At 62.9% G+C, this 57,113-nt stretch carries 52 protein-coding genes (2 of these 52 only partly in view); 29 read left to right on the top strand and 23 right to left on the bottom strand.

The genetic code is table 11. The features are described from left to right. From FHR23_RS04015 to FHR23_RS04005, 3 genes are all read left to right on the top strand, one after another. Positions 1-586: the 3' portion of a homocysteine S-methyltransferase family protein gene (locus FHR23_RS04015; protein WP_184001609.1), read on the top strand. It extends 461 nt beyond the left edge of the window; only the last 586 of its 1,047 coding nucleotides appear in the window; its start codon lies off the left edge, out of view; the stop codon is at positions 584-586. A gap of 104 nt (positions 587-690) precedes the next feature. Then, positions 691-3,378 (top strand): methionine synthase, encoded by a 2,688-nt coding sequence (gene metH / locus FHR23_RS04010; protein WP_184001608.1) that lies wholly within the window; start codon positions 691-693, stop codon positions 3,376-3,378. Positions 3,379-3,466: 88 nt separating this feature from the next. Beyond that, positions 3,467-3,877, top strand: coding sequence for a hypothetical protein (locus tag FHR23_RS04005; protein WP_184001607.1), 411 nt, complete (start codon positions 3,467-3,469; stop codon positions 3,875-3,877). Positions 3,878-3,885: 8 nt separating this feature from the next. Here FHR23_RS04005 and FHR23_RS04000 read toward each other — a convergent pair whose 3' ends face one another. Further along, positions 3,886-4,272, bottom strand: coding sequence for an energy transducer TonB (locus FHR23_RS04000; protein WP_184001606.1), 387 nt, complete (start codon positions 4,270-4,272; stop codon positions 3,886-3,888). Between the two features lie 248 nt (positions 4,273-4,520). Here FHR23_RS04000 and FHR23_RS03995 point away from each other — a divergent pair, with 248 nt between their 5' ends. The 3 genes from FHR23_RS03995 to FHR23_RS03985 all read left to right on the top strand — a co-directional run bounded on the left by FHR23_RS03995 (position 4,521) and on the right by FHR23_RS03985 (position 6,362). After that, positions 4,521-4,916, top strand: coding sequence for a cupin domain-containing protein (locus FHR23_RS03995; RefSeq protein ID WP_184001605.1), 396 nt, complete (start codon positions 4,521-4,523; stop codon positions 4,914-4,916). A 28-nt stretch (positions 4,917-4,944) separates the two neighbouring features. After that, positions 4,945-5,853, top strand: coding sequence for a sulfite exporter TauE/SafE family protein (locus FHR23_RS03990; RefSeq protein WP_184001604.1), 909 nt, complete (start codon positions 4,945-4,947; stop codon positions 5,851-5,853). Between the two features lie 83 nt (positions 5,854-5,936). Continuing rightward, the gene (locus tag FHR23_RS03985; RefSeq protein WP_184001603.1) at positions 5,937-6,362 is read left to right on the top strand and encodes an OsmC family protein; all 426 of its coding nucleotides are present in this window, start codon (positions 5,937-5,939) and stop codon (positions 6,360-6,362) included. A 9-nt stretch (positions 6,363-6,371) separates the two neighbouring features. Here the strand turns inward: FHR23_RS03985 and FHR23_RS03980 are convergent, their stop codons facing one another. Together FHR23_RS03980 and FHR23_RS03975 are read right to left on the bottom strand one after the other, a co-directional pair. Then, complete coding sequence (locus tag FHR23_RS03980) at positions 6,372-7,130, bottom strand: energy transducer TonB (RefSeq protein ID WP_184001602.1); 759 nt, start codon at positions 7,128-7,130, stop codon at positions 6,372-6,374. Positions 7,131-7,190: 60 nt separating this feature from the next. After that, positions 7,191-7,979, bottom strand: a complete 789-nt coding sequence (locus tag FHR23_RS03975; protein WP_184001601.1) for an SDR family oxidoreductase — start codon at positions 7,977-7,979, stop codon at positions 7,191-7,193. 58 nt (positions 7,980-8,037) lie between these two features. Between FHR23_RS03975 and FHR23_RS03970 the strand changes: the two genes are divergently transcribed. Further along, positions 8,038-8,823 carry an ATP-binding cassette domain-containing protein gene (locus FHR23_RS03970; RefSeq protein ID WP_184001600.1) on the top strand — a complete coding sequence of 262 codons (786 nt, stop codon included), beginning with the start codon at positions 8,038-8,040 and terminating at the stop codon, positions 8,821-8,823. Next, complete coding sequence (locus FHR23_RS03965; RefSeq protein WP_184001599.1) at positions 8,820-10,358, top strand: ABC transporter permease/substrate-binding protein; 1,539 nt, start codon at positions 8,820-8,822, stop codon at positions 10,356-10,358. The genes FHR23_RS03970 and FHR23_RS03965 overlap by 4 nt, the downstream gene beginning before the upstream one ends. Before the next feature lie 91 nt (positions 10,359-10,449). Here FHR23_RS03965 and FHR23_RS03960 read toward each other — a convergent pair whose 3' ends face one another. Together FHR23_RS03960 and FHR23_RS03955 are read right to left on the bottom strand one after the other, a co-directional pair. After that, a complete protein-coding gene (locus FHR23_RS03960; protein WP_184001598.1) occupies positions 10,450-11,283 on the bottom strand; it encodes a hypothetical protein in 834 nt (277 codons plus the stop codon). 100 nt (positions 11,284-11,383) lie between these two features. Continuing rightward, positions 11,384-12,676, bottom strand: a complete 1,293-nt coding sequence (locus tag FHR23_RS03955; RefSeq protein WP_184001597.1) for a S8 family serine peptidase — start codon at positions 12,674-12,676, stop codon at positions 11,384-11,386. A 121-nt stretch (positions 12,677-12,797) separates the two neighbouring features. Between FHR23_RS03955 and FHR23_RS03950 the strand changes: the two genes are divergently transcribed. Next, entirely contained in the window at positions 12,798-13,268 is a 471-nt protein-coding gene (locus FHR23_RS03950) for an RNA polymerase sigma factor (protein WP_221227398.1), read from the top strand. After that, entirely contained in the window at positions 13,265-13,975 is a 711-nt protein-coding gene (locus tag FHR23_RS03945) for an anti-sigma factor family protein (protein ID WP_184001595.1), read from the top strand. The genes FHR23_RS03950 and FHR23_RS03945 overlap by 4 nt, the downstream gene beginning before the upstream one ends. A 13-nt stretch (positions 13,976-13,988) precedes the next feature. On the opposite strand, the gene FHR23_RS03940 is transcribed toward FHR23_RS03945, so the two are convergent. Further along, on the bottom strand, positions 13,989-14,930 hold the full coding sequence (locus FHR23_RS03940; protein ID WP_246359674.1) for a TraB/GumN family protein: 942 nt from the start codon (positions 14,928-14,930) through the stop codon (positions 13,989-13,991). 209 nt (positions 14,931-15,139) lie between these two features. Between FHR23_RS03940 and FHR23_RS03935 the strand changes: the two genes are divergently transcribed. Both FHR23_RS03935 and FHR23_RS03930 read left to right on the top strand, forming a co-directional pair. Then, positions 15,140-15,928, top strand: a complete 789-nt coding sequence (locus FHR23_RS03935; protein WP_184001594.1) for an SDR family oxidoreductase — start codon at positions 15,140-15,142, stop codon at positions 15,926-15,928. A 25-nt stretch (positions 15,929-15,953) separates the two neighbouring features. Then, a complete protein-coding gene (locus FHR23_RS03930) occupies positions 15,954-16,427 on the top strand; it encodes a DUF3617 domain-containing protein (protein WP_184001593.1) in 474 nt (157 codons plus the stop codon). 100 nt (positions 16,428-16,527) lie between these two features. Here the strand turns inward: FHR23_RS03930 and FHR23_RS03925 are convergent, their stop codons facing one another. Further along, positions 16,528-18,786 (bottom strand): NADP-dependent malic enzyme, encoded by a 2,259-nt coding sequence (locus FHR23_RS03925; RefSeq protein ID WP_184001592.1) that lies wholly within the window; start codon positions 18,784-18,786, stop codon positions 16,528-16,530. 149 nt (positions 18,787-18,935) lie between these two features. Here FHR23_RS03925 and mutS point away from each other — a divergent pair, with 149 nt between their 5' ends. Further along, positions 18,936-21,512 (top strand): DNA mismatch repair protein MutS, encoded by a 2,577-nt coding sequence (gene mutS, locus FHR23_RS03920; RefSeq protein ID WP_184002165.1) that lies wholly within the window; start codon positions 18,936-18,938, stop codon positions 21,510-21,512. 154 nt (positions 21,513-21,666) lie between these two features. Here the strand turns inward: mutS and FHR23_RS03915 are convergent, their stop codons facing one another. Continuing rightward, positions 21,667-24,141 (bottom strand): zinc-dependent metalloprotease, encoded by a 2,475-nt coding sequence (locus FHR23_RS03915; protein ID WP_184001591.1) that lies wholly within the window; start codon positions 24,139-24,141, stop codon positions 21,667-21,669. Positions 24,142-24,215: 74 nt separating this feature from the next. Beyond that, entirely contained in the window at positions 24,216-24,806 is a 591-nt protein-coding gene (locus FHR23_RS03910) for an NADPH-dependent FMN reductase (RefSeq protein WP_184001590.1), read from the bottom strand. Between the two features lie 199 nt (positions 24,807-25,005). On the opposite strand from FHR23_RS03910, the gene FHR23_RS03905 reads away from it, so the two are divergent. Continuing rightward, positions 25,006-25,878 carry a class I SAM-dependent methyltransferase gene (locus FHR23_RS03905; RefSeq protein WP_184001589.1) on the top strand — a complete coding sequence of 291 codons (873 nt, stop codon included), beginning with the start codon at positions 25,006-25,008 and terminating at the stop codon, positions 25,876-25,878. A 448-nt stretch (positions 25,879-26,326) separates the two neighbouring features. Here FHR23_RS03905 and FHR23_RS03900 read toward each other — a convergent pair whose 3' ends face one another. From FHR23_RS03900 to uvrB, 4 genes are all read right to left on the bottom strand, one after another. Beyond that, positions 26,327-26,893, bottom strand: a complete 567-nt coding sequence (locus tag FHR23_RS03900) for a hypothetical protein (RefSeq protein ID WP_343042980.1) — start codon at positions 26,891-26,893, stop codon at positions 26,327-26,329. A gap of 59 nt (positions 26,894-26,952) precedes the next feature. Further along, entirely contained in the window at positions 26,953-28,068 is a 1,116-nt protein-coding gene (locus FHR23_RS03895) for a sensor histidine kinase (protein ID WP_184001588.1), read from the bottom strand. Positions 28,069-28,211: 143 nt separating this feature from the next. After that, positions 28,212-29,279: a glycoside hydrolase family 5 protein gene (locus FHR23_RS03890; RefSeq protein ID WP_246359673.1), complete on the bottom strand. Its 1,068-nt coding sequence runs from the start codon at positions 29,277-29,279 to the stop codon at positions 28,212-28,214. A gap of 72 nt (positions 29,280-29,351) precedes the next feature. Then, positions 29,352-31,541 (bottom strand): excinuclease ABC subunit UvrB, encoded by a 2,190-nt coding sequence (gene uvrB / locus FHR23_RS03885; protein ID WP_184001587.1) that lies wholly within the window; start codon positions 31,539-31,541, stop codon positions 29,352-29,354. 68 nt (positions 31,542-31,609) lie between these two features. On the opposite strand from uvrB, the gene FHR23_RS03880 reads away from it, so the two are divergent. Beyond that, positions 31,610-32,236 (top strand): DUF3617 domain-containing protein, encoded by a 627-nt coding sequence (locus tag FHR23_RS03880; RefSeq protein ID WP_184001586.1) that lies wholly within the window; start codon positions 31,610-31,612, stop codon positions 32,234-32,236. A 9-nt stretch (positions 32,237-32,245) separates the two neighbouring features. On the opposite strand, the gene FHR23_RS03875 is transcribed toward FHR23_RS03880, so the two are convergent. Then, the gene (locus tag FHR23_RS03875; protein WP_184001585.1) at positions 32,246-32,641 is read right to left on the bottom strand and encodes an acyl-CoA thioesterase; all 396 of its coding nucleotides are present in this window, start codon (positions 32,639-32,641) and stop codon (positions 32,246-32,248) included. A gap of 107 nt (positions 32,642-32,748) precedes the next feature. Between FHR23_RS03875 and FHR23_RS03870 the strand changes: the two genes are divergently transcribed. Then, positions 32,749-33,225, top strand: a complete 477-nt coding sequence (locus tag FHR23_RS03870) for a glycine zipper 2TM domain-containing protein (RefSeq protein WP_184001584.1) — start codon at positions 32,749-32,751, stop codon at positions 33,223-33,225. A 102-nt stretch (positions 33,226-33,327) separates the two neighbouring features. Next, on the top strand, positions 33,328-33,573 hold the full coding sequence (locus tag FHR23_RS03865; RefSeq protein WP_184001583.1) for a hypothetical protein: 246 nt from the start codon (positions 33,328-33,330) through the stop codon (positions 33,571-33,573). An 18-nt stretch (positions 33,574-33,591) separates the two neighbouring features. Here the strand turns inward: FHR23_RS03865 and FHR23_RS03860 are convergent, their stop codons facing one another. From FHR23_RS03860 to FHR23_RS03850, 3 genes are all read right to left on the bottom strand, one after another. Then, positions 33,592-34,521, bottom strand: coding sequence for an MliC family protein (locus tag FHR23_RS03860; protein WP_184001582.1), 930 nt, complete (start codon positions 34,519-34,521; stop codon positions 33,592-33,594). Positions 34,522-34,566: 45 nt separating this feature from the next. Further along, on the bottom strand, positions 34,567-34,908 hold the full coding sequence (locus FHR23_RS03855) for a DNA primase (RefSeq protein ID WP_184001581.1): 342 nt from the start codon (positions 34,906-34,908) through the stop codon (positions 34,567-34,569). Positions 34,909-34,993: 85 nt separating this feature from the next. Next, on the bottom strand, positions 34,994-36,220 hold the full coding sequence (locus FHR23_RS03850) for a multidrug effflux MFS transporter (RefSeq protein WP_184001580.1): 1,227 nt from the start codon (positions 36,218-36,220) through the stop codon (positions 34,994-34,996). A gap of 102 nt (positions 36,221-36,322) precedes the next feature. Here FHR23_RS03850 and FHR23_RS03845 point away from each other — a divergent pair, with 102 nt between their 5' ends. The 8 genes from FHR23_RS03845 to FHR23_RS03810 all read left to right on the top strand — a co-directional run bounded on the left by FHR23_RS03845 (position 36,323) and on the right by FHR23_RS03810 (position 44,042). Continuing rightward, complete coding sequence (locus tag FHR23_RS03845) at positions 36,323-36,829, top strand: hypothetical protein (RefSeq protein WP_184001579.1); 507 nt, start codon at positions 36,323-36,325, stop codon at positions 36,827-36,829. 67 nt (positions 36,830-36,896) lie between these two features. Next, on the top strand, positions 36,897-37,850 hold the full coding sequence (locus FHR23_RS03840; RefSeq protein WP_184001578.1) for an isopenicillin N synthase family dioxygenase: 954 nt from the start codon (positions 36,897-36,899) through the stop codon (positions 37,848-37,850). A gap of 281 nt (positions 37,851-38,131) precedes the next feature. Then, on the top strand, positions 38,132-39,424 hold the full coding sequence (locus tag FHR23_RS03835; protein WP_184001577.1) for a homoserine dehydrogenase: 1,293 nt from the start codon (positions 38,132-38,134) through the stop codon (positions 39,422-39,424). Between the two features lie 76 nt (positions 39,425-39,500). After that, positions 39,501-40,469 carry a class II fructose-bisphosphatase gene (glpX, locus tag FHR23_RS03830; RefSeq protein WP_184001576.1) on the top strand — a complete coding sequence of 323 codons (969 nt, stop codon included), beginning with the start codon at positions 39,501-39,503 and terminating at the stop codon, positions 40,467-40,469. A gap of 30 nt (positions 40,470-40,499) precedes the next feature. Then, positions 40,500-40,886, top strand: a complete 387-nt coding sequence (locus FHR23_RS03825) for a VOC family protein (protein ID WP_184001575.1) — start codon at positions 40,500-40,502, stop codon at positions 40,884-40,886. A 42-nt stretch (positions 40,887-40,928) separates the two neighbouring features. Then, positions 40,929-41,663, top strand: a complete 735-nt coding sequence (locus FHR23_RS03820) for a CPBP family intramembrane glutamic endopeptidase (RefSeq protein ID WP_184001574.1) — start codon at positions 40,929-40,931, stop codon at positions 41,661-41,663. 51 nt (positions 41,664-41,714) lie between these two features. Next, positions 41,715-43,577, top strand: coding sequence for a CocE/NonD family hydrolase (locus FHR23_RS03815; RefSeq protein WP_184001573.1), 1,863 nt, complete (start codon positions 41,715-41,717; stop codon positions 43,575-43,577). A gap of 78 nt (positions 43,578-43,655) precedes the next feature. Further along, positions 43,656-44,042, top strand: coding sequence for a hypothetical protein (locus FHR23_RS03810; protein ID WP_184001572.1), 387 nt, complete (start codon positions 43,656-43,658; stop codon positions 44,040-44,042). Here FHR23_RS03810 and FHR23_RS03805 read toward each other — a convergent pair. From FHR23_RS03805 to FHR23_RS03785, 5 genes are all read right to left on the bottom strand, one after another. Beyond that, entirely contained in the window at positions 44,014-44,775 is a 762-nt protein-coding gene (locus FHR23_RS03805) for an ABC transporter permease (RefSeq protein ID WP_184001571.1), read from the bottom strand. The genes FHR23_RS03810 and FHR23_RS03805 overlap by 29 nt on opposite strands. Next, positions 44,772-45,716, bottom strand: a complete 945-nt coding sequence (locus FHR23_RS03800; protein ID WP_184002162.1) for an ATP-binding cassette domain-containing protein — start codon at positions 45,714-45,716, stop codon at positions 44,772-44,774. Before FHR23_RS03800 ends, FHR23_RS03805 begins: the two co-directional genes overlap by 4 nt. An 85-nt stretch (positions 45,717-45,801) precedes the next feature. Beyond that, positions 45,802-46,554 carry a DsbA family protein gene (locus FHR23_RS03795; protein WP_184001570.1) on the bottom strand — a complete coding sequence of 251 codons (753 nt, stop codon included), beginning with the start codon at positions 46,552-46,554 and terminating at the stop codon, positions 45,802-45,804. 13 nt (positions 46,555-46,567) lie between these two features. Further along, positions 46,568-47,905: a M48 family metalloprotease gene (locus FHR23_RS03790; protein ID WP_184001569.1), complete on the bottom strand. Its 1,338-nt coding sequence runs from the start codon at positions 47,903-47,905 to the stop codon at positions 46,568-46,570. Between the two features lie 159 nt (positions 47,906-48,064). Beyond that, entirely contained in the window at positions 48,065-50,710 is a 2,646-nt protein-coding gene (locus FHR23_RS03785; RefSeq protein ID WP_425506340.1) for an Rne/Rng family ribonuclease, read from the bottom strand. A gap of 471 nt (positions 50,711-51,181) precedes the next feature. On the opposite strand from FHR23_RS03785, the gene FHR23_RS03780 reads away from it, so the two are divergent. From FHR23_RS03780 to FHR23_RS03765, 4 genes are all read left to right on the top strand, one after another. Beyond that, complete coding sequence (locus tag FHR23_RS03780; RefSeq protein WP_184001568.1) at positions 51,182-52,480, top strand: N-acetylmuramoyl-L-alanine amidase; 1,299 nt, start codon at positions 51,182-51,184, stop codon at positions 52,478-52,480. 47 nt (positions 52,481-52,527) lie between these two features. Further along, a complete protein-coding gene (locus FHR23_RS03775; RefSeq protein ID WP_184001567.1) occupies positions 52,528-55,050 on the top strand; it encodes a penicillin-binding protein 1A in 2,523 nt (840 codons plus the stop codon). A 96-nt stretch (positions 55,051-55,146) separates the two neighbouring features. Then, positions 55,147-56,274, top strand: coding sequence for a peptide chain release factor 2 (prfB, locus tag FHR23_RS03770; RefSeq protein ID WP_184001566.1), 1,128 nt, complete (start codon positions 55,147-55,149; stop codon positions 56,272-56,274). Then, a complete protein-coding gene (locus FHR23_RS03765) occupies positions 56,274-57,041 on the top strand; it encodes a class I SAM-dependent methyltransferase (protein ID WP_184001565.1) in 768 nt (255 codons plus the stop codon). The genes prfB and FHR23_RS03765 overlap by 1 nt, the downstream gene beginning before the upstream one ends. Here the strand turns inward: FHR23_RS03765 and FHR23_RS03760 are convergent. Then, on the bottom strand, positions 57,036-57,113 hold the 3' end of the coding sequence (locus tag FHR23_RS03760) for a JAB domain-containing protein (protein WP_184001564.1). Its footprint extends 312 nt past the window's final position; only the last 78 of its 390 coding nucleotides appear in the window; its start codon lies beyond the right edge, outside the window — the gene reads right to left on this strand; its stop codon occupies positions 57,036-57,038. The two genes, FHR23_RS03765 and FHR23_RS03760, sit on opposite strands and share 6 nt — an antisense overlap.

Genomic DNA, 57,113 nt, shown 5'->3' with positions numbered 1-57,113 from the left:
TCTGAAGGATGTGTATCGCGAACAGGTTGATGCGCTGGTCGAGGGCGGAGCGGATTTCATCCTGATCGAAACCGTATTCGACACGCTGAATGCCAAGGCGGGCATCATGGCCGCGATCGAGGCGGGCGAGGTGCTGGGCCGCGACCTGCCGATCATGCTGTCGATGACGCTGACCGACCTGTCGGGGCGCAACCTGTCGGGCCATACGGTCGAGGCGTTCTGGCACGCGGTACGCCACGCGAAGCCGCTGACCATCGGGCTGAACTGCTCGTTCGGCGCGGAGCAGCTGCGCCCGCATGTCGCGACGTTGAGCAAGATCGCCGACACGCTGATCATGGTCTATCCCAATGCCGGATTGCCCAACGAACTGGGCGAATATGACGAAGCGCCCGCGACGACGGCCGGGCTGGTCAGGGGCTGGGCCGATCATGGTCAGGTCAATGTCCTGGGCGGCTGCTGCGGATCGACGCCCGCGCATATCGCCGCGATTGCGAAAGCAGTCGAAGGCGTGGCGCCGCGCGAACTGCCGAGCGTGGAGGTGCGTACGCGCCTTGCCGGGCTGGAGCCGATGATCATGGCGGCCTGATCTTGAAACGTCACCCCAGCGAAAGCCGGGGTCGCGAGCATCTTCATCCGTGCCCTTGCGGCACGCGATCCCGGCTTTCGCCGGGATGACGACATAGGATAATAATGACCAGCAATTCCTCTTCCTTCGTCAATATCGGTGAACGCACCAACGTCACCGGCTCTGCACGCTTCAAGAAGCTGATCATGAACGGCGACTATGAAGCCGCGGTCGAGGTCGCGCGCAGCCAGGTCGAAAACGGCGCGCAGGTGATCGACGTCAATATGGACGAAGGGCTGCTCGACGCGGTCCATGCGATGACGACCTTCCTGAAGCTGATCGCCGCCGAACCCGATATCGCGCGCGTGCCGGTGATGATCGACAGCTCGAAATGGGACGTGATCGAGGCCGGGCTGAAATGCGTGTCGGGCAAGCCCATCGTCAATTCGATCAGCATGAAGGAGGGTGAGGCGCCGTTCCTCGCACACGCCCGCAAGTGCATGAATTACGGCGCGGCGGTTGTCGTCATGGCGTTCGACGAGACCGGGCAGGCGGATACCGAGGACCGCAAGGTCGCCATCTGCGAGCGGGCTTACAAGCTGCTGACCGGCATCGGCTTCCCGCCCGAGGACATCATCTTCGATCCCAATGTGTTCGCGGTCGCGACGGGGATCGAGGAGCATAATAATTACGGCGTCGACTTCATCGAGGCGGTGAAGCGCATTCGCAAATCCTGCCCGCACGTCCATTTTTCGGGCGGGCTGTCGAACCTGTCGTTCAGCTTTCGCGGCAATGAGCCGGTGCGCCGCGCGATGCATTCGGTGTTCCTCTATCACGCGATCCCCGCCGGTCTCGACATGGCGATCGTCAATGCGGGGCAACTCGATATCTATGACGATATCGACCCCGAACTGCGCACCGCCTGCGAGGACGTTATCCTCAACCGCGATTCCGAAGCCGGCGAGCGGCTGGTGGCGCTCGCCGAACGCTATCGCGGCACCGATCCGGTGGCCGAGAAGCAGGCCGCCGAATGGCGCGGCTGGGAAGTCCGCAAACGCCTCGAACATGCGCTGGTCAAGGGCATCGACGCGCATATCGTCGACGATACCGAGGAAGCACGGCAGGCGATCTTCGAAGCGGGCGGACGTCCGATCGAGGTGATCGAGGGGCCGTTGATGGACGGGATGAACGTCGTCGGCGACCTGTTCGGATCGGGCAAGATGTTCCTGCCGCAGGTCGTCAAATCGGCGCGCGTCATGAAGAAAGCAGTCGCGCACCTGCTCCCCTATATCGAGGCGGAGAAGGAACCCGGCGCGAAGGGCAAGGGCAAGGTCGTGATGGCGACCGTCAAGGGCGATGTCCACGATATCGGCAAGAACATCGTCGGCGTCGTCCTGCAATGTAACGGCTTCGACGTGGTCGATCTGGGCGTGATGGTGCCGTGGACCGACATATTGAAGGCCGCGAACGAGAATGATGCCGACATGATCGGCCTGTCGGGGCTGATCACGCCGAGCCTCGACGAAATGGTGACGGTCGCCGAGGAAATGCAGACGGCGGAAATGACGATGCCGCTGCTGATCGGCGGTGCCACCACCTCGAAGGTTCACACTGCGCTCAAGATCGCGCCCGCGTATAAAGGTCCGGTGGTTCATGTTCTCGATGCCAGCCGTGCGGTCGGCGTGGCGACGACGCTGGTCAGCACCACCGGTCGCGATGCCTATGTCCAGAAGGTTGCCAATGACTATGAGGCGGTGCGGATCGCGCGCGCCAATAAGGGGCAGAGCGCGCTCGTCCCGATCGTGGAAGCCCGCGCCAACGGCTTCACCATCGACCCGGCGCTGAAGGCGCCTGCGCCCAGGCAACCCGGTCTGCATGTGTTCAGCGACTGGGATCTGGCCGATCTGCGCGACTATATCGACTGGACGCCGTTCTTCCGCTCATGGGAGCTTGCGGGCACCTATCCGGCGATCCTGACCGATACCGTGGTGGGCGAAAGCGCCTCCAGCCTGTTTGCCGATGCACAGGCAATGCTCGACCGGATCATTGCGGAAAAATGGCTGACCGCGAAGGGAGTCGCTGCCATCTGGCCGTGCCACCGCGACGGCGACGATGTCGTCATTCACCATCACCATGTGCAGGACCGGGTGAGCAAGGACGGTGGCAGCTATGACGGCCATGCCGATATTCCCGATCTCGACCGCACCAATGAAGGCAGCGTCCGCATGCCCTTCCTGCGTCAGCAGATTAAGAAGCGCGAGGGGCGGCATAATATGTGCCTTGCCGATTTTATCACCGAGGATGCGGACTGGATCGGTGGTTTCGCGGTAACGGCAGGGCACGGCATCGACGAACATTCGAAGCGGTTCAGGGCGAACCATGACGATTATTCGGACATCCTGCTGAAAGCGCTGGCCGACCGTCTGGCCGAAGCCTTTGCCGAACGCATGCACCTCCACGTCCGCAAGGAGCTTTGGGGCTATGCCGAGGGGGAACAGCTCACCAACGAGGCGCTGATCAAGGAGGAATATCGCGGCGTCCGGCCCGCACCCGGCTATCCGGCGTGCCCCGATCACAGCGAAAAGCCGATGCTGTTCGACATGCTGAACGCCACCGAACATACCGGTATCACGCTCACCGAAAGCTTTGCGATGTTGCCGACGGCAGCGGTCAGCGGCTTTTATTTCGGCCATCCGCAGGCAAGCTATTTCGGCGTCGCGCGGATCGGCCCGGATCAGGTTGAGGACTATGCGAAACGGCGTGGTGTTTCTATAGAACAGGCTGAGCGCTGGTTGCGACCCAATCTGGACTAAATCGACTATGCGAATTCGACATGCGTTTTTGTTGTTGTTCTGTGCAACGGCCCTGTCCGCGTGCCAGCAGGCACATGAACTGGGCAGCATGACGCAGGTTTCCGGCCGGCCCGATCTGAAATGCCTTGTCCATGTGCTGCACGACCGGTCGCAACAGCCCATCGAGCGCAGCAAATGGCGCCTGCACAAGCGCGCGGCCAATGAGTTCGGCGTAGCGCCCGACACGCTGGCGGAGCAGTTCAGATACTGGCTTCCCGATGACGGGCCGCAGTTCGAACTGACGGTGGTCCCACGCACCGACGGTACCACCGCGGTGATGACCGATATCGGCTGGGCGGGGCCGGACCATTCGCCCGACCGGGTGGCAAGCTATGTCGCCGAACAACAGGCGGTCGAACAGCAGCTTGCAACGCAATGCGGCGTGCATTTCGATCATGCCACGCAAAAGCGCGCCGGTGACGATGTGAAAGCCTATTTCGCGAAGCGCAACGCGTCGTAGGATGCGCCTTAATTTGGCGTGATACAAATATCTGTCGGTCCCAGCGGCGGGCATTTGCCGAGCGACCAGTCGAATACCTGATTCATATGCTGCGCAACACGGTGATGGTGCGCATCGCGGGCGGGATGATAGCGAAAGCGCTTCGTCATCAGCGTGCAGCTCTGCGTATCCAGTGCTGCCGAGCCGCTTGACTGGACGACCGTGCAATTAGCGGGCTTGCCCCCTTTTCGGTTACGCTGTAGCTGACCGTCACGCTGCCCTGTTCGCCCTTTTTGATCGCCGCCCTGGGATAGTCGCTTGAGTGCAGCGATGCGGAGGCCAGTTGCGCGGGCGTTGCGGGTGGTGTTTCCGGCACCGACGCTGAACCGCCCCGGCTTTCCCGGAGGTATTTTCATTTGAGTCATGCGACCATATCGAGGGTCTCAACGGCCGCATAGTAGTTGGCTTCGGCTTCGGCGGGTACGGACGGGGCGAAACAAGGCACCAGATGCCCTCTATCGAAAACCCTTAGCAGCAGCCGACTGAGTTTCTGCGCTGGCATTGGCCTTTGGCTTTATGGGTTCACGACCTAATGCCGCAAGGGCAAGGTCATCGGATCAAACCGGATATTGCCCAAAACACGGGCGGGTGTATCCTGTGCTACATGCCGAATTTGAGCGAGCATTTCATCCATCTTGGGCCGGGCGCTTCGGCCACTGCCGAACCGCCTTTTACCGGTATGGAATGGTATCGGGCCTATGGCGCACGCCATGCCGCCGACGGAGCGGAGGGGCGGCTGGTGTCGCAATATCGCTTCTCCGAAAGCTGGGACAGTTGGGAAGTGCACCCCAATGGCGCGGAGGTGGTGATCTGTATCGAAGGCACGATGACGCTGATTCAGGAATTTGCGGACGGGCGGATGGAACAGGGGACGCTCCATCCCGACGACTATGCGATCAATCCGCCGGGCGTGTGGCACACCGCCGATGTTGCAGATAGCGCGACCGCCATTTTCATCACGCCGGGGCTGGGCACCGAACATCGACCGCGCGCGGACTGACCGAAGCGGGCCGATAGAGCCGATGCGTATGATGGGCGATTGGCATCGACGCACGGTCGGCATGGCGATGATGGCGCTGGCCATCGCCTATGCCGCCATCTGGATCGCGGCACCCGTCGACCCGCGGCTGTTGCGTTCGCTGTGGTTCCTGCCCTGCATCGGGTTGCTGGGTGCGACCATCGCCAATACGTCGGGCACCGGCGGCGGGGTGGTGTTCATTCCGGTGTTCAACATCCTGCGCGAGATGCAGGTCATGACGCTCGACCGCACACAAGTGGTGGCGGCGTCGTTCCTGATCCAGTGTTTCGGCATGTCGATCGGCGCGCTGCGCTGGGCAAGCGGGCTGCACGCACAACCCGCAGAGGCGCGGGAGGCCACGCTCGCCGATTTCTGGCGGGTGGTGGCGATTGTGCTGATGTGCGCGTTGCCGGTCGAACTGACGACACAATGGATGACACGGTTCAATCCCCATGACGTGCTGCTGGCGTTCAAGGGATTTTCGATCCTGCTGGGGCTGGCGGTGATCGTCACGACCTGGACCGTCAATCGCCATCGACCGGCCAATGCGCACGTCCATCCGGTCGATTTCATCGTGCTGGCGCTGATCGGCCTGACCGGAGGATTCGTGACTGCACTATTTTCGGTGGGGGTGGGCGAACTGGTCGCGCTCTATCTGTTCATCCGGCACTATCCCGTGGTGCTGTGCGCGGGTACGGCGGTGGTGATTTCCAGCCTGTCTTGCATTGCGGGTGCATTGTTTCACATCCTGCACGGCAATGTGGTGTGGGAGGTGGTGGTGCTTGCCGTGCCGGGGGCGCTGGTGGGCGGCTGGTTCGCCCGCCCGGTGGCACTTTGGCTGGGGGCGAAACGGCTCAAAACGCTCGACGGCTGCTGGATCGTCGCATCCAGCCTCTATCTGATCGCATTGAATATATAGCGGCGGAACCGGCGCCCGATGTCGCCGTTGAGCCCGATGTCGCCGTTGAGGAGGCGATATTTCCTGCGACGAAAGGATATTTCATGCCGAAGAAAACCGCCAGCGCCCGCTATGAAGGACTGGGCAAGGATGGCCGTGGCCACATCTCCAGCCAGTCGGGTGTGTTGTCCGACACGCCCTATGGCTTCAACACCCGGTTCGGGGACGAAAAGGGCACCAATCCCGAAGAACTGGTGGCGGCTGCGCACGCCTCGTGCTTCACCATGGCACTCAGTTTCGCGCTGGCGAAGGAAGGCTTTGCCGACGGCACGCTGGAAACAAAGGCCGAGGTAACGCTGGACAAGGATGGCGACGGCTTCACCGTGACCAGGTCGGAATTGTCCTTGACCGCCAGCGTGCCGGGAGTCGAGGCGGATCAGTTCGCCGAAATCGCCAGGGGAGCGAAGGAAAACTGCCCGATCTCCAAGCTCCTCAATTGTGAGATTACGCTGACGCATACGCTGCAATAGCAGGGCGCCCTAGCGGGGGCGTGGCGGTGGCGCGTCTTCGATCACCCATGTGTGATTTTCGACCACCGTCACGGCCCGTGGGCGTCCCTGCGCGTTGCGGGAGGGGCGAAAGCGGAAGCGCTTTTCGATCAGGCGGCAGGTCATGTCGTCCAGCGCCGGGTTGCCGCTGGAATGCGTGATCCCGCAATCGGTAACACGCCCGTTCGGTTCGACGGTGAAGGCAACGCTGACCGTGCCGCCGCGGCTACCTGAATCGAGCACCGACTGGGGAATGTCGGAATAGCCGAGCCGTCCCGCGATCTGGCGCGGAGGCGTGCCTCCACCGCCATCGCCGTCACCGCCGAGTCCGCTGCCCGTGCCGTTGCCTTCTCCGCCCGCACCGCTGCCCGGTCCCGGAATATCGGCATTCCCGGCATGGCTGTCGGCGCCCGGTCCCGGTGTGGGCGCGGTAACCACCGGCGGAGGTGGCGGCTTGATCGGAACGATCGGCTTGGGCGCTTCAACTTCGGTCGGCTTGGCGCGCAGATTGGGCGGTGCGGCAGCACCCTCCGGCCTCGGATTGGCCTTCGGCGCCGGTTTGGGCGGTTCCGGCGGCGGTGGCTTTGGCGGAGGTGGTACGTTGAATACCGCCAGTGTCGCCTGTTCGGCCATGGACGGAAGCTGCACGCCCAGCCCGCGCACCAGCGCGAAGCCGATCACGCCCATGGTCAGCGCCGATGCGGCCGCACCTTTTGCCCTGTCCCGTCCACTGGTGGAAAAAGACGCCATGATCGATATTTAGGGTATCGGGCGGGCAGCTTCCACCAACGTGCCACGCCCGCACCCTTTTTATAATTGCCGCCGCGCCATCTTGCGCAGCTTGCCGGGCATCCAGCGCGAGGCGAATTTCAGGCGTCTGGCGGTCTTGCCGACGACATGGTGCAGGCCGTTGTCATGCACCGCGCGCCAGGCGGTGTCGGCAACCTCCTCCACCGGCGTAAACTCCAGCCCCGCCGCCTTGACCCGGTCGCGCACCTGCTCGTTCGATCCGGTGACGCTCTTGTCGAGCAGCGGGGTGTCGATGAAACTCGGCATCAGCGAACGGACCTTAATGGCATCGGCCGCCCATTCGCCGTCCAGCGCCTCGGTCAGTCCGCGCACCGCGAACTTGGTCGCCGAATAGATCGCACCGCCCGAGGTGCCGTACAGCGCCGCCGCCGATGCGGTGTTGAGCAGGCAGGAACCGGGCGTATCTTTCAAAAAGGCGTGCCCGATGCGCGCGCCCAGCACCACACCGGTGAAATTGATCGCGATGATCCGTTCCAGATCGTCCAGCCCGGTCTGCGCGAACGGCCCGCCCAGTGCGATGCCCGCATTGTTGAACAACACGTCCAGCCGCCCGGTGCGTTGGGTAAAGAGCGTCAGTTCCTCATGCCAGCCATCGGGATCGCGCACATCCATGACATGGGTGGAGGCGCAGCCTTCGGGCAGGAGTGCGGCACTTTCCTTCAGCCCCTTCGCGTCAACGTCCGCCAGCCCGACCAGCCAGTCTTCACGCGCAAAGCGCTGCGCCACCGCACGCCCGATGCCTGACGCACCGCCGGTGATGAAAATCGCCTTTGCCTGTTCGTTCGCCATGGCTTCCCCGTCCGACTTGTTTTGACCTTTGCGCCTTCATTCCGCACAATGGCTTGCGATGCCAGCGCAATCGCACTCCGCCGGTCCTTCGGTCACGTTCGACACCGTGACGAAGCGCTATGCCAACGGCACGCTGGCGGTCGACGGCGTGTCTCTGGAGGTGGCGGCGGGCAGTTTCGTCGCGCTGGTCGGCACTTCGGGTTCGGGAAAATCGACGCTGCTGAAAATGGTCAACCGGCTGGTCGAGCCGACGGGCGGCAGTATTGCCATCGGCGGGGAGCCGGTCGATCAGGTGCCCGCCCATCTGCTGCGCCGCCGGATCGGCTATGTCTTTCAGAATATCGGGTTGTTTCCACATCTGACGGTGGGGGAGAATATCGCCATCGGGCTGCGGTTGCGCGGGGAAAAGCACAATGACGCGCGGGTCGCCGAACTGCTCGACCTGATCGAACTGCCGGACGATGTCGCCGGACGCCGCCCCGATGCCCTGTCGGGCGGTCAGCGTCAGCGCGTCGGCGTGGCGCGTGCGCTGGCAATCAAGCCGGGACTGATGCTGATGGACGAACCGTTCGGTGCGCTCGATCCCGTGACCCGCGATACGCTGGGCCATGCGGTCCGGCGACTGCACGGCACGCTGGGCCTGACCACGATCATGGTCACGCACGACATGGCCGAGGCGCTGTTGTTTGCCGACCGGGTGCTGGTGATGCAGCATGGCCGGATTGTCGCCGACGCTACCCCACACGAAATGCTGTCGGGTGCAGGCGGAGAGGCGGCGGACGCGCTGGTCGCGGTGCCGCGTGAACAGGCGCATGCGCTGGCGAAGATTGAGGCGGGCGAATGAACGAAGCGCTTGCCCGCGTCCCCGGTCTGCTGGCGCAGCATGTGCTGTTGTCGGCGGCGGCGCTGCTGCTGGGCCTTGCCATCGCTCTGCCGCTGACCATCTGGTCGGCGCGCAATCAGGCGGTGGCGCGGGTGACGCTGGGCTTTGCCAGTCTGGTCCAGACCATCCCCGCGCTGGCGCTGCTCGCGTTATTCTATCCGGTGCTGCTGTTCTTTTCGGGACTGGTCGGCGGCGGTATTCCGGCGCTGGGCTTTCTGCCCTCGCTGCTGGCGCTGGCGCTCTATGCCCTGCTGCCGATCCTGAGGAACGGCGTCACGGGTCTTGCCAATCTCGATCCCGCGGTGCTTCAGGCTGCCGACGGGGTCGGCATGACCGCGCGGCAGAAGCTGTGGATGGTGGAGGCGCCACTGGTCGCACCGGTGCTGATGGCTGGCATCCGCACGGCGGCGGTATGGACGATCGGCGCGGCGACGCTCTCGACCACGGTGGGACAGCCCAGCCTGGGCGACCTGATCTTCGCAGGGTTGCAAACGCAGAACTGGACGCTGGTCGTCGTCGGCTGTCTTGCCTCGGCCGCGCTGGCGATGGTCGTAGATGCGCTGCTGGGGCTGGCCGAACGGTCGATCGCGGCGCGGCGCAAGGGCCGGTTCTGGACGAGTATCGGCGTGCTGGTCGCGGGCGTGCTGCTGGCGCTGGTTTCGATGCTGCCGGGCAGTGGCGGCAAGCATGTGGTGATCGGCGCAAAGGGGTTTTCGGAGCAGTATATCCTCGCCCGCATGATCGGGCACCGGCTGGAGGCGGCGGGCTATCGCGTCAGCTATCGCGAGGGGCTGGGGTCCGCGGTCGTGTTCAACGCGCTGACGAGCAACGATATCGACGTCTATGTCGATTATTCCGGCACGATCTGGACCAATGAGATGGGGCGCAAGGCAGGGCCTGGCCGTGCGCAGATCGTCAACGGCGTCGCGCAATGGGCGATGCGCACCCACCATGTCCGGCTGCTCGGCGCGCTGGGGTTCGAAAACACCTATGCCTTTGCCATGCGCGGGGACGATGCGAAGCGGCGCGGTATCACGTCGCTGACCGATCTGGCGCGTCAGGCGCCGCAGCTCAATTTCGGCACCGACCTTGAATTTCTCGACCGGCCCGAATGGAAACAGGTGCAGCAGGCCTATGGCATGCACTTCAGGAGCGCACATCCCTATACCCCCAGCTTCATGTATCGTGCGCTTGCCAGCAAGCGGGTGGACGTCATATCCGCATTTTCCTCCGATGGGAGGATTGCGAAACAGCATCTGAAGGTGCTGACCGATCCGAAGCACGCGATTCCCGGCTATGATGCGATCCTGATGGTTTCGCCCGATCATGCCGATGATGCCAAAATGATCGCTGCGCTGAAACCGCTGGTCGGACGCATTCCGATCGGGCTGATGCGGCAGGCCAATTATATGGTGGATCGCAGCACCGACAAGAAGAGCCCGGATGCCGCTGCGCGCTGGCTGGAACACCAAATCCGGTTGCCGCAGGGAAAATAGCGAAAAATGAGAACGCGCCCGGCCTTTGGGGGGGAGGAAAGGCCGGGCGCGATACAGGCAGAACGGATGTCTGGGAAATTGGTTCCGCCTGTTATTGGGCAGCGTCCTTGATAGCGCCCTTACCCATTGCCGAGACCAGGACGTTGCCGGAACCAGTGAAGTTAGAGGCAGGCAGGGTGGCCAGTTTCTTGCCGACCGCGACTTCGACCTGCTGCACCGTGCCATTGGCGGTCGAACGCACATTCTGAACCGTGCCGATCACCTTGCCACCGGCGTTGGTGACGTTCATGCCCGGTGAAACGGCGAAGCTGCCGCTGCTGTTGGCGGCGGCCGATCCGGCCAGCGCCAGGCTGTTCAGCGTGCCCGTCGCGTTCCCTGCAACAGACCCGGCGGCATTCCCGGCGAGCGAGCCGGTGCCGTTCACCGCAGACGCCGCAGTCGAGCGTGCGCCGCTGACCGTATTACGGGCGGTCGTGGCGGCCTGACTGACTGCGCCGCGTGCAGTCGAACCGACGCTGCCGGCGGTATTGCGGACGGTATTGGTACCGACCAGTTGCGCATCGGCGCTGCCCGATGCCGAACCGGAAGTCGATCCGCTGGTGCTGGTATCCGCTGAATTGCCCAGCGTCTTCGTCGCGTCGTTCACCGTCCCGTTCAGGCTGCCATTGGCGGATGCGTCGGCACTGGCCTTGCCGTTCTGTGTATCGACGCTGGGCTGGACGTTCAGGCCGCCATTGCTGCTGGCGGTGGAATTGAGGGTCGAATTGACCGGGCCTGCCGCGCCGTTCAGCGTGCCGCTGACCGCGCCGCCCAACTGGCCGCCGACGACACCGCCAAGACCTGCACCGCCGCCCAGCAACTGGGCCGAAGCCGGGACTGCACCAAAGGTAAGAATTGCAGCACTTGCAAAAAGAATCGTTTTCATGATGGCACCTTTCGAATGTCTGCGCACGGCGGATCGTGCCGCGCTCAGTTCGAAAACGGATGCCGTCGGGGATTTAATCCGGAAAAAATTCTTTAAATAGTCAATTGGTTGTGCATTTTTCGCACAACAGCCCCCGGCCATAGACCGGATCCGGGCCATGGCTCCCCAAATCCTTTGCTTCATGGTCGAGCGCGTTCAGCGCGGCCGGAATATGTGCGGCATCGGGTGCGGCATAGACGGCGGCCAGCCGTGCCGCGACCAAAGGTACGGCGAAAGAGGTGCCGCGTACCCTGACCGCCTTACCCTCGGCATTGGCGGCCCGCATGTCGGCACCCGGCGCGGCGTAATCGAGATGTCCGGCCCGCCCCGCTTCGATCAGCGCGCGGTCATGCCCGTCGACTGCCGTGACTGCGATGACGCCCGGATAGGAGGCCGGATAGGATGGCGGTGCTGCCGGACCATCATTGCCGACGGCGGCGACCAGCACGGTCCCACGCTTGCGCGCCGCCGCGACGACGCGGGCGAGCAGCGGGTTGGCCGGGCCGACGAGACTGACCGAAACGACCGGCACATGATCGGACACCATCCACCCGATGGCGCGGGCAATCGCGGTGGCGCTGCCTCCCGCGGGGTCGCTGCCATAGACATCCGCGACATGCAGATGGACGTTCTGCACAGCACCGCGAATGCCCGATCCTCCTGCGATCAGAGAGGCGACCTCGGTGCCGTGATCGCTGGGACGCGGCGCGCCGGTGGCAAAGCCGCGCTGGTCCAGCCGGGCGGCGATGGCGGCGGCATTCACCCCGCCGTCGATGATCCCGACCGGGGTGAGAGTGTCGCCGGCCGGTGATGCGGGCACTTCCGCGCGCATGGAAGGAGCCATCGCTGCCGCTTCGCCGCTTTCGAAATGCAGCGGATCGGTCGATACGTCGCGGCTCCCCGCCAGCCTGCGCATGCGTTTGAGCGCATGGCGCAGACTGTCTCCCGATGGCGTGGCGAAGCGGGCGAAGCTGATTCCCAGATCGTCGATGCTATCGCGTGCGAGCAGGCGGAAACCGGCGTCGCGCGCCGCAGCGATCAGGGCGTCGTCGGGGTCGGTCACCACCACTTCGCCCGCGCGCACCGGATTACCGTGGCGGTCGAGTTCGATCCGGTCGGGATAGCGCCGGACCAGATTACGCAGCCGCTGCGCCCGCGCATTCACCAGCCGGTGGGCAACACGCGTGATCTGTCGCGTTACCGGCAGATCGCCCGCCAGCCCGTCTACTTGCCCCTCCACCTGCCCCAGCACGCGACCGGGCAGGCCGGGAACCGGCAACTGGACGAGCTGCGCCGCCGCCATGGCGGGCATGGCAACCAGCGTCAGCGCTATCAGGATGCGGGTAAGGCGCATGGCGGTGTCCTAGACCTTTGGAAAAATTCTGTCATGCATATCGGATGAAACGAGTGACCCCATCCGTTTCATCCATGTGAAGGCATTGGGAGAGCGTAGCCCCGTGGCGTTTGAGGACGAGATGCTGGCATTGCTGCCGCGATTGCGGCGGTTCGCCCATGCGCTTGCCCGCAATGCGGCGGATGCCGACGACCTGTGTCAGGCAGCCATCGAACGCGCGCTGAAATCGCGCACGCAATGGCAGCCGGGAACGCGACTGGATAGCTGGATGTATCGGATCATGCGAAACCTATGGATAGACACCGCGCGGGCACGCTCCCGCGCCGCGCAGACCTTCGTTGCCGAAGAAGCGGGCGCGAGCGTGGGCGACCGAGGCGACAAGGCAGTGGAGGCTGCCATTGAACTGGGCAATGTCGGGCGCGCGATGAACCAGCTTCCCGATGAGCAGCGCGAGGCCGTGGCGCTCGTGCTGGTTGAGGGCTTTGCCTATAAGGAGGCCGCCGAGATCCTCGATATCCCGATGGGGACGCTGACATCGCGGCTGGTGCGCGGACGCGAGGCGCTGATGACGAAACTGGGAGAAGCGGCATGAGCATCCCGCCCGAAACGCTGATGGCCTATGCCGATGGCGAACTGGACCCGATTGCCGCGAAGCGCGTCGAAAAGGCGATGGCCGCCGACCCCGATCTGGCACGGCAGGTGGCGGAACATCGCGCATTGGCCGAGCAGCTGCGCGGAACCTTTGCATCGGTTGCAGAGGCACCCGTGCCGGAAAGCCTGCGTGCGCCGTTGGAGGCTTCGGCGAAGGTCGCTTCGCTTGACGAAGCGCGCGCACCTCGCTCCGGACGCAGTACGCATTGGTTTCGTAATGCCGGAGCGCTCGCCGCGATGCTGGTGGTCGGCGTGATGGTCGGGCAACTGGTGCCGCATGATGGCGGGCCGGTGGCCGAGAAACGGGGCGCTCTAGTCGCCTCCGGCACGCTGGCCCATGCGCTCAACACACAGCTTGCGGCGACTCAGCCGGAGGATGCGCCGGTGCGGATGCTGGTCAGCTTTCGCGATCGGCAGGGCGCCTATTGCCGTACCTTTGCCGGCAGCATGGCCAACGGCATCGCCTGTCATCAGGGCGATGGCTGGCGTATCCGGCAGTTACGCGCCGGTCACGCCGAAGCAGCGACCGCCTATCGTCAGGCGGGGTCGGAAGCGGCTGCCGTGCTGGCCGATGCGCAGACAATGATGGCGGGTGCGCCGTTGTCCGCCGATCAGGAAGCGCGCGCGCGCGCCGATCACTGGCGCTGAGAGGCGACTGGCATCAATAGCGGATGCGGCGGGCCTTCAGCCCTTCTTTCTTCAATTGCATCTGCACGCTGTTCGCACCGGCCAGATGGCCCGCGCCGACAGCGATGAATACCGTGCCGGGTTTCGCCATGCGCTGCTTGATCCAGTGCGCCCAGCGAATATTGCGATCCGTGAGCAGGATGCGGGTCAGTTCGGGCTGATCCTCCATTCCTTCGTTCAGCTCCTTGGCCAGATCCTTCGGGTCGCCCTTCGCCCAGTAATCGACCATGCGGTTCATCATGCCCGGCAGCTCGGGCATCTGCTCGATGGTCGACATCAGCATGTCGATCTGCGCCTTTTGCGACAGATGGTCGAAATAGCCGAATTGCTGTTCGGCGGTCTCCAGTCCGACAATCTGCTTGCCGTCCTTTTCGGCGGCGGCGGTCAGCACGGTTTCCGGTCCCTGATCGGGGCGATATCCCAACTTCACCATCGGCAGCATGGTCAGGCTGATGCTGGCAAACCACGGGTCGTATCGGTCGAACGCCGTCGGCGGCAGGCCCAGACCGGTCATCGCATTGGCGTATTCGGTGCGATCCTTGCCCGCCGGAATCTTGTCGGTCAGCGGCGGTCCGTCGGGATCGACCGCCAGCTTCGTCACCAGCGCCTGCATCGCCGCCTGATCGGGCATCTTCATTTCCAGCACCAGCGTGTTGCTGGCGTCGAATGCCTTGCGCACGGCTTCGTCGAACCAGCTCAGACCGGGTTTCAGTACATGGATGGTACCGAACAGATAGATGGTGGTGTCCTTGTCCTTCACCACCCAAAGCGCGGGGTCGGCGTCCCGGATCACCGGAGCAGGCGTTGCCTGTGGCGCTGGCGCAGGGGATGCGCTGTCCTGCGGTGCGGCATGGCCTGCACCCGAAAACCCGATCAGCGCCACTGCCATGGCTGCGCCACATAGGCGTTTGAACATCAAAACCCTCCTTGCCCGGCAACCTGCTACCCCGACCGGGCCAAACGGGCAATCTGATTCAGGGTAAACGCCGGGTAGGGCTTAATTTGGAATATGAGGTATGGGGAAATCTGCGCTCATCGCCCTAAATTTCTGATTATTTCGACTTGCTCTGTGCATCGTCATAGAGTTTCGGTATGGCAAAACCAAAGGATATGAAGGAGAGGGTTTTGGATACCAGCACGCTGTTTCGACTGGATGGCCGGGTGGCGCTTGTCACCGGCGGGTCGCGCGGGATCGGGCGGATGATCGCCGAAGGATATGTCGCGCAAGGGGCGAAAGTCTATATCTCCTCACGGTCGGAGGGTGCGTGCGCGCAGACCGCCGCCGAACTGGGCGACGCCTGTATCGCGCTGCCCCACGATATTTCGACGGTGGAGGGGTGCCGTGCCCTTGCCGCCGATCTGGCGGAGCGGGAGGATCGGCTCGACATCCTCGTCAACAATGCCGGTGCCGCATGGGGCGAACCGTTCGACAGATTCCCCGAAAAAGGCTGGGACAAGGTCATGGACCTGAACGTCAAATCGCCCTTTTTCCTGACTCAGGCGCTGCATGGCCTTTTGAAGGCAGGGGCGGGTGCCGGACATCCGGCAAAGGTCATCAACATCACCTCGATCGACGGGCAGAAGCTCAATGCCTGGGAGACCTACAGCTATCAGGCGTCAAAGGCGGCGCTGATCCACCTCACCCGGCGGATGGCGGCGCGGCTGGTGTCCGATTCCATCTATGTCACTTCGCTGGCGCCGGGAGCCTTTGCCAGCCAGATGAATCGCGCGGCACGCGACCATGGCGACGCGGTAGCCAAGGCTATTCCCGCCGGGCGGATCGGCGAGCCGGAGGACATGGCGGCGGCGGCCATCTACCTCGCCAGCCGTGCGGGCGATTATGTGGTAGGCGAAACGCTTACCGTCGATGGAGGGTTGGTGAACGCCACGATTGCGCATAATATCGACGCCTGACGGGGGATGGCGAAGGGGAACGGGGATGCAGGCAACAGCGGTAATCGGACTGGCGGCGGCGCTGCTCGGCACGGCGGCAATGGGAACGCAGATCACGCCGGGTAAATGGCAATCCATATCCCAGGTGACCGACGTGCAGATGACGATGCCCGAAGGCATGCCGCCCGATATGACCGATCGGATGAAGACGATGATGAACAGCCGTCGTAAGCCGATGGACTATTGCGTCACGCCGGACGACATCGAAAACGCGCCGAAGAAACTGCTCCAGTCGTCCAAGGGGCAATGCAGCTATGACAAATATACGATGGCCAACGGCAAGCTGGACGCCCTCGCGACCTGTCGGATGCAGGGCGGGTACACGATGCAGATGCATCTTGCCGGCAGCTATACGGCTACCAGCATGGACGGGTCGGCGGTGCTGGACGGCAAGGGGCCGATGGGGCCGATGAAGATCACTTCGACCATCCACAGCAAACGTATCGGTGCCTGCGGCTGAACACCCGCACTACGATCCCGTCATTGCGAGATACACAGCAATTCGGACTGTCGCGTTGCTACGTATCTCGCAGTGAGGGATTGGCGCGCGCCTGTAAATCCTACCGCGCGATTTCTCCTGCCGCGAGCACGGCCAGCGTCACCAGTTCGCGCGCGCTCGACGTCATCGGTGCGATTTGTACCGGCTTTTCCATCCCGCTCAGAATCGGCCCAATCATCGAATCGCCGCCCAGTTCGCGCAGCAGCTTTGCCGAGATATTGGCCGATTGCAGCCCCGGCATAATCAGCACATTGGCCGGGCCGGACAGGCGCGCAAAGGGATAGTTGGCAAGCTGTTGCGGGTTCAGCGCGACATCGGCAGCCATTTCGCCTTCGAATTCGAACCCGACCTGGCGATCTTCCAGCACATGTACGGCGGCGCGGATATTGTCGAGCCAGCGTCCCGGCGGATTGCCGAAGGTCGAATAGCTGAGGAACGCGACGCGCGGTTCATGGCCCATGCGGCGCGCGACCTTGGCCGCATGTTCGGCAATGTCGGCCAGTTCCTCGGCATCCGGACGTTCGTTGACGGTGGTGTCGGCGATGAACACCGTATGGCTCTGTCCGACCAGAATATGCGTGCCGAACGGCGTCTGCCCCTCAATCGGATCGATTACCCGGCGGATTTCGCGCATCGTCTGCGCATAGGTGCGCGTGACGCCGGTAATCATCGCATCGCCTTCGCCCAGTTGCAGTAGCAACGCGCCGAAGATGTTGCGGTCCTGATTGACCATGCGCTCGCAATCGCGGCGCAGATAGCCGCGCCGCTGCAGCCGCCCGTACAGGAAATCGACCATTTTCGGGACCAGCGGCGAATGGCGGCTGTTGTGCAGTTCGAAACTGTCGGGATCGTCGATGCCGATTTCCTTCAGCCGGTCGCGCACATCGTCGCGGCCAACCAGTACCGGCGTGCCGTAGCCGCCATCCCGGAACGCGATGGCCGCGCGCAGCACTACTTCCTCTTCGGCCTCGGCGAAGATCACCCGCTTCGGTTTGGCGCGCGCGCCGTCATAGGCAAGGCTGAGCACGGCGTTGGTCGGATTGAGCCGCCCGCGCAGCGTTTCCTTATACGCCTCCATGTCGAGGATCGGCTTGGTCGCAACACCCGAATCCATCGCCGCCTTGGCAACCGCCGGGGGCACGATTTCGATCAGCCGGGGGTCGAACGGGGCGGGGATGATGTAATCGGGGCCGAAACTATGCTGCACGCCATAGGCGGTTGCGACCTCTTCGGGCACCTGTTCGCGCGCCAGCGCCGCCAGTGCTTCGGCCGCGGCGATCTTCATCGCATCGTTGATCGTCGTCGCGCGCACATCGAGCGCACCGCGAAAGATGAAGGGGAAGCCAAGGACATTGTTGACCTGATTGGGATAGTCGGACCGCCCGGTAGCAATGATGACGTCGTCGCGCGTTTCCTTCGCATCGGGCGGGCTGATTTCCGGGTCCGGGTTTGCCATGGCGAAGACGATCGGCCTGTCGGCCATGGTTTTCAGCCATTCGGGTTTCAGTGCGCCCGCGACCGACAGGCCCATGAACACGTCCGCGCCCTTCAGCGCATCCTCCAGCGTCTGCCGGTCGGTCTTAACCGCATGCGCGGATTTCCACTGGTTCAGATCGTCCCGGTCGTCGCGGATGACGCCCTTGGTATCGCACATCAGCAGCTTGTCGTGCGGCAGGCCCATGGCCTTGATCAGTTCCGCGCATGCAATCGCCGCCGCGCCCGCGCCGTTCATCACCACGGTCGTATCCTTGATATCGCGTCCCGTCAGGTGCAGCGCGTTGATCAGGCCCGCCGCGGCGATGATGGCGGTGCCGTGCTGATCGTCATGGAAAACGGGAATGTTCATCCGTTCGCGCAGCGTCTGCTCGATGATGAAACATTCGGGCGCCTTGATATCTTCCAGATTGATGCCGCCGAAGCTCGGTTCCATCAGCTCGACCGCGGCGATGATCTTGTCGACATCCTCGGTCTTGAGTTCGAGGTCGATCGAATCGACATCGGCAAAGCGTTTGAACAGCACCGCCTTGCCTTCCATCACCGGCTTGGATGCCAGCGCGCCGAGATTGCCGAGGCCGAGGATGGCGGTGCCGTTGGAAATGACCGCGACCAGATTGCCCTTGGCGGTATAGTCATAGGCGGTGGCCGGATCGTCGGCGATGGCCTTTACCGGCACCGCGACGCCGGGCGAATAGGCAAGCGCCAGATCGCGCTGGGACGCCAGCGGCTTGGTGGCGACGACCTCGATCTTGCCGGGGCGTCCTTCCGAATGGAACAGCAGCGCCTCGCGATCGGAAAACTGCACCTTTCGTTCATTGGCCATGCTGCACTCCTCATTTCGTCTTTTTCGGTTCCTTAGCGGGGTCGGCCACGCTTTGTCGAAGCCTTGTTGCGGATTTATGCCATCGGCCCTGCCCATTGCCGTTTGCGCGGACAATGCGTAGGCGTTCGCGCATGGCGAAACCCACTCCGATGATGGCCCAGTATCTTGCGTTGAAGGCGGAGGCGCAGGACTGCCTGCTCTTCTATCGCATGGGTGATTTTTTTGAGCTGTTCTTCGACGATGCGAAGGTTGCCGCCGCCTGTCTCGACATCGCGCTGACGGCGCGCGGCGAACATGACGGGGAAAAGGTCGCGATGTGCGGCGTACCCGCGCATGCGGCGGAAAGCTATCTGGCGCGCCTGATCAAGGCGGGGCATCGCGTCGCCATTGCCGACCAGATCGAAATGCCCGAAGAAGCGAAGAAACGCGCCGGGTCCAAGGCGCTGGTCGGGCGCGCGATCGTCCGGGTGGTGACGGCGGGCACGCTGACCGAGGAGGCACTGCTCGATTCGCGCGCCGCCAACTGGTGCGTCGCAATCGGTGAGGCGGCAGGCGGTATCGCGCTGGCTGCGGCGGATATCTCGACCGGTTTGTTCGAGGTGATCGAGACCGACCGGCAGTCGCTGTCGGCGGAAATCGCGCGGCTTGCGCCTGCCGAAATCGTCGCAGCGGAGGATAGCGACGCCGCCGTGCTGGCGACCACGCTGCGTCCGCGCGGCGAGTTCGACAGTGCGAGCGGCGAGGCGCGGCTGAAGAAGCTGCACGGCGTCGCGACGCTGGACGGCTTCGGCCAGTTTTCGCGGGCCGGTCTGGCGGCGGCGGGCGGGCTGGTCGCCTATCTCGATCACACCGCGCGTGGATCGCTGCCGTTCCTGCGCCCGCCGGTCTGTTCGCGCACCGATGCGTGCATGGCGATCGACGCCGCCACGCGGGAGAGTCTGGAACTGACCCAGAGCGTGCAGGGCGCCCGTGCGGGCAGCCTGCTGGGGGCGGTGGACCGCACGGTTTCGGGCGCCGGTGCGCGGCTTCTGGCACAGGATATCGCCGCACCGCTGATGAATCGCGAATCGGTCGAGGCGCGGCTCGATTGCGTTCAGCGTTTGCATGACGATCCCGGTCTGCGCGACGCCACGCGTGCGACCTTGCGTGCGCTGCCCGATATCGGCCGCGCGCTGGGGCGGCTGGCGGCGGGACGCGGCAGTCCGCGTGATCTGGGGCAGCTTCGTGATGGGCTGGACGGCGCATGGCAGCTTGGCGAGCGGCTGGAGGGGATTGCCGACTGCCCGCCGCTGCTGGCCGATCTCGCGCCGCGTCTGCGCGGGCATGGTGCGCTGATCGACCTGTTGCGCCGTGCGCTGGTGCCCGATCCGCCGGTCGACACCGACAAGGGCGGTTATATCGCCGAAGGGTTCGACGCAGCACTTGACGACCTGCGCCGGACCGGGGCGGGGGGCAGGCGCGCCATCGCCGCGCTGGAGGCGAAATATCGCGACGAAACCGGCATCAATGCGCTGAAGGTGCGGCACAATGCCGTGCTCGGCTATCATATCGAGGTGCCGTCGCGGCACGGCGACAAGCTGATGCAGCCGGACAGCGGCTTCACCCACCGCCAGACGCTGGCGGGCGTGGTGCGCTTCAACAGCCCGGAATTGCACGAAACCGCGCTCAAGGTGACACAGGCGGGGGTGCACGCGCTGGCGGCGGAGGCAGCGCATCTGGAAGGTTTGACCGCGACCGCGCTGGACAGCCGGGAGGCGATTGCCGCCACCGCCGACGCACTGGCGCGGATCGACGTGGCGGCGGCACTGGCCGAACGCGCGGCGGAGGGGGGCTGGACCCGACCTGCATTGGTGGATCATGCCTGTTTTGAGGTTTCGGGCGGGCGGCATCCGGTGGTGGAAGCCGCGCTGGCGAAATCGGGCGAGCGCTTCGTCGCCAATGACTGCATATTGTCGGAAAATTCGCGTTTGTGGCTGGTTACTGGCCCGAATATGGGCGGTAAATCCACCTTCCTGCGCCAGAATGCGCTGATCGCGGTGCTGGCGCAGGCTGGAAGCTATGTGCCCGCCGCACAGGCGACGCTGGGGCTGGTGGATCGGCTGTTCAGCCGGGTCGGTGCGTCCGACAACCTTGCGCGGGGACGCTCCACTTTCATGGTCGAGATGGTCGAAACCGCCGCCATTCTGGCGCAGGCGACGCCGCGCAGCTTCGTCATTCTGGATGAGGTCGGGCGCGGCACCTCCACCTATGACGGGCTGGCCATCGCCTGGGCGGTGGTCGAGGCGATTCATGAGGATAATCGCTGCCGCTGCCTGTTCGCGACGCATTATCATGAGCTGACGCGGCTGGCCGAGCGCTGCGACGCGCTCAGCCTCCACCATGTCCGCGCGCGCGAATGGAAGGGCGATCTGGTGTTGCTGCACGAAGTCGCGGACGGACCGGCGGATCGCAGCTATGGCCTTGCCGTGGCGCGGCTGGCCGGGATGGCACCCGCCACCGTCAATCGCGCGAAGGCGGTGCTTGCCAGGCTGGAAGCGGGCCGTGAAAAGACCGGCGGACTGGCTGCCGGTCTCGACGATCTGCCGCTGTTCGCCGCCATGACCGAACCGGAAGCGGAAGAGGGCGACGCCCTGCGCGATGCGCTGGAGGCGCTCGACGTGGACTCGCTCTCGCCGCGCGAAGCCCTCGACAAGCTCTACGCGCTCAAGGCGCTGGCGAACAAATAGCGGCAATTACCCGGCCAGAGGCACGTTACTGCGAGGAGCGTAGCGACGCGGCAGTCCAGCCCAGACGAGATTGAATGATTGCTTCCCCCGACCGGGGTCGGGGTCGCAATGACGGTTATAGGCTGTTTGCGCCTTCGTTTCTGGAAGGAAAAAGCTACGGCAAGTCCATCCAGCCGCCTTCGCCGCCGCCGATCGGGTCGGCGGGCGGGATCGGCACGCTGCGCGGCATGTCGTCGGCCAGCTTCGCACGCTGATCGGCGTCGCGCAGCTTGCGCGACAGGCTCATCGCCCAGACGCGTTCGTCCGCATCGCCTTTCCGCCCGGCCAGTTGTGTGCTCAGATCGGTCAGCTTCTGGTCGATCAGCGCGGCAACCTCCGGCGTTGTTGCCTTGTCCTGCGCGGTCGCGGCGAGGCTGACGATGGTGCGATAGGCGATCCGCCGGGTCAGCGCGTCCATCCTGTCGGGCAGTACCGTCGCAATCAGCCGGTCGAGGATCGTATCGACGCCGGGAATGCCCGCATCCAGCGCGTGCTGGCTGGCGACCCGCGCCAGCCGGGCAGGAGCCAGCAGCGACGCAAGCGTGATCTCGCTCGCGGCATCGGCGGCGACCAGCGGATCGAACAGCGGCCCCTTATGCGACTGGAACACCTCGATATCGAACTGGCGGTTATCGCTGCCGTTACGCGGGATCGACAGCATCGGCACCAGTCGCGCCGGAACGCGCAGTGCATCGGGCGACAGCGTGGCAAGCAGCGCGTCGAGTGCTGCCTTTTGCGCATCGCCCGGCACCGGCACCGCCTGTTCCTTGCCGCCGCCATTAACGGCGTAGTGGAAGGTCGCGCCGCCGATCGCCTTGGCCGCGGCCACAACTTCATAGCGATGGAGCAGCCAGATCGGCACGAAACGACGGCGCAGATCGGCCACCGGTTCACCGGGTGTCAGCGCCTTCAGGCCGAAATTGGCGATGGCTGCCTGCCGCACCTTCATCATCCGGTTGAGTTCGGCGGTGGGGTTGGCTCCATCGTCCCACAATCCGCCCCAGCGTTCCGCCGTGTCGGGCGCGCGGGCATTGTCGTCCTCGACATAGCGCAGGCCCGACGCGACATAATCGCGCGCCATTTTCTTCGCCGCCGCATCGCTTTGCGCGCCGTAGAGCCAGTTGACCGTAGCCATGTCCCATTTGCCGACGCCGACGCCATAGGCATCGGACAGATCGGGCTTGCCGTCGACCAGCGTGATGCGCGGCGGCGGGTAATCCATTACCGAAGCGCGATCCTGTGTGCTGGCCGCGAAATTATGCGCAAAGCCCAGCGTATGTCCGACTTCATGCGCGCCGAGCTGGCGAAGCCGTGCCAGCGCCACCTGTACCGGATCGTCAGGGCCGCCGCTATTGAGCTTGTCCGCACCCACCAGCCCTTCGAAAATCTGAATATCCTGCCGCGCGCGCAGGGAGCCGAGCACGACCATCCCCTTGATGATCTCTCCGGTGCGCGGGTCGACGATTTCCTGACCATAGGACCAGCCGCGTGTGGCGCGGTCGTCCCAGTTGACGATGTTATAGCGCACGTCCATCGGATCGACGCCGGGCGGCAGGGTCTTGACCTCAAAAGCGTCGATATAGCCGGCGGCCGTGAACGCTTTTTTCCACCAGCTTACGCCGTCGATCAGCGCCTGACGGATGGGTTCGGGCGCACGGCTGTCGATATAATAGACAAGCGGCTTTTTCACGCGCGACGGTGCCGGACCGGGATGAATTTTCTCCAGCCGGAAGCGGTTGGCGTAATCGCGCACGACATCACTACCCAGCGGGGCGGCGAAATCCACCACTTGCGTCGCAAAGCCGCCCATGCGCGGATCGAATGTACGCGGGACGAAGCCCGGCGGCGGCAGCTTTACGAAGCTGGAATGGACGGTGAAGCTGACCTGATGCGGATCGGGTGCGATATTCGACACCTCGGCACCCGGATGGTCGGACGTGTAGGTCTGGATCGCGTCAATCTCGATATTGTCGGGAAAGACCTTGACTGAACCGGGCAGTGCCGCGCTCAGTTTTTCATCGCGCTTGAAGCCTTTGCCCGCACCCTGTCCGCCGCCGACGCCGAACGTGTCCGCGCTCTGGTTGAGCGAGGTGGCGATGCCCAGCGTGTCGGCGGTCAGAAAACTGGAAATGTCGACGACGAAACTGCCGTCGGGCAGGGTGGCGGCGATGTCCCCCATCCAGACGGTGGAAACCGCGAAATCCTGGCTGCCGCTCGGGTCCGACTGCGCCGCTCCGGTTGCCCGGAAACGCGGATTTTCGAACTGCAACGCGACCTTTTTCCCGATCCGGCGAAAGGCAACGATCTGCGTCCCGCCGACACGTCCGCGATCAAGGAATGTCGGAGCCGATCCCAGCCCGGTGCGCAGCGAATTGGTGTAGATATAGCGCGCCGAAACGCCGTCCTTGCCAGGCGGCGGGAGGGTGAGGAGGATGCGACCGCCTTGCGTATCGACATGCACCGGCAACAATCCGGCATGGGCCGTGCTGTCCTTGAACACGGTCTGGGGGTTTTGTTGTTTCGCGGGTGTCGCCGCAAGTGCCGGTGTCGCGAGCAAAACCAGTACCGAAAACGCCGAGATATGCCGCATATGTCCCCCTTGTCCTGCCTACGATGGGCAAAAATGCTGCGGCGCGCAAGGCATCACCGAAAGGGGCGAAGGGATCAATAGGGAGGAGCGCGTTTCGCGCGTTGGGTTTTTGCCGCTTCGGTCCACCAGTCCAGATCGTCGGCGAAACGGGCGAAGCTGTTTTCCAGCGCTTCGCCGCCTGCGCCGGTAGGATTGGCATCTGCATCCAGCGTGCTGCCGATCTGTCCGACCGTCAGGGATGAGGAAATCACCACCATGCCCATTTCGCTGAGCGTATTGTGCCAGATGAAGCTTGATCGCGCACCGGCCAGACGTCCGGCGGAATAGCTGGCGATCGCGGCCGGACGCCAGAACCATTCTTCCAGAAAATGATCGGTCAGGTTTTTCAGTCCCGGTTGCGGCCCCCAATTATATTCGCCGGTGACGAAAACGAAGGCATCCGCCGAGCGGATCTTCCCGGCAAGTTCTTCCATTGCCGCAGGCGCCTCACCCGGCCCATATTCCTTATACATCCGGTCGAGTATCGGCAGGTCGACCGCCTTTGCGTCGATCAGTTCGGCGCGCGCGCCGCGCGCGCGTAATTGCGCGACGATATAGTCCGCCAGCCGGATACCCATCCGGTCGCGTCGATAGGAACCGTAAAAGACAAGAATATGGTCGCTCATGCGATCTCCCACGCCATAGTATCTTCTGATCTTAACCCACATTGCTTGGGTTGGTGCCATGAACCTGTTAGAATTGTGCTACAAACGACAATCCGGCCCTGCGCCTTCGGGTGCCTTTATTTGCGTCGTTCGGACGCCCTGCCGGTTCAATACGGTTGCATCGTTTCAGATATTCAGACCGTCAAAAACAAGGGAATCCATGCCCAACGCAACTATTGCCGAACCCGATGAATCGCCCAAGGCAAATATGGATGCCATCTATGTGCAGCCTGATCCACGTGCCTATTTCCGCGAACTCGCGTCGCTGAACTATGTCATTCCCGATCATGCCAAGCCGGTATTTCGGCGCGTGATTGCCGCCCGCCGTGCGCAACAGGCGGAGCAGGCGCTGACGCTGGTCGATCTGGGCTGCTCCTATGGGGTGAATGCGGCGCTGCTCAAATATGATCTCGACATGGCGACGCTGTACGATCGCTGGAGCGACCCGACGCTCGACGGCATGTCCGCCGATGCAGTGATCGCCAACGACCAGCGGTTCTTCGGTGCACTGGGCAACGATGCCGGACTGGAGATTATCGGCATCGATCAGTCGCAACCCGCAATCGCCTATGCCGGGGCCGCGCATCTGCTGGATGACGGCATCGTCGATAATCTGGAAGAACATGCGCTGGATGGGGAGCAGGCGGAGCGTCTCTCTGACGCCGATCTGGTGCTTTCAACCGGGTGCATCGGCTATATCGGGGAGGCAACGTTCGACCATCTCCTGCCTGCGGTGGAACAGGGCAGGCGTCCGTGGTTCGCCAATTTCGTGCTGCGCATGTTTCCGTTCGATGCGATTTCCGACCTGCTCGCCGAGCGTGGCTATGTCACCGAAAAGCTGGAGGGACAGACTTTCGTCCAGCGCGATTTCCTGTCGGAGGAAGAACAGGCGCGCGTGGCGGACGAACTTGCGGCACTGGAGCGTGATCCGTCGGGGATGGAGGCGAACGGGCAATATCACGCGGAGTTTTTCCTCTCGCGTCCCGAAGAAGATGCCCGCGCAGCGCCGATGGAAACGCTGCTGGCGGCGTAGCACGCGCCTGATGAGGATATGAAAAGGGCTGCCGGACCCCGCAGAGCCCGACAGCCCAAAGCATGGTCAGCGGCCGGAAGTTCCAGCCCGGGAGACCATGCGAGCCGCGGATGCCGTCTTTCATCGGGAGCGTTGATTGGGAAGGAATTTTCCCCGGTCCCCCGACAGCGGCATCTTGTTAGCGGCGCGTCTCCCGAACGAACTGAACCGACCCCATTGCTGAACCATGAGACATCGGATCACCTCCTTTCGCTAGTTGAAGAACGTCGTACCGTATCCGGTACATGCGAATCATTGAATCATCCTGACTCGCAGAACAAGTCTTGAATTACGACGCGATTTCCGTAATTATCTTTTGCCTGCTCGAAATGGATTGAAACGCATACGGTAGCGCTCCCGCGCAGACGCTGTTTCGTGCGATATCGGCAGTGTGGACCGGTAAGCGGCTTTAGCGGCAATCCTGTGTCACGCGCAGCACTTCGGCCCATGCGGGTACGACCAGTGTCGGCATTCCCGGTATTTCGACCAGAAACCGCCCGCGGCTATAGCCCATATCGTCGAGCAACCGGTCTTCGGGCTGGATCGCAACCGCCATATAGGGAGGTCTTCCGCCCGTCGGCGCCATGCGCAGCGTGCGGGTCAGCGCGGTGGTGCGAATGGTCGCCATGCTGCCCGACGGCGCCGTGCCCGCGCGCGACAGATAGATGGTGCGGCGTCCCAGATCGCAGCGCAACGTCAGCAGGGCGTTTTCACCGGGTACACCAAACAGCGCAATCGACCCGCGCTTGTCCTGACGATAGGTCCAGGTGCCGGGCGTCAGCGGCCAGTCCCGCCAGTCGCCGGTTATCGGGGTTGGCGTCGGTGTCGGCACCGGCGAGGGTACGGCCACGGGCCTGACCACCGGTTGCGGGGTCGCAGGCTGGGGCTGAACCGGCGCTGCTCCTTGCGGAATACAGCCGGCGACTCCAACCAGTGCAATCAGCGGCAGGGCGGGGAAAAACAAACGACGCATCATGCGGCCTTATGGAGTGCGGTTGCGTCCGGCTCAAGCCCGTTCGCGCCGGAAGCGGTGCATCACGCGGCGATTGCGATAGCCGGTGACGGCAGGCGCAAACGGATCGTCAGCCCCTCCGGTTGCCAGTCCCGGTCGAGCGAGGCGCGCAACTGGCGTACCACGGTCCGTTCGATAAGCGTCGTTCCGAATCCCTCGCTGCGATCCAGTTTCGGGTCGAGGGCCGGGCCGCCGCGTTCGCGCCAGAGAATTTCGATATGGCCGTCCTTGTCGGTGATGTCGACCGAAACCGTTCCGTCCGCCGACGACAGCGCCCCGTATTTCGCGGCGTTGGTCGCGAATTCGTGAAAGATCAGCGCAAAGGGCGTTACCATCGACCCGGGCAGCATCAGCGCCGGGGCGTCGATGTGCAGCCGGCCCCCGTCCGCATATCGATAGGGGGCGACCAGCGTTTCGATCAGTTCGGTCGCATCGATACCCTCGACATCATCCTGCGTCAGGCCGTCGTGATGGATCAGAGCATGGGCATGGCCGAGCGCGGTGACTCTGCGCGACAGATCCTCACGAGGGACATTGCCGTGCGAATCGGCGGAGAAATGGATCAAACCGCCCACCAGCGTGAAAAGATTCTTGATTCGATGGCTGAGTTCGCGGGTAACGAGCAGACGCTGTTCGGATTCCCGGCGGGCATCGATGATCGCCATCACCGCGCTGGCCATCACGTACAGCGCTTCTTCCTGCAATGCGCTGAGGCCGGGACGCGGTTTGTCGTCGATGACGCATAGTGCGCCAAGCGGCACGCCCTCGCGGGTTACCAGCGGCGCCCCGGCGTAAAAGCGGATATGCGGTGCGCCGGTAACCAGCGGATTGTCCTGAAAACGCCGATCCTGCGTCGCGTCGGGCACCACCATGATTGCGGTGCCGCGCATGGCATGGGCGCAGAACGATACGGAACGCGGGGTTTCCTCGGCATCGATGCCGACCTTTGCCAGAAATCGCTGCCGATCGCTTTCGACCAGAGAAACCAGCGAAACGGGGGCTTCGCACAGGCGCGACAGATACGCGACGATCGAATCGAACCGGCCTTCGCCGCACCATTCGACCAATCCGTGTTCGTCGATTGCCGAGGACCGCGCGGCTTCGCTACACGCCACCGGTCCATTGGAATTGCTCGTCATAAATCCCCGCCCGAATCCTTGATACGATACGCAGTTGCGTATGCGGGTGTCGGGCGCCGATCTCCGTAACCGCCCGGTCATTGTGGGGGCGATACGGCATTCAGACAAGGGTTATAGGGCGTAATGCGCCGGAAAGGGGCTATTCAGAGCGTTTTGGTGGTGCGAATGGCGCGCACCATGCCCGGAATCCAATGATCCTTCTTATAGAGCGGAAACGTATTGGTGTAGGCCCAGGCGCAGCTCTGCACGCCGATAGAGGCATAGGCGGCGCTGACCGTGGCGTAATAGTTGATCCGTTGCGCCACCGGCATTTGCGGAATGTCGATTGCCCCGAATTCTCCGACGAACGGCACGCGGCCGGTCCGCTTCATATAGGCTTTCACCTTATCCAGACTGGCGTTCAGCTCGGTAATGTCCTTCTTGCTGCCGAAGGTCGCGCCGATCGGTGGCGGCGTCGGTTTGACCCATTTCGCCCCCTGATGGGTGAAGGGGAACGGATCGTAATAATGGAACGTGGGAACGACATAAGGGTCGTCGGGTAGTTGCAGCGTCGCCAGCGAATCGATGCCCGACCAGTGCCCTCCGCCGATAATGACGGGACGTTTGGGGTTGGTGGCGCGGATCGCCGCCAGAGAGGGGCTGACGGTCGCCAGCAGGTTGGCATTGTCGAACTTGTCATGCGGTTCGTTGATGATCTCGAACCACACCGTATCGGGGGCTGACGCGAACGAAGCCGCGACCTGTTTCCACAGGCCCGCCAGCCGCGCGCTGTTCCCGGCGGGATCGGTCATCAGTGCGTCATAGTTGTGCAGGTCCAGAATGACATTCAGCCCCGCCGCGGTGGCGGTTGAAACGACATGGTGAACACGCGCCATGAAGGCGGGGTCGATGGTATAGGGAGCCGCTTCCTGCGCATGCCCGGCAAAGCGTACCGGCAGGCGGATGGTCGAAAATCCGGCCTGCTTGATGTTGGTGAAATCGGAATCGGCAATCTTGCGGCCCCAGTCACCCTCATTCGGTGCCTCCAGATGATTGCCCATATTGACGCATTTTCCGAGCGGCAGGGAAATGCCGGTCGTCGGTACCGCCGCCGGAGCAGGGGTGTAGAGGCCGGCGGTATCGGGCACCGGGGTCGCCGCGGCGATGGTCATTCCCCCGACTGCAATCGCGGCCGCCGCCGTCAGAAACTTCGTGATCCGCCGATCCGCCATTTTCATCCTCCCCTGGATTATTGTGATCGTTACCATGATCCGGTCGGCGGCAAAGGGCAAGAGGTTGAAAACCTAGCGTCGCCCGCCTCCGAATTTCCGTTGCGTCTTGCCGTAGCGCGTCTTGCGGGTGCCGGGTTTGCCTTCGTTGGAGCGGCCCATGACGGGCGCCTTTTTCTCGGCATCGCTCAGGCCCAGTTCCTCGTTTTCCAGCGCGCGGATTTCGTCGCGCAACCGGCCCGCTTCCTCGAACTCCAGATTGGCGGCGGCTTCGCGCATTTTCTTTTCAAGGTCTTCGATATGGTGGCGCAGATTGTGGCCGACCATGTGCGGCTTGTCGTCGTCGATCTCGACCGTCACCTGATCCTTGCTGGCGACATGGGCGATGATGTCGCCGATATTCTTTTTCACCGTGGCAGGGGTAATGCCGTGTTCGGCGTTGTACGCCTCCTGCTTTTCACGCCGCCGCCCCGTTTCGTTGAGCGCGCGCTCCATGCTGCCGGTCATGCGGTCGGCATAGAGGATGACGCGCCCCTCGACATTGCGCGCGGCGCGCCCGATCGTCTGAATGAGCGAGGTTTCGCTGCGCAGAAAGCCTTCCTTGTCCGCATCGAGGATCGCGACCAGCCCGCATTCGGGAATGTCCAGCCCTTCGCGCAGCAGGTTGATGCCCACCAGCACGTCATAGACGCCCATGCGCAGGTCGCGGATCAGCTCGATACGTTCCAGCGTCTCGACATCCGAATGCATGTAGCGGACCTTGATACCCGCTTCGTGCATATATTCGGTCAGGTCCTCGGCCATCCGCTTGGTCAGCGTCGTGACCAGCGTGCGATAACCCATTTCAGCGGTCTTTTTGCACTCCTGAATCAGGTCCTGCACCTGTTCCTCTACAGGGCGGATCTCGACCGGCGGATCGATCAGCCCGGTCGGGCGGATCACCTGTTCGGTGAACACACCACCGGTCTGCTCCATCTCCCAGCCGCCCGGCGTGGCGGAAACGCACACCGTCTGTGGGCGCATCGCGTCCCATTCGTTGAAGCGCAGCGGGCGGTTGTCGATACAACTCGGCAGGCGAAAGCCATATTCGGCGAGTGTGATCTTGCGGCGGTGGTCGCCGCGCGCCATGCCGCCGACCTGCGGCACCGTCTGGTGGCTTTCATCGACGAATAACAGCGCGTTTTCGGGCAGATATTCGAACAGCGTCGGCGGCGGCTCGCCGGGCAGGCGCCCGGTCAGGAAGCGGCTGTAATTCTCAATGCCGGCGCAGCTTCCCGTCGCGGCGATCATTTCCAGATCGAAATTGGTGCGCTGCTCCAGCCGCTGCGCCTCCAGCAATTTCCCTTCCGCCTGCAACTCCTTCAGCCGCTCGGCCAGTTCGTGCCGGATCGCCCCCATCGCCTGTTTCAGCGTCGGCCCCGGTGTCACATAGTGCGAATTGGCGAACACGCGCACGCGGTCGAGGCTCGCGACCTTACTGCCGGTCAGCGGATCGAACTCGACGATCTCCTCGATCTCGTCACCGAAAAAGCTGACGCGCCAGGCGGTGTCTTCATAGTGCGAGGGGAAGAGTTCCAGACTGTCGCCGCGCACGCGAAACGTGCCGCGCGTGAATGCCCCGTCGTTGCGCTTATACTGAAGCGCGACCAGCTTGCGGATGATTTCGCGCTGATCGACCGTCTCGCCCTTTTTGATGTCGAAGATCATCGCCGAATAGGTTTCGACCGAGCCGATACCGTACAGGCACGACACTGACGCGACGATCAGCACATCGTCGCGTTCGAGCAGCGCGCGGGTGGCCGAATGGCGCATCCGGTCGATCGCCTCATTTACGCTCGACTCTTTCTCGATATAGGTGTCGGAACGCGGGACATAGGCTTCGGGCTGGTAATAATCGTAATAGCTGACGAAATATTCGACCGCGTTTTCGGGAAAGAAACTCTTGAACTCGCCATAAAGCTGCGCGGCGAGAATCTTGTTAGGGGCCAGGATCAGCGCGGGGCGCTGCAACGCCTCGACCACCTTTGCCATGGTGAAGGTCTTGCCCGAACCGGTGACGCCCAGCAGCACCTGATCCTTTTCGCCTGCTTTCGCCGCCGCGACCAGTTCGGCAATCGCCGTCGGCTGGTCGCCCGACGGTTCATAGTCGCTGACAAGTTTGAACGCCTTTCCGCCCTCGGTCTTTTCCGGGCGGTCGGGGCGATGCGGTACGAAGGCCTGTCCGGTTTCGGGTTCGTCCAGGCTGGTGCGAATCTGGATTGCCATAGGGACACGATATGGGACGCCATGCGTTCCCTCGCAACGCGCCCGATAGCAAACAGAGGAGAATGGGGATGCGAAATAATATATCAGTTGAGATTGCCGCACCGGCCCGCTCCCCCTCCCGGAAATTCCAAAGGAATTTTCCGCGCTACAACAAAATTATTCTGGCGGGTGTGCTGCTGCTCGCGGGATGCGGCGGAAAGGGCACCGCCGATAACGGCGCGGTCAGTATGAAGAATGCGAGTGTCGCCGATGTCACCGCAAAGGCCAGGGACCTGCCGAAGCAGCAGCCCGGTGAGTGGAAAACGACCACCCGCATCCTGAAACTGGAAAGTTCGGACATTCCCAAGGGGTCGGCGGTGGCGAAACTGATGCAGGAGCAGATGCAGAAGGAACAGACCGATACGACCTGCGTCACTGCCGACCGGATGCAGCGTCCGCTGTTCGAACGTGCGGTCGATCCCACCGGCAAGTGCCGATATGACCATTTCTCGATGCAGGGCGGGCGGATCGACGCGCAGCTTGAATGTCCCGCCCCGGACGGGCCGGGAACGGTGGTGGTGCAGCATAAGGGCACGTTCGGCGCAACCAGCTTCGACGTGCAAACCACGATGACCCGCAAGGATGCGACGGGCAAGGATACCGGCACCACGACGATGGAGGTGAAGTCGCAACGGATCGGGGATTGCAGCGCCTGAGGGAGGAACCTAGCCTGCGAGAAAAGGGGCGGCCACCTCTGCCGGGACGCGGATCAGGCGCTGGCTTTCGCGGTCGATGATCGCCCAGGTGGTTTTCGCCTCTACCTTCACCGACCCATCCTTGCCGGTAAAGCGCATGTGCCGGTCGAAACGTGCCCCGCGTGGCGGGTCGGGTACCCAGGTTTCGGCCATTACCGTCTCGCCTGCCTTTACATTGCCGCGATAGTCGATCTCATGCCGGGTCACGACCCAGATATAGCGGTCGCGATGTGCGGCCGATGCGACCGCATTCCAGTGTTCGACCGCGACATCCTGAATCCACTGAACCCATACCGCATTGTTGACATGGCCCAGTTCGTCGATGTCATCGGGCCTTGCGGTAATCTGTTTGGTGAAGGTCGACATGCTCGTTCCGTAGCCCAACACCGCGCTGAACGGAACGTTGTTTCCGGTTCATGCAACCCCCCTATACTGCCGCTCGTTGATCGGGTGTAATGAGAAAGGAGAGCAGCATGCGTACCGTATTTTTAAGCGCTGCGGCAGTTGCGCTGGCCATGCCTGTATTGCCTGCGGCAGCCCAGCACCGCGACCATGGCCGTCACGGCTATCATCATGACAATGGCCACCATTATGGTCAGTACAAGCATCATGAGCGCCGCGAACGCCGCCGCGATCGCGCCCGCTGGCACAGATATAATTATAACTATCACCCCGGTTATCGGCATTATTATGCCGACCGCTATTATTCCTCGAACTATCGGCCGGTGCCGGTCTATCGCGGAATGCGGGTCTATCGCGGCTATAATGGTCGTTATTACTGCCGTCGTTCGGACGGTACGACCGGCCTGATTGCGGGTGCAGCGATTGGTGGCCTGCTCGGCAACCGTCTGGGCCGTGGCGATTCAGTCGTCCTGTCCACCGTACTTGGCGGCGCCGCCGGTGCACTCATCGGTCGGGAGATTGATCGCGGGCAGGTGGTCTGCCGCTAACATCCCGGTCTTGCGCAGATTGAGGGAGCGTTTCGGCGCTCCCATTTTTTCTTAACCATATCCCCTCATGCCTTGTTTACCCGCGCGTGAGAGAAACGCTGCATGATCCCTGCACGTCCAAGTCGAATATTTCGCAACCGCTGGTGGGCGGTGCTGTGGGCGGCAGGTGTAATCTGGACTGCGATTTCGATAGCCGGCGTCGCACCCTCCAATCACGGCAAGGCACAGGCCAAGACTCAGGCCAGCCAGTCCGCCACCTCTCCCGACAGTGACAGCAGCAGTCAGTCCGATCAGCAGTCATCGGCGGATCAGGCGGAAATCGCAAAGGCGCTCAAACTGGTCGGCTGAGCCGCGCCTGAACCACCCCTATTTTCCGATTTGCGTACAGGGAAGCGGCGGCGTGTTCGGCGTACTGAACGCGATCTGCTTACCCTTGCCGCGCAATTCATAGCCCTGCGCGCCATAGCGGATGCCCGATCCCGATTCCTGCTGGTCGAGTTTGGCGATACGCTGTTTACCGCGAAACACCATCGCGGTCTGATTGCTGTTGTCGAACACCACGCGCAGCTTGCTGCCGTCGACGCAGGAAAAGCGCGCGGCGACCGTTTGCGGCTGTTCCGGCGGCGTGCTGCTCCCCTGATCCTGCGATCCGGTTTGCGGGCGGGGATTCAGCTCGCTGGCGCTGATATGCCAGCTACGATCCGCCATGGTGGTGCCCGGAATATCGGCGGTGTGGTGCAACGTCATCTGCCCGACCAGACGATAGGGGCCACCGGCGCTCAGCTTCCCGTGCACGGTGACGGGAATGGTGATGTGCCGCTGGCCCGCACCGGCATCGATCCGGCTGGGCGGACCCAGTTCCGCATTGACGCTGTCGAATTTCCGCTGCGCTTTGGCAAATGCCTCTTCGCTCATTCCCGACGATTTTCCGCCATGATCCCAAAGCAGATACGCGTCGCGATATTCGTGATTGGCGAGCAGGGTGAAATAGCGGCGGATGACATTGACCGCATCCTGCGCGCTCACCTCTGCCGTGGGTGTCGGCGAAGCGCCGGGCGCCGGTGCGGGCGTGGCGGTCGGGGAAGGCGTGGGGACGGGCGTGGCAGTCACGATGCCGTTGGGTTCAGGGCCGTCGGGTTCAGGCGTGGCGGTCGGAGCCGCTGTCGGTGTAGCGGTATCGACGGTGTTGGTCGTCGCCATATTGGCGGCGGGCGTCGTCTTCGACCCGCCGCAGCCCGACAGCAGCAGCGCAAGGGTGAGGGTGGGCAGGGCATAGCGCGCGGCTGACAACTTCATGGCGACCTTCGTAGAGATAGTGTTGGAAGACGGGTGAGCCCGATGTCAGGGTTCGATTGCGCGTTCGTCGGCATCGTCCAGGTCATCGCGGTCGATGCTGCCGTCGTCGAATTCGTCCTGTACGTCGTCCTCGGCCATATCCTCGCGACTCTCGCGCCGGTCGTCATCTTCGACGGTGACGCTGCTGTCGGTCATCTCGATATCGTCTTCGTCCTCCTCATCCTCCATGCTGTCGTGCAGATCAGGGTCGAGGTCGGTTACGACCGAGCCGTCATGCGGGCCGGTGCGCGTGGTTTCGAGGATTTCGGCGCGCTGGCTCTCGTCATAGCCGTTTTCGTCATAGCCATCGTCATTGGGGCCTTGTCCCGATACCTGATGCCCGCCCATGATTGCACCTCACTCCTTGGATTGATCGAATATATTCGAAACGGCGAAGGCGCGCGGGCGTTCCCCCGGAAATGCAAAGAAGCGGTCAGGCGGGGCGGAACATACGCCCCCGCTCCGCGATCAGAATAACGATAAAGGCAAGCAACCCGCAGATCAGGAAGCCCGAATAGAGCGGCACGACGGTGCCGTCGAATGCCTGACCAATGATGGCGCCGATCAGCGCGCCGCCCAGCGTTGAAACAAACCCCTGAAGGCTTGACGCCGTACCCGCAATTTCTCCCATATGCTCCATCGCCATCGAGGAGAAGTTGGACGCCGCCAGCCCGAAACAGGCCATCATGCCCGCCTGCAAGACGATGAAGAGGATCAGCGTTTCATGCCCGCTGATCGCTACGGCCAGATGCGCGGAGATGAACAGCACCATGCCGGCCAGCGCCGAATGCGAGATCAGCCGAGTGCCGAACTGCATGACGATGCGTGAATTGAAATAGGAACCGACCGCCATGGTGCTTGCCACGATCGCAAACACCAGCGCGAGCAGATCGGGTGCGTCGAACACCTCCTCCATGATCTGCTGCACCGAGCCGATAAAGCCGAACAGGCCGCCCGATAACAGCGAGGCGGCGAGCGTATAGCCCACCGCATAGCGATCGCGCAGCACGATGCCGTATCCGCGCAGCAGCCGCCTTGCATCGAGCGGCTGGCGGTATTCGGGATGCAGCGTCTCCGGCATCCGCATCATGTACCAAAGGCCGATGATGGCCGCCGCCGCAGCGATGCCGAGAAAGATGACGCGCCAGCTTCCCACCACCAGCATCGCTTCGCCAAAGCTGGGCGCGATGACGGGGGCCGCCATGAACACGATGAAGGCGAGGCTCATCACCCGCGCCATGGCGCGTCCAGCGAAACAGTCGCGCACCAGCGCGATCGTCACCACCCGCGCGCCGGCCACCGCCATACCCGACGCACACCGCGCCGCTAGCATCCATGCGAAGCTGTTGGAAAGTGCAACGCCGAGGTTGGTCAGCGCATAGGCGAACAGCGCGATCAGCAATATCGGCCGCCGTCCGAACCGGTCCGACAACGGGCCATGGGCAAGCTGCGCCACCGCAAACCCGATCAGGAAGGCGGTGATGATGAACTGCCGCTCATTCGCCTCGGTAATGCCCAGCGAATGGCCCATTGCAGGCAGTGCGGGCAACATCGAATCGATGCCGAGTGCGGTCAGCGCCATCATCGCGGCGACAAGGCTGACAAATTCCCGAAAGGGAACCGGTGCGCGATCACTGGACGGACGGGGCGAAAGGGTCATGGCCCGGTCTCCATGGCGCATCGACGCCTGCTCGTCACCCTATTGCTTGCGCGGCATATAAAAGCGGCGTAGTGTGTTGCTATATTAATACAGGAGATTGCAATGCGTTCGTTCTGGATGGTCGTTCCCGCGCTCGCACTGCTTGCCGGGTGCAATAGTAATGAACCGGGCAACGGCACCAGCATCACCATCCAGTCGCAGGACGATAGCGGCAATGCGACGATCGCATCGGTGGATGGCAAAACCGGCAAGGTTTCGGTCAAACTGCCGGGTTTCAGCGGTTCGCTCGACCTGCCCAAGCTGCATCTGGACGGCAGCGACGTCGATATTGAGGGCGTGCATCTCTATCCCGGTTCGAAAGTCACGGGCGTGGATGTGATGGCGAAAGACAATCCCGATAAAGGCGGCGCCAAAATCGCATTCGACAGTCCGGCATCCGTGGATATCGTGCGGCAATGGTTCCGCGGCAAGTTTCAGAATTCCGGGTTCAGCGTGAATGCTGCGGGGCAGGGACTGTCGGGCACGACGAAGGAAGGCAAGGCCTATACGCTGGACCTGTCCGGCGACGGCGGCGATTCGACCAAAGGCGTGCTGAGCGTCTCCGGCTGACCCCTGTTCTAAACAGGGCAAAGCGCGTATCGGGGCTGCACAGAATCGTAGTACCGGACAATTACTTATGCTCGACACAACTCTCGACAAGGTTCCGCTTGTATCGCTGAAACAGGCGGAGACGGATGCGCAGGGATTCGCTGAAGCCTTTGGCGGGTCGTTTCAGCGCTTCGGATTTGCGATGGTTGCCGATCACGGCATCGACGCGGCGCTGATCGACCGCGCATGGCAAATGACGCGCGCATTTTTCGACCTGCCCGAAGCGGAAAAGCGCGGTTATTTCGTCGAAGGCGGCGGCGGTGCGCGCGGCTATACCCCGTATAAGACGGAGATCGCCAAGGGCGCAGAGCATGTCGACCTGAAGGAATTCTGGCATGTCGGGCGCGAGCTGGCCCGGGGGCACCGCTTTGCCGCCGACATGCCCGACAATATCTGGCCCGACCGGCCCGCAGGGTTCCGCGACACCTTTCTGGAACTGTTCGCAGCGTTCGACGCGGCGGGCGACCGGTTGCTGTCGGCGATTGCACGCTATTTGAAGCTGGAGCCGAACTGGTTCGACCCGGCGGTGAAGGACGGCAATTCGGTGCTGCGCCTGCTCCACTATCCGCCGATTGCCGAGGATGCGCCCAATGTGCGGGCCGGCGCGCATGAGGATATCAACCTGATCACCCTGTTGCTTGGCGCCGAGGAGGCGGGGCTGGAACTGCTCGACAAGGACGGCCGCTGGCTGCCGGTCAAGCCGCCGGAAGGCGCGATGGTGGTGAATGTCGGCGATATGCTGCAACGGCTGACCAACCACGTCCTCCCGTCGACGACGCACCGGGTGGTCAACCCACCGGCGGCGCGGCGCGGGCATTCGCGCTATTCGATGCCTTTTTTCCTGCATCCGGCGCCCGATTTCCTGATCAAGTCTTTGCCGTCCTGCGTCAGCGCCGAAAATCCCGACCGCTATCCCGAGCCGATCACCGCGCACGACTATCTGCATCAGCGGCTGGTCGAAATCGGCCTGATCAAGGCGTAGCGGGTCCGGCAGGCCAATCCTCCCCTGCAAAGGGGAGGTGGCGCGAAGCGCCGAAGGGGTGTCACCGTCCGGGAAAGGGCGCGTACTGACCAGCCGCGATACCCCTCCGTCAGGCCTGCGGCCTGCCACCTCCCCTTGCAGGGGAGGATGGATTAGCGCCGGTCTTTGGGAACCTTAGGTGTGGGCACTGCCAAGAAATGCTTTCGTCGGTCGGGCTTGATCCGCGGCGTTTGGCTCGGCAGTAGCGGAGCGATTTGAAACAACGGTAAAGGGCGAAGCGAATGAGCGAACCATTGCGCGTGGCGATTGCGGGGCTGGGCACGGTCGGCGCCGGTGTGATTCGCCTGCTCGACGCCAATGGCGAGCTGATTGCGCGACGCGCGGGACGGCCCATTGAGGTGGTTGCCGTGTCTGCGCGAGACCGCAGCAAGGATCGCGGCGTCGATATCGACCGGTTTGACTGGGTGGACGATCCGACCGCCCTGGCGCGCCATCCCGGGGCGGATGTGGTGGTCGAACTGGTCGGCGGGGCGGATGGTCCGGCACTGGCGCTGGCGCGTGCGGCGTTGGATGCGGGCAAGAGCTTCGTTACCGCCAACAAGGCGATGATTGCCCATCATGGCTTCTCGCTGGCCGAGGCAGCCGAAAAAGCCGATGTCGCCTTGAAATTCGAAGCGGCGGTGGCGGGCGGCATCCCGGTCATCAAGGGGCTGCGCGAAGGGGCGGCGGCGAACGCGATCACGCGCGTTTACGGCATTCTGAACGGCACCTGCAATTACATCCTGTCGAAGATGGAAAGCGACGGCAGCGATTTCGATGCGGTGCTGTCGGAGGCGCAGGCGCTGGGCTATGCGGAGGCGGACCCGTCCTTCGATATCGACGGTGTGGACGCCGCCCACAAACTGTCGATTCTGGCCAGCCTGTCGTTCGGCACCCGGCCAGCCTTTGACGATGTCGCGACCGGCGGGGTGCGCCATGTCGTCGCTGCCGATATCGCGGAGGCCGCGGCGCTCGGCTATCGCGTGCGGCTGGTCGGCATGGCGGAAGCCGATGCGGGCGGGCTGTTCCAGCGCGTTCACCCCTATCTGGTGCCGCTGCGTCACCCGCTCGCGCATGTCAGCGATTCGATCAACGCCGTGGTGGCGGAAGGCAATTATGTCGGACGGCTGTTCTTTCAGGGAGCGGGCGCGGGCGATGGCCCGACCGCCAGCGCGGTGGTCGCGGACCTGATCGACATTGCCCGTGGCGAGTTCGGCCCGGCCTATGCGATGCCGGTCGAATCGCTGACCGCGCAGCCGGTGGCGGACAGCGGCGAACGGCGCGGGCGTGCCTATGTCCGCCTGATGGTGCAGGACCGGGTCGGTGTGCTGGCCGAAATCGCGGCTGCGATGCGCGATGCGGGCGTATCGATCGAAAGCCTGATTCAGCGCGGTGCGGCCGCCGACGGCAGCGTGATGGTGGTGATCGTCACCCATGAAGGGCCGGAACGCTGTGTTGCGCAAGCGCTTGAGAAATTGAGCGGTTCACCCAGCCTGACCGGCGCGCCGATGTGGATGTATATTCTGGGGGAGTAGGTCGCGTGCGGCTCGACAAGCCCGGATCGCTCGCCTATCGCGCTGCGGTACGGCATGGACGAAAGGGGCTGGCTGCATGACTTCGACCTCCAATCAACTCGATCGCGTTCTGGTTCTCGAAATGGTCCGCGTGACCGAAGCGGCGGCAATCGCGGCATCCTCCCTGATCGGGCGCGGCGATGAAAAAGCGGCAGACGCCGCAGCGGTGGAGGCGATGCGCCGCGCGTTCGACCAGCTCTATATGGACGGGACCGTCGTGATCGGCGAAGGCGAGCGCGATGAGGCGCCGATGCTCTATATCGGGGAGAAGGTGGGCGGCGCACCCGGCAAGGGGCCGAAGATCGACATCGCGCTCGACCCGCTGGAGGGCACGACGATCACTGCCAAGGCCGGACCGAATGCGCTGGCCGTGCTGGCGGCGGCGGAAGAAGGCTGCCTGCTCAACGCGCCCGACGTCTATATGCAGAAAATCGCGGTCGGCCCCGGCTATCCCGACGGCGTGATCGACCTGAACAAGAGCCCGACCGAAAATGTCGAGGCAGTGGCGAAAGCCAAGGGCGTGAAGCCCAGCGAGATCATCGCTTGTGTGCTCGATCGCCCGCGCCATGAAAAGATGATCGCCGAACTGCGCGATGTCGGCTGCGGCATCGTGCTGATTCCCGATGGCGATGTGGCGGGCGTGATCGCGACGACCAATCCCGAAACCACCATCGATATCTATATGGGCGCGGGCGGCGCGCCGGAGGGCGTGCTGGCCTGTGCCGCGCTGCGCTGCGTCGGCGGACAGTTTCAGGGCAAGCTGCTGTTCCGCAACGATAACGAGCGGGCGCGGGCGCGCAAATGGGGGATCGAGGATCTCGAACGCGTCTATACCCTCGACGATCTGGCGAAGGGTGACTGCATCTTCGCTGCGACCGGTGTGACCGACGGATCGCTGCTCGCAGGCGTGAAGCGCGTCGGTAAGCGGATGACCACCGACAGCGTGGTGATGCGGGCAAGCTCCGGCACCGTGCGCTGGATCAAGGGCGAACATACCATCGGCTGATCGTCGCTGTCGCCAATCAAGGAGGGGTGCATGCTTGACCATATAGGCCTGACCGTATCTGACCACGCGGCATCGCGCGGTTTCTACGATGCCGTGCTGACGGCGATCGGGATCGATAGGGTGCTGGAAGTCACTGCCGAGCAAACGGGCGCACACGCGCATACCGGCTATGGGAAGGACGGTAAGCCGTTTTTCTGGATCGGCGGCGGTGCGACAGTGTCCGGGCCGATTCACGCCGCTTTCACCGTCGAATCGCGCGCGCATGTTGATGCATTTCACGCGGCCGGACTGGCGGCGGGCGGCACGGATAATGGTGCGCCGGGCCTGCGGCCCTATTATCACCCGGACTATTATGGCGCGTTCATTCTCGATCCCGACGGCAACAATATCGAGGCGGTTTGCCACCAGCCCGCATGATCTGCATCCCGATCATGTGATGTCGGACGTGACGGCGACGCGATGATCCTTGCGATAATTGTGCTGGCGGCATTGCTGGCTTTCTACTGGCTGTTCCTGTTCGGGCGACTGGCGGAGCGGCTGGGCGTGTCGATGGGGCATGGTCCCCAACGGCTGCGCTTCTGGGTAGTGAAAAGCTGGCTGTTGTTCGCACTGCCCAGCCTGACCGTGCTGGCCTTGTTGCAACAATTGAGTGCGGTCGGCCGGTTGCCGGTGCTGCTGGCGCAGGCCGGGCGGGTGTTCGGGATCGTGCCGGGTGCGGCGCGCGGGGACCGGATGTTGCTGGGGGCGGGCGTGGTCGGGCTGCTGATCGGCGCGTTGCTGGGGGCGGGCGTTGCGCGCTGGCGGCGGGGAAAGCGGCAATGGATGCTGGGCGATATCGGTGCGCTGATGCCCGCGCATCGCGGCGAACTGGGTTATGGCGTGGCGATGGCGGTGACGGCGGGTGTGGCGGAGGAGCTGTTCTTTCGGCTGGCACTGCCGCTGGCGATTGCGATGGTGACGGGGAGCGGCTTGGCGGGCTTTGTGCTGTCGGCCCTGCTGTTCATGCTGGCGCATCGCTATCAGGGCGGGCTGGGAATGCTCGCTTCGCTGGGCCTCGCGGCGGTGTTTAGCTGGGCCTATCTCGCCACCGCGAGCCTGTGGGTGGCAATTGTGCTGCACGTCTTTGTCGATCTGAACAGTCTGGTCCTGCGTCCGCTGGCGATGGGAATCCCGCGCGCGCCTGTGCGGCATTGACAGTCGCCGCGCTCTGACGCTTCTGTGCTGCGAACGGGCAGGGGGATTGCGATGCGGGCTGGGATAATCGGTTTGGCGCTGGCGGGAGCGGCGGTTCCGGTAACGGTCGCGGCGCCACAGGCGACGACGGTGCCCGTGCCGCCTGCAAAAGCGCCCTTCACCTTTCAGGAGGTGATGGTGCCGATGCGCGACGGGGCGAAGCTGCAAACGGTGATCCTGCGCCCGACCGGCAAGACGGGGCCGTTGCCCATCCTGCTGCAGCGAACCCCCTATGGCGTGCCGCAATCCGCGCCGTCGCAGGTTCCCGATTCCTACAAGGCGCTGATGAAGGACGGCTATATCTTCGTCTATCAGTCGATGCGCGGGCGGTTCAAATCGGACGGCAGCTTCACCTTTTCCACCGCCGTCCATCCCGACGACCCGAAGGCGGTGGACGAGGCGACGGACGCCTATGACACGATCGACTGGCTGGTGAAGAACGTGGCCGATAACAATGGCAAGGTCGGCATGTGGGGCGTCTCCTATCCCGGCTTCGCCGCAGCGGTCGCATTGGCAGATCCGCATCCGGCGCTGAAGGCGGTCAGCCCCCAGGCGGCATGGGTCGATTACTGGATGAACGACGACCTGCACCGCTATGGCGCGATGCGGCTCTCCTACGCGACCGACTGGCTCTACATGCTTCAGCACGACAAGGCGCAGGATTCGACCTTCGAATATGATCAGTACGACACCTATGACTGGTTCCTGCGCCAGACGCCGGTGGCGAAGATCGATCAGGATTATTTCAAGGGCAGCATCCCGATGTTCACCGCGATGCTCGACCATTCGAACGACGATGCCTTCTGGAAGAAGCAGGACTGGCTGGGTGCGCTGAAAAAGACCACGGTGCCGACGCTCAATGTCGCGGGCTTCTGGGATCAGGAAGACCCGTGGGGAAGCTGGCAGATCTATTACAAGCAGGAACAGAACGACCCCGATCACCTGAACCAGATCGTCGCTGGGCCGTGGAATCACGGCGGTTGGCACGGCAGGGGCGACACAATGGGCCGTATTCCCATCGGCACCGACAGCGGTATCCAGTTCCAGCAACAGATTGAGGCACCGTTCTTTGCCTATTGGCTGCACGGAAAGGGCAAACGCCCCGATTTCGAGGCGCGGATGTTCGAAAGCGGCAGTTTCGTCTGGAAAAGCTACAAGCACTGGCCTCCGCGCGGTGCTGTGGAGAAGTCACTGTACCTTCATGTCGACGGCACCGTATCGTTCGACCGGCCGGACGCGGGAGAGGCATGCCGCAGCTATATCAGCGATCCGGATAATCCTGTGCCGTTTCGCCCGCGCCCGATTTCGCCCACCTATCCCATTCCCGACTGGCGGTTGTGGGAATTCGGCGATCAGCGCTTCGTCGGCGGACGCCCCGATGTGCTGAGCTATAAAAGCGCGCCGCTGGAACATGACCTGACCGTGACCGGAGAACTGGCGGCGACGCTGATGGCTTCGACCAGCGGCACCGACAGCGATTTCGTCGTCAAGCTGATCGATGTGTACCCCGACAATTACGAACAATTGCGGGAAAAGCCGGAACTGGGCGATTATGGTCGCTCGCTCAACGGCTATCAGTTGCCGGTGGCGATGGAGGTGCGGCGCGGGCGCTTTTTGGAAAGCGCAGAGGTGCCGCACGCACTGACCCCGAACAAGGTGATTGCGTGGAACGTGCCGCTGCGCAGCCATGACCATGTGTTCAAAAAAGGCCACCGCATCATGGTGCAGGTGCAATCGAGCTGGTTCCCGGTCATCGACCGCAATCCGCAGAAATTCGTGCCCAATATCTATCGCGCGAGGCCGGAGGATTTTGTCACCGCCAGGCAGCGCGTGTGTGCGGGCAGCAAGATCACGCTGCCGGTCATGGCGGAATAGCAGCGGGATTTTCGAGATTGGTTTAACGCTTTTTTACGTAGTTTTACGCAATGCGGGATCGTCAGCGAAAGGGGGACGATGTTTTCCGCAGAATTGCGCGTAAAGCCGGGAAGCAACCGCAACGGCGCCGTCCATATCCGGACGTCTGCGACGGGTACAATCGCCGGACAGGGGGCGGCCCGCTGTGTCTGTCGTGTGGTGGATATCTGCAAGGGCGGCGTGCAGCTCACGCTTTATGGAGAGGTCGATCGCGACTCCCCGCTCCAGGTGATGCTGCCCGGTGTGCGGGGGCGAAAGGCACGGGTCGTCTGGTCGCAGGGTTTCGAAATAAGTTGCCTGTTCGACACCCCGTTGCGCCAGAAGGAACTGGACCGCCTTGCCGAGCAGCAGGGCTTTACCCTGCCGATGCGCAAGGTAAGCCGGTTGCGCGCGCAAATCAGCTCTTTAGCCGATAACCCGATTTGAAAATCCACGCGATCAGGATCAGGCACAGCGCCATGAACAGGGCGATGAACCCCAGACTCCATGCGACCGACACATCGCCCTTGCTGAAAAAGCTCCAGCGGAACCCGCTGACCAGATAGACGACCGGGTTGAACAGGCTGACCGTGCGCCAGGGCTGGGGCAGCATGTCGATCGAATAGAAGGCACCGCCGAGAAAGGTGAGGGGCGTCACCAGCAGCGCGGGTACGATCGACAATTGTTCAAATCCCTGCGCCCAGACCCCGATAATGAAACCGAACAGGCTGAAGGTCAGCGCGGTCAGGATCAGGAACGCGATCATCGCCAGCGGATGCGCAATCTGAAGGGGGACGAACAGCGTAGAGGTGGCGAGGATGATCAGGCCCAGCGCGACCGATTTTGTCGCCGCCGCACCGACATAGCCGATCACCATTTCCATGGAGGAAATCGGTGCCGACAGCAGTTCGTAGATCGTGCCGGTAAATTTCGGGAAGTAGATGCCGATCGAGGCGTTGGAAATGCTCTGCGTCAACAGGGTGAGCATAATGAGGCCGGGCACAATGAAGCTGCCGTAATTGACGCCGCCGACCTGTTGCATGCGGCTGCCGATCGCGCCGCCGAAGACGACGAAATAGAGCGAGGTGGTGATGACGGGGGTCGCAACAGACTGCCACAAAGTGCGCAGTGCGCGCGCCATTTCAAAGCGATAGATTGCCCAGATACCGTGCAGGTTCATAACGCAGCCTCCTCCTGTTCGCGTTCGGAGACCAGATCGACGAAAATATCCTCCAGCGAGCTTTTCGACGTCTCCAGATCCTTGAACCCGATGTCCAGATCGCCAAGCTTGCGCAACAAGGAGGGGATGCCCGTGCGTTCGGCCTGCGCGTCGAAGGTGTAGCGCAGCTTGTGCCCTTCATCGACCAGTTCCAGATCCCATTCGGACAGGGCGCCGGGCACCGTCGTCATCGGTTCTACCAGCGCGATATCCATTTCGCGCTTGCCGAGCTTCTTCATCAGCGCCGATTTTTCGTCGACGAGCAATAGCCGTCCGTTGTTGATGACGCCCACCCGGTCGGCCATTTCTTCGGCTTCCTCGATATAATGGGTGGTGAGGATGATGGTCACGCCACGCTCACGCAGCCGCCCGATCAGCTTCCACATGTCGCGGCGCAGGGAGACGTCGACACCCGCCGTCGGTTCGTCGAGGAACAGGATGTCGGGTTCGTGACTCAGCGCCTTGGCGATCAGAACGCGCCGCTTCATGCCGCCGGATAGCGCCATGATCTTTGAATCGCGCTTGTCCCACAGCGACAGATCCTTGAGCAGTTGCTCGATATAGCCGTCGTCGGGCGCACGGCCGAACAGTCGGCGGCTGAAACGCGCGGTCGCGATCACTGTTTCGAACATGTCGACCGACAATTCCTGCGGCACCAGCCCGATCATCGCGCGAGCCTTTTTATAGTCACGCACGGCATCGTGCCCGTCGACGGTGATCGTCCCCTCGGACGGATTGACGATCCCGCAGACAATGGAAATCATCGTCGTCTTGCCCGCGCCATTGGGGCCGAGCAGGGCGAAGATTTCGCCCTTGTGAATTTCCAGATCGACGGCTTCGAGCGCACGATGGCCGGATTTGTACGTCTTGCCGACACCGGCAAGCGAGAGAATGGGTTGCACTGGCATGAGCCCCCTTTTCGGCAGAAGCCGAGAGGTAGGGTGCCGCAGGCCGCGCTACAAGCAGCCAGAGTAAAGTCGGTGGTCGTCAGCTTTCGGAACGCGCGGCTGCCACCATTGATTTCAGCGAAGCATAGGGGACTGCCCCCGACACCACCTTGTCCCCGATTACCCAGGATGGCGTGCCGGACATGCCGAGTTGCTGGGCCATGCTCAGATTCTGATCGATTTCATCGGCCGCGGCCTGCGAATTGGCGAACTGTTTCGCCTTTGCCATGTCCAGCCCCGCCTTTTGCGCGGCTGCCTGAATGCTCGCTTCGGTCAGATGGTCGGCGGCGAACAGGGCGTCGTGGAACGGCTGAAACCTGTTCTGCTGCGCGGCGGCCAGACTCCACAACGCTGCCACCCGGCTTTCGGCGCTCAGGACCGGCAGCTCGCGATAGACGATGCGTACGTCCGGAACATTCTTTTCCAGCTTGGCTATCTCAGGCAGGCTGGCGCGGCAGAACACACAGGCATAGTCGGTATAGACGACGACATTGACCTTCGGCTTTTGCGCACCCGACCAGGCACCGGCAAACGGCGTGACGATCTGCTTGCGATTGGCGTCCACCACTTGGGCCACCTGTTTCGCGCGCAGCCGGTCCATCGCCTCGGGCAGGATTTCGGGATGGTCGAGCACATAGTCGTGGACGATCTTTTCGACCTGCGCCTTGTCTCCGGTCGCGCCGGGAAACAGCATCTGCGCCGCTGCGAAAGCCAGCGCGCCGAGCAGGGCGGAGGCAAAGACCAGTGCAGCAAGCGCCAGCGGCGAACGCGCCAGTCGTTCAGTCAAGCTCATATAATGTCACCGATTAGTGTTTCTTGTCGCGCATCGCGTTTTGCGACACCATCAATATGTCCTGCGCGCGCAGCCAGTCGCGCGATCCTTCAGGAAGTCCGGCCATGGCGCGCTTGGCACTGACGGCCGCCATGGGGATGTCGCCGGTAATGTCGGACAGTTCGGCCTTGGCCAGCGCGGCATGCACCTCATCGCCCTGTCGCGTATAGATCGTACCGAGCTGAATCCATGCGAATGGATTGTCGTCGTCGCGGGCGACCGCCTGTTTCAGCACGGTTTCAGCCTCGGCATAATTTTTGGGATCGTCGGTTGAGACCAGCGCGTGGCCGAAGGTAGTGGCGATCAGCGGATTATAATTGCTGAGCTGTGTCGCCTTGCGCAGGGCAGTGAGCGATTCCTGCGGATGTCCGGCTTCCAGAAAAATCTGCCCCTGTAATTCCAGAAAATAGGGATCGTTCGGGTCATCCTTCACCAGAGCAGCCGCTGCTGCATCCGCCTCCTGCGGATAGCCGGCGCGGTGATAGGCATAGGCACGGGCGTAGAGTGCCGGGATCGAAGTGTTGGTCTTGGGATATTGGGTAAGTACGTCATCCAGCGGCTCGATATAGCCCTCCAGTTTGGCCTGAACGCGTTCGAACCGCTTTTCGATTCCCGGACTTTCAGGCTTGTTCCAGGAAGGCGAGCTTTCCAGCGTTTTGGTAAGTGCCGCAATACGGTCTCCGGTCAGCGGATGGCTCTGGTCATAGGCATTGTCCTGCGGAATCGCGAGGCGGTATTCCATGCCCTGAAGCTTTTTGAAGAACTCCAGCATCCCCTTGCCGCTGACACCCGCTTTGTTGAGAAACCGGGCGCCCGCTGCGTCGGCGGAGGCTTCCTGGGTGCGGCTATAGGCCAGATAGCTCCCCATTGCGGCGCGCTGGCCGGCCGACAGAATTCCTGCCCCGGCTTCGCCCGCACCGGCTGCCACCGCAGCAATGCCTAGCAACAGGCTGGCGATGGTGATGCCGGTGGGCGATTTCATCGCGCGACCGCCAAGCGGAACATGGCCGCCGACGATATGGCCCAGTTCGTGGGCGATAACGCCTTGCACTTCATTGGCGTTGTCGGCCGCCTCGATCAGCCCGGAATTGACATAGACCGTCTGCCCACCTGCGACGAAGGCGTTGATCTCCGGATCTTGCAGGATAACGATATTGACGTTTTTCGGGTCCAGCCCCGCAGCCTCGATAATCGGGCGCATCATGTCGTTGAACAGGGCGGTGGTTTCGGCATCCTGTAGCACGGTCTGGGCGCGCGCAGGTACGGCGGCCAGCAGGCAGACCATAGCAAGCAGGCTGAACAGACGCTTCATGCCCGCCATATTCCCGGAAAACATGTCATCAATCAATGTATTCGCAAATCATGTGCCGCCAATCGCGACGAACCGATAACAGATTTTGCATGAACCCGCGCTGAAACAAAAAGGGCCGCCGGATTTTCTCCGACGGCCCGTTTTGTTTTCATCGGTGTGTCAGCCGAAGGTGCGTTGCCACCAGCCGCGGCGCGGCGTTTCATTCTCGCCATTGTCCGCTGTCTCTGCATCGACACTGGCGGGTTCCGGTTCTGTTGCGCCGTTGGTGGCGGGAGCGGGTGCTTCCGCAACAGGTGCCTCTGGCGCTTCGGGAGCACTTTCGCTTGCGGTGTCCACCTTTGGCTCGGCCTTTTTACGGCGCGTGCGTTTCGGTTTCGGCTTTTCTTCCGCAACGGCAGCTTCGTCCGTTGCGGTTGCGGCCTCTGGCGTCGCCTCGGCAGGTTCGGCCGCTTTCTTGCGACGGGTGCGTTTCGGCTTCGGCTTTGCCTCCGCTTCGTCAGTCTCAGCGGGTTCCGCCGCTACAGGTTCGGCTGCCTTGGGTGCATCATCGTCACGCGCCTTCGGGCGACGACGCGTGCGCTTCGGCTTGGGGGCGGGTTCCGGTTCCGGCTCGGCGGTTGTTGCCGCTTCCGGTGCCGCTTCGACAGGGGCGGGTGCTTCCGCCTGCGGTTCAGACCCGGCATCCGTGCTTTCGCCGGATTCGGATGCACTATCCTCGCTGTCGGTATCCGCAGCCTTGTTCCGGCGTCCACCGCGACGACCGCGCCGGCGACGCTTGCGCTTTTCACCACCCTCGCTGTCCTCGGCATTGTCGGATTCATTGGTTTCCGCCGCGTCTTCCGCTTCGTCGGACGAATCCTCGGACGAATCCTCGTCCGTGCTGTCGCCGCTTTCCTGATCCTGCTGCGTATCGCGTCCGCGACCGCGCCGTCCGCGACGGCGACGACGGCGCTTGCGGCCGGAGCCTTCGTTTTCGCTGCGATCGGTTTCTTCCGACGCGTCGAAATCTTCCTCTTCGTCCTCTTCCTCGATCGGCAGGTCGTCGTCGGGATCTTCAATGATCGCATCGAGTTTCGGCGTGTATGCAGGCGGCGGCCCGGAAGCCTCGACCGACATACGTGCGCCCTCAATTTCCCCGTCGGGCGCAACTTCTACCTTCACGCCATAGCGTTCCTCGATCTCGGCAATGTCGGCACGCTTTTTGTTGAGGACGTAGAAGGCCGCTTCCTGGCTGGCACGCAGCAACAGACTGGACCCGCGACCGCGAGCGGCTTCATCCTCGATCAGGCGCAGCGCCGACAGCCCGGCCGACGAGGCGGTGCGCACCAGCCCGGTGCCTTCGCAATGCGGACACTGGCGCGTGGAGGCTTCCAGCACACCGGTACGCAGGCGCTGACGGCTCATCTCCATCAGCCCGAAGGCGGAGATGCGGCCGACCTGAATGCGGGCGCGGTCGGATTTCAGCGCTTCCTTCATCGCCTTTTCGACTTTGCGCACGTTCGATCCGTGGTCCATGTCGATAAAGTCGATGACGACCAGACCCGCCATGTCGCGCAAACGCAACTGACGAGCGATTTCCTGCGCCGCTTCCAGATTGGTCGCGGTCGCGGTCTGTTCGATATTATGCTCCTTGGTCGACCGGCCGGAGTTGATGTCGATCGACACCAGTGCCTCGGTCGGGTTGATGACCAGATAGCCGCCGGATTTAAGCTGCACGACGGGGTGATACATCGCCGCGAGCTGATCCTCGACATGATGGCGCTGGAACAGCGGCACCGCGTCGGAATATTGCTTCACGCGCCGCGCATGCGACGGCATCAGCAGCTTCATGAAGTCCTTGGCGGCGCGATAGCCTTCCTCGCCCTCCACCATCACTTCTTCGATATCGCGATTATAGATGTCGCGGATCGCGCGCTTGATCAGGTCGCTGTCGCCATAGACCAGCGCGGGCGCGGTCGATTTCAGCGTTTCCTCGCGAATGCCGTCCCATAGCCGGGCAAGATAGTCGAAATCGCGCTTGATCTCGGTCTTGGTACGCTTCAGCCCCGCGGTGCGGACGATGCAGCCCATGCTGGGCGGCAGCTTCATGTCCGACATGATCTGCTTCAGGCGCTTGCGGTCGGACGCGTTGGAAATCTTGCGGCTGATCCCGCCGCCATGGGCGGTGTTGGGCATCAGTACGCAATAGCGCCCCGCAAGGCTGAGATAGGTGGTCAGCGCCGCACCCTTGTTGCCGCGCTCTTCCTTGACGACCTGTACCAGCAGCACCTGACGGCGGCGGATGACGTCCTGAATCTTGTAGCGGCGGCGCAGTTCCATGCGGCGCTGGCGCAGCGCATCGGCGGCCTTGTCGGTTTCCCGGCGGCGCTTGCGGCGTCCGCCGGACGGCGTTTCGTCGTTGGCGTCGTCGTCCGCTTCCTCATCGTCGGAAGGGCGTTCGAGCACCTCGACGTCGCCGTCTTCGCCTTCATCCTCATCGACCTCGGCTTCGGCGCGCAGCGCGGCTTCCTCGGCGGCATGCTCGGCCTCTTCGGCGAGCAGCGCGTCGCGGTCTTCCTTCGGAATCTGGTAATAATCGGGATGGATTTCGCTGAACGCCAGGAAACCGTGGCGATTGCCGCCATAATCGACGAACGCCGCCTGCAGCGACGGTTCGACGCGGGTTACTTTTGCCAGATAGATATTGCCCTTGAGCTGTTTACGCTCGGACGATTCGAAATCAAACTCCTCGATACGGTTTCCCTTGACGACGGCGACGCGGGTTTCTTCCCGGTGCCGTGCGTCGATCAACATACGCATGGTCATTTATAGTTCTCCGGGCGCGCCGGGGCGTGAAAGCTCCCGGTGCGCGATGTGCGGGCCGGACGGGCGCGGGCGGTGCCGTCTGCGTCCGACGGGTTTTGCATTCTGCTGTTGCTGCATGGGCACGGCAGGACCGGTGGTCCGGCGCTTCCGCCATCGCGCACCGACCCGGAAAAACCGGGGCTGTGCGGGAAATAGGGGACGGAACTTGCCTCATTGCAGCGTCAACCTGACTGGTCGCGCACGATGGCGCGAAAGATACGGGCCGGCGGATGATGCATCTATCGCATTTTGCGCCGGTTATTGCGGTGCCTAGCACCGGTATGGCGGCGCGGCAACACTATGGCGCAATATTGACGGGTTGCGGCAGGACTTTGCCGCTTTCCGGCAAGACCCTGCCGAATTTCGTAAAGCGGCGATTAACGCTATCGCTTCACCGCTCCTTGGTGGGACCTGTTGCACAGGGGCAGCGTGATGAACGCCGCAAACACCATTCCCGCCATTTTTGGCTGGACCGCAGACGAAGTCGCACGGCATAGCCGTCGCGTGGCCCTTTTACTTGCCTTGCTGGCCGCCTGGTTCGGCGGCGCGCCTGCCTGGGCGGGCGCGATCGAACATGTCAGCGTGCAGCCAGACCGTATCGTCATCCGCTTCGACGGCAGCGTTGCCGATGCCAGCGCTTTCATGCTGGACGGCCCGCGGCGGATTGCGGTCGATGTCAACGGAGCCACTCCCGGCGGCACGGTGACCAAGGCCGGGCCGATCGCGGACGTGCGTCAGGGGATACATGACGGGGGCGCAGCGACGCGCATCGTATTCGACCTGTCTCAGCCTGCGGTGGTGACGAAGGGTGATTTCGGCAAGGACGGGAGCACCCTTACCCTGTCGCTTCGTGCCACCAGCGATTCCGGCTTCGCACAGGCCGCACAGGCGGGGCGGCTGCGTTTTCTTCCCGCCTTTCTTTTCGGGCGCAGGGGGCACGAACATAAATATAGCGTGCGGCTTCCGGTGCCGTCGCGTGCGACCATGATCGGCCTGCCGCACGTCTATGGCGACCCCAGCCGTCCACTGGTGGTGATTGATCCGGGGCATGGCGGGCATGATCCCGGCGCGATCGGCTATCAGGGGCTGGAAGAGAAAAATCTGACCCTGAAAACCGCACTGGCAATTCGCGATGCGCTGATCAAATCGGGGCGGGTGCGTGTGGCACTGACCCGCGACACCGACCGGTTCATTCCGCTGCGCGAACGCTATCGCATTGCCCGAAAGCTGCATGCCGACCTGTTCATCTCGATCCATTGCGACAGTTCGGACAACCCGGACGCGCACGGTGCCACCGCCTATACGTTGTCGGAGGTGGCGTCCGACAAGGAGGCCGCCCGGCTGGCAACGCGGGAGAACAAGGCGGATGTGATCTCCGGTGTCGATCTGGGGCATCAGTCGGCGGATGTTTCGTCGATCCTGATCGATCTGACCCAGCGCCAGACGATGAACGCGTCGTCGAACTTCGCACGGTTGCTGGGACGCGAGGCGAACCCGCTGATCCCCACCAAGTCGGAGTTTCATCGCATGGCGTCGCTGATGGTGCTGAAGGCGCCCGACATGCCGTCGATCCTGTTTGAAACCGGCTATATCTCCAACCCGACGGACGCGGCGTTCCTGAATTCCAATGCGGGTCGCGCAAAGATCGCGGACAGCGTCGAACAGGCAGTCGAAGTTTTCTTCGCCCGCCAATATGCGTCTGAACATAGCGACAGAGATTCGAACGGCTGATCGGGAATGGCTGGCGCGGCAGGCATTTCCTGCTACACCGCCGCACTATGTCCGAAGAAAGCGTATCGAACGTCAATTTACGGCTGAAGCGTGGGGTGGGGGGCCTTAAAGGCGGTTTCGCCAAAGTCCGCACGCGCTGGTGGTTTCGCATCCTTGCCTGGCTGGCGCTGCTGGCGGGGCTGGGTGCCTTTGCGCTGTGGTTGCTGTTTGCCCGCAATCTGCCGTCGGTCGATCAACTGAAATCCTATGAGCCGCCGCTGCCGACCTATGTCCGGTCGATCAGCGGGGAGCCGATCCACAGCTATGCCCGCGAACGCCGGATCGAGCTGTCCTATGACGAATATCCGCCGCTGCTCGTGCGCGCCTATATGTCGGCGGAGGACAAGACGTTTTTCGAACATCACGGCCTCGACTTTCCGGGACTGGTGCGTGCGGCGTTCAAGGGGCTGATTTCGGGGCATACGCCGCACGGCACCTCGACCATCACCCAGCAGGTGGCGAAGAACCTGCTGATCGGTAATCAGGTGACCTATACCCGCAAGATCAAGGAGGCGATCCTTGCCTGGCGGATCGAGGATGCGCTGACCAAGCAGCAGATCATGCAACTGTACCTCAACCAGATATTTCTGGGTCGCAACGCCTATGGCGTGGCGGCGGCGAGCCGCGCCTATTTTGGCAAGGGCCTGGATAAGCTGACACTGGCGCAGATGGCCTATCTGGCGATCCTGCCGAAGGGGCCGGCCAATTACGACCCCGACCGCGATACCCAGCGCGCGCTCGACCGGCGCAACTGGGTGCTGAACGAAATGCGCAAGAACGGGTTCATCAATCAGGCGCAATATCAGGAAGCGGTATCGCAACCGCTGGGCACGGTTGCCAACCCGCCCCCCAAATATCCGCGCGTGGCGGGCTATTTCGTTGAGGCTGTACGGCGGCAACTGATCGACAAATTCGGTGCCACTGCGGAAGATGGCCCGGACAGCGTCTATGCGGGCGGACTGTGGGTGCGTACCTCGCTTGATCCCAAGCTACAGGCCTATGCCGAAAAATCGCTGCGCGACGGGCTGATCCGCTATGACCGGATGCGCGGCGGTACGAGCTGGACCGGACCGATCCGCAAGGTGGAGATTAAGGACGGCGACTGGCGCGGGCCGCTGATCTACAGCAATGCCGGACTGAATTACGAAGACTGGCGCGTGGCGATCGTGGTGTCGAAGGATGGCGATACCGCCACGATCGGCTTTGACAACGGCAAGACGGCGGACCTGCCGCGCTCGGGGGCATCGATGTCGGTGCGCGGCAAGGGCGGCACCGCTTTTTCCGCGCTGGAACCGGGCGACATTATCGCCGTCGCGCCATCGGGTAACAGCTACACGCTCAAGAGCATTCCGCGCGTATCAGGCGGTATGATGGTGGAAGATCCGCGCACCGGCCGGGTGATGGCGATGCAGGGCGGATTCGATTCGCGTATTCAGGCTTTCAATCGTGCCATTCAGGCGGAACGGCAACCGGGATCGACGATCAAGCCGATCATCTATTCCGCCGCGCTGGAACAGGGGATGACACCCGCGACGCTGATTTCGGACGCCACCTATTGCGTCTATCAGGGTGCCGGGCTGGGCCAGAAATGCTTCCGCAACTTTGCCCATGAAGGCGGCACGGGCGAACACACGCTGCGCTGGGCCATCGAACAGTCGCGCAACCTGATGACAGTACGCGCCGCGGCGCAGACCGGCATGAATCATGTGGTCGACATGATCCAGCGGCTGGGGGTCAGCGAAAAGAAATATCCGCCCTATCTTTCCTTCGCGCTGGGTGCCGGGGAAACCACGGTACAGCGCATGGTCAATGCCTATGCGATCCTGGCCAATCATGGTCGCGCACTGACGCCGACGCTGATCGATTATGTGCAGGACCGGCACGGTAAGGTGATCTGGCCCGATAACTGGCGCGCATGCGAAGGCTGCAATGCGCCCGACTGGAACGGCAAGGCGATGCCGCGGCCGGTGGTGCAGAGCAAGCAGCTTGTCGATGCTCAGACGGCCTATCAGATCGTTCATATCATGGAAGGCGTGGTGACGCGCGGCACCGCACGCCGGCTGGCGAGTTTCAACCGGCCGATGATGGGCAAGACCGGTACGACCAGCGGTCCGACCGATGTCTGGTTCATCGGCGGCGTGCCGCAGATGATCGCGGGACTCTATGTCGGCTATGACACACCGCGTCCGCTGGGCCATTATGCGCAGGGCGCGACCATTGCCGTGCCGGTGTTCCAGCAATTCGCTAAACAGGCCTTTGCCGATCTGAAGCATAAGCCGTTTGTCGCGCCGCGCGGTATCCGCATGGTGCGGATCAACCGTGTGACCGGCAAGCCGGTATTCGGCGGCTGGCCCACCGATACCGCCAAGGCACCGGTGATCTGGGAAGCGTTCAAATCCGAAACCGCCGCCCGCACGGCACGACGGCAGGATGAGGCCCCCAAAACGCAAAAACAGCAACAGGCACCGGCGCAACAAGCAAAGCCGCAGAATGACAGCGACTTCCTTCAGCAGCAGGGCGGAATTTACTAGTCGCTACAGACTTCCCTATATCGGCGGTCAACCATCCGTCCGCCGGGCCAATGTCGTGCCCGGTACAGGCGGTGATACAGATTGATGGAGTGAACCATGCGCGCTGAAGCGCAGGCATATGTGGATCAGATCAACGCGGCACTCGAATTGCTGCGGCGTTTTCTCGACTGGGATCGGGCGCTCAGGCGGCTCGACGAACTCAATGCGCGCGTTGAGGACCAGTCGCTATGGGATAATCCGAAGGAAGCGCAGGCGGTCATGCGCGAACGCGGCCATCTGGACGATGCGATAACCGCGACGCGCAACATCGAACGCGAACTCAACGACACCGTCGAACTGATCGAACTCGCCGAAGCCGAAGGCGATGAGGATATGGCGTCGGAAGGTACCGCCGATCTGGCGGCGCTTGCCGCGCGTGCCGAGCGCGACAAGGTGAAGGCGCTGCTGTCGGGCGAAGCGGACGGCAACGACACTTATCTCGAAATCCACGCCGGCGCAGGCGGGACGGAAAGCCAGGACTGGGCGGAAATGCTCCAGCGCATGTATCAGCGCTGGGCCGAACGTCGCGGGTTGAAGGTCGAACTGGTCGATTATCATGCCGGGGAACAGGCGGGCATCAAGTCGGCGACGCTGCTGATGAAAGGCGAAAACGCCTATGGCTATGCCAAGACCGAAAGCGGCGTACACCGGCTGGTGCGCATTTCGCCCTATGACAGTTCGGCACGCCGCCACACCAGCTTTTCCAGCGTCTGGGTCTATCCGGTGATCGACGACGATATCGATATCGATATCAATGAAGGCGATCTGAAGATCGACACCTATCGGGCATCGGGTGCGGGCGGGCAGCACGTCAACACCACCGATTCCGCGGTGCGCATCACGCACGTTCCTACTGGGATCGTCGTTGCCAGCCAGAATGACCGATCCCAGCACAAGAACCGTGCGACCGCGATGGGGATGCTGAAGGCGCGCCTGTACGAAGCCGAATTGCGCAAGCGCGAAGAAGCGGCGATGGATGAACATGCTTCCAAATCCGATATCGGCTGGGGGCATCAGATCCGCTCTTATGTTCTGCAACCCTATCAACTGGTGAAGGATTTGCGCACCGGCGTCACCTCGACCGCGCCTTCGGATGTACTCGACGGCGCACTGGACCCGTTCATGGCGGCTGCGCTATCCCAGCGGGTGACCGGCGAGACGGTCGATGTGGAGGATGTCGACTGATGAAATGGCGCACGCCCTTGCTGGTTCTGGCCGGGGTGTTGTTGCTGGCCGGATGCGACGGTGGTCCGCCCAAGGTGCCGGATCGCAATCATGAGGATGCCGGGCCGTTCCCGGCGGCGGACCGGCCGGTCGCCAATATCGTATCGAGCCGCTGGTCGACCGAGGAAGCGCGCGACCGCCTGAACGAAGCGGGCGAGGTGATGGACAAGTCGGGGATCAGGCCCGGCATGACCGTGGCCGATATCGGGGCGGGGGCAGGCTATTATACCGTGCGCCTGTCGTCGCGCGTCGGGCCGAAGGGGCGCGTGCTGGCGGAGGATATCGTGCCGGAAGTGCGCGATGCGCTTGCCAGACGCGTGGCGCGCGAACGGCTCGATAATGTCAGTGTGCGGCTGGGCAAGCCCGCCGATCCGTTGCTGCCCGCCGACAGTTTCGACCGCATCCTGATGGTGCACATGTATCATGAGATCGAATCGCCCTATGAATTTCTCTGGTACATGCGCCCTTCACTGCGTCCGGATGGAGAGGTGATCGTCGTCGATGCCGACCGGCCGACCCAGTATCACGGTACGCCGCCGGCGCTGCTGAAATGCGAATTTGCAGCCGTCGGCTATACCCTGATCCGCATGGAGCCGATGCCCTCGGCAGGGGGCTATCTGGCGGTATTCAAGGCGCAGGGGCCGCGTCCCGAACCCGCCGATATCCGGCCCTGCCGTCTGGCGCAGCCCGCCGCCACGCCTGCATCCACCCGTCACGCAACGTCATAACAGGCCGAGCGCGCGGAAGCTGGCGCTGGCATCCGGCGTCAGGATCAGGTGGTCGATCAGCGTAATGCCGAT

This window comes from Stakelama sediminis, from assembly GCF_014199335.1.
Lineage (GTDB): Bacteria > Pseudomonadota > Alphaproteobacteria > Sphingomonadales > Sphingomonadaceae > Sphingomonas > Sphingomonas sediminis.
Note: the sequence above shows the minus strand (reverse complement) of the source record. Positions and strands in the feature narration are given on the sequence as shown.

Coding starts and splice junctions, on each gene's coding strand:
- metH (WP_184001608.1), top strand. CDS start 691: ATGACCAGCAATTCCTCTTCCTTCGTCAATATCGGTGAACGCACCAAC.
- FHR23_RS04005 (WP_184001607.1), top strand. CDS start 3,467: ATGACGCAGGTTTCCGGCCGGCCCGATCTGAAATGCCTTGTCCATGTG.
- FHR23_RS04000 (WP_184001606.1), bottom strand. CDS start 4,272: ATGAAAATACCTCCGGGAAAGCCGGGGCGGTTCAGCGTCGGTGCCGGA.
- FHR23_RS03995 (WP_184001605.1), top strand. CDS start 4,521: ATGCCGAATTTGAGCGAGCATTTCATCCATCTTGGGCCGGGCGCTTCG.
- FHR23_RS03990 (WP_184001604.1), top strand. CDS start 4,945: ATGATGGGCGATTGGCATCGACGCACGGTCGGCATGGCGATGATGGCG.
- FHR23_RS03985 (WP_184001603.1), top strand. CDS start 5,937: ATGCCGAAGAAAACCGCCAGCGCCCGCTATGAAGGACTGGGCAAGGAT.
- FHR23_RS03980 (WP_184001602.1), bottom strand. CDS start 7,130: ATGGCGTCTTTTTCCACCAGTGGACGGGACAGGGCAAAAGGTGCGGCC.
- FHR23_RS03975 (WP_184001601.1), bottom strand. CDS start 7,979: ATGGCGAACGAACAGGCAAAGGCGATTTTCATCACCGGCGGTGCGTCA.
- FHR23_RS03970 (WP_184001600.1), top strand. CDS start 8,038: ATGCCAGCGCAATCGCACTCCGCCGGTCCTTCGGTCACGTTCGACACC.
- FHR23_RS03965 (WP_184001599.1), top strand. CDS start 8,820: ATGAACGAAGCGCTTGCCCGCGTCCCCGGTCTGCTGGCGCAGCATGTG.
- FHR23_RS03960 (WP_184001598.1), bottom strand. CDS start 11,283: ATGAAAACGATTCTTTTTGCAAGTGCTGCAATTCTTACCTTTGGTGCA.
- FHR23_RS03955 (WP_184001597.1), bottom strand. CDS start 12,676: ATGCGCCTTACCCGCATCCTGATAGCGCTGACGCTGGTTGCCATGCCC.
- FHR23_RS03950 (WP_221227398.1), top strand. CDS start 12,798: ATGCTGGCATTGCTGCCGCGATTGCGGCGGTTCGCCCATGCGCTTGCC.
- FHR23_RS03945 (WP_184001595.1), top strand. CDS start 13,265: ATGAGCATCCCGCCCGAAACGCTGATGGCCTATGCCGATGGCGAACTG.
- FHR23_RS03940 (WP_246359674.1), bottom strand. CDS start 14,930: ATGTTCAAACGCCTATGTGGCGCAGCCATGGCAGTGGCGCTGATCGGG.
- FHR23_RS03930 (WP_184001593.1), top strand. CDS start 15,954: ATGCAGGCAACAGCGGTAATCGGACTGGCGGCGGCGCTGCTCGGCACG.
- FHR23_RS03925 (WP_184001592.1), bottom strand. CDS start 18,786: ATGGCCAATGAACGAAAGGTGCAGTTTTCCGATCGCGAGGCGCTGCTG.
- mutS (WP_184002165.1), top strand. CDS start 18,936: ATGATGGCCCAGTATCTTGCGTTGAAGGCGGAGGCGCAGGACTGCCTG.
- FHR23_RS03915 (WP_184001591.1), bottom strand. CDS start 24,141: ATGCGGCATATCTCGGCGTTTTCGGTACTGGTTTTGCTCGCGACACCG.
- FHR23_RS03910 (WP_184001590.1), bottom strand. CDS start 24,806: ATGAGCGACCATATTCTTGTCTTTTACGGTTCCTATCGACGCGACCGG.
- FHR23_RS03905 (WP_184001589.1), top strand. CDS start 25,006: ATGCCCAACGCAACTATTGCCGAACCCGATGAATCGCCCAAGGCAAAT.
- FHR23_RS03900 (WP_343042980.1), bottom strand. CDS start 26,893: ATGATGCGTCGTTTGTTTTTCCCCGCCCTGCCGCTGATTGCACTGGTT.
- FHR23_RS03895 (WP_184001588.1), bottom strand. CDS start 28,068: ATGACGAGCAATTCCAATGGACCGGTGGCGTGTAGCGAAGCCGCGCGG.
- FHR23_RS03890 (WP_246359673.1), bottom strand. CDS start 29,279: ATGGCGGATCGGCGGATCACGAAGTTTCTGACGGCGGCGGCCGCGATT.
- uvrB (WP_184001587.1), bottom strand. CDS start 31,541: ATGGCAATCCAGATTCGCACCAGCCTGGACGAACCCGAAACCGGACAG.
- FHR23_RS03880 (WP_184001586.1), top strand. CDS start 31,610: ATGCGAAATAATATATCAGTTGAGATTGCCGCACCGGCCCGCTCCCCC.
- FHR23_RS03875 (WP_184001585.1), bottom strand. CDS start 32,641: ATGTCGACCTTCACCAAACAGATTACCGCAAGGCCCGATGACATCGAC.
- FHR23_RS03870 (WP_184001584.1), top strand. CDS start 32,749: ATGCGTACCGTATTTTTAAGCGCTGCGGCAGTTGCGCTGGCCATGCCT.
- FHR23_RS03865 (WP_184001583.1), top strand. CDS start 33,328: ATGATCCCTGCACGTCCAAGTCGAATATTTCGCAACCGCTGGTGGGCG.
- FHR23_RS03860 (WP_184001582.1), bottom strand. CDS start 34,521: ATGAAGTTGTCAGCCGCGCGCTATGCCCTGCCCACCCTCACCCTTGCG.
- FHR23_RS03855 (WP_184001581.1), bottom strand. CDS start 34,908: ATGGGCGGGCATCAGGTATCGGGACAAGGCCCCAATGACGATGGCTAT.
- FHR23_RS03850 (WP_184001580.1), bottom strand. CDS start 36,220: ATGACCCTTTCGCCCCGTCCGTCCAGTGATCGCGCACCGGTTCCCTTT.
- FHR23_RS03845 (WP_184001579.1), top strand. CDS start 36,323: ATGCGTTCGTTCTGGATGGTCGTTCCCGCGCTCGCACTGCTTGCCGGG.
- FHR23_RS03840 (WP_184001578.1), top strand. CDS start 36,897: ATGCTCGACACAACTCTCGACAAGGTTCCGCTTGTATCGCTGAAACAG.
- FHR23_RS03835 (WP_184001577.1), top strand. CDS start 38,132: ATGAGCGAACCATTGCGCGTGGCGATTGCGGGGCTGGGCACGGTCGGC.
- glpX (WP_184001576.1), top strand. CDS start 39,501: ATGACTTCGACCTCCAATCAACTCGATCGCGTTCTGGTTCTCGAAATG.
- FHR23_RS03825 (WP_184001575.1), top strand. CDS start 40,500: ATGCTTGACCATATAGGCCTGACCGTATCTGACCACGCGGCATCGCGC.
- FHR23_RS03820 (WP_184001574.1), top strand. CDS start 40,929: ATGATCCTTGCGATAATTGTGCTGGCGGCATTGCTGGCTTTCTACTGG.
- FHR23_RS03815 (WP_184001573.1), top strand. CDS start 41,715: ATGCGGGCTGGGATAATCGGTTTGGCGCTGGCGGGAGCGGCGGTTCCG.
- FHR23_RS03810 (WP_184001572.1), top strand. CDS start 43,656: ATGTTTTCCGCAGAATTGCGCGTAAAGCCGGGAAGCAACCGCAACGGC.
- FHR23_RS03805 (WP_184001571.1), bottom strand. CDS start 44,775: ATGAACCTGCACGGTATCTGGGCAATCTATCGCTTTGAAATGGCGCGC.
- FHR23_RS03795 (WP_184001570.1), bottom strand. CDS start 46,554: ATGAGCTTGACTGAACGACTGGCGCGTTCGCCGCTGGCGCTTGCTGCA.
- FHR23_RS03790 (WP_184001569.1), bottom strand. CDS start 47,905: ATGAAGCGTCTGTTCAGCCTGCTTGCTATGGTCTGCCTGCTGGCCGCC.
- FHR23_RS03785 (WP_425506340.1), bottom strand. CDS start 50,710: ATGACCATGCGTATGTTGATCGACGCACGGCACCGGGAAGAAACCCGC.
- FHR23_RS03780 (WP_184001568.1), top strand. CDS start 51,182: ATGAACGCCGCAAACACCATTCCCGCCATTTTTGGCTGGACCGCAGAC.
- FHR23_RS03775 (WP_184001567.1), top strand. CDS start 52,528: ATGTCCGAAGAAAGCGTATCGAACGTCAATTTACGGCTGAAGCGTGGG.
- prfB (WP_184001566.1), top strand. CDS start 55,147: ATGCGCGCTGAAGCGCAGGCATATGTGGATCAGATCAACGCGGCACTC.
- FHR23_RS03765 (WP_184001565.1), top strand. CDS start 56,274: ATGAAATGGCGCACGCCCTTGCTGGTTCTGGCCGGGGTGTTGTTGCTG.